A 56,042-nucleotide genomic window follows, 5' to 3' on the forward strand; every position below is an offset into this window, starting at 1 on the left:
TCCTATCAAGTCATGCAGGCCGGCCCGGCGCGATCATTCAGATGACGCCCGGCCGCAGCCGACACTTCGAAACCAAGACAGCCAGCGGCGTCAGATAGGCGCGTGAGTCAGACCGCGACCAGGCCCACCAAGCCAATCACTGATACGCCCTCGGCTAGCGCCTCGGGCTACTCAACCAACGAAGGGTTTCGATACGCCGCCTCGCCAGCGATCGGCGGCTAACCAACCAACGACGAGGCAGCTACTCAACCGGCGACATCAGGTCGCCGTACTCCTCGATCCGGTCGAGGACCTGGGCCGGCGAGAACTGCTCGAGTCCCAAGGCATCCGAGGCACCGGCGGAGACCTCGTCCCAGGTGACCGGCGTGGCGACCTGGGGGCGCGGGGTGGCGCGCAGGGAGTAGGGGCAGACGGTGGTCTTGGAGCCGGAGTTCTGCGACCAGTCCAGGAAGACCTTGCCCGTACGCCGGGCCTTGGTCATCGTCGAGGTCACCAGCGTGGGGTGCGAGCCCTCGAGCGTCTCGGCGACCGATCGGGCGATCTCGACGGCCTCGTCGGGAGCGATGGGTGCGGCCAGCGGGGCGTACAGGTGCAGGCCCTTGGAGCCACTGGTGACCGGGAGCAGCGACAGCCCGCGCTCATCGAGGGCGGAGCGCACGAGCAGCGCGACCTCGCAGCACTGCTGCAGGCCCGCGCCCTCGCCCGGGTCGAGGTCGATGACGATCCGATCGGCCCCCAGGGGCTCGCCCGCGGCAGACACCGTCCACTGATGGACGTGCAGCTCGAGCGCAGCCAGGTTCGCGGCCCACATCAGGGCCGGCAGCGTGGAGAGGATCGGGAACCGCAGGGTCCCGTCGCCGGTGCCCGACCGCGAACCGGTGGTCGGCACGTCGACGACGCGCACCCAGGACGGCGTACCGGCGGGGGCGTTCTTCTCGAAGAACGACTCCCGGCCCACGCCGTGCGGCCAGCGGATCCGCGTCACCGGCCGGTCGGCCAGCCGCGGCAGCAGCACCGACGACACCCGCGCGTAGTAGTCGAGCACCTCGCCCTTGGTGAAGCCGGTCGAGGGATAGAGCACCTTGGCCAGGTTGGTCAGCTTCAGCTGACGGCCCTCGACCTCCACCCAGGTCTCGGTCATGTCAGGTCCTCCACGCCCAGGTCGCTGCGCACACCCTTGTACGCCGGCTGACGGAGCCGGCCGTCCGCGGTGAACCCGAGCGACTCCACGTCGACGACGACACTCGGCGAGACCCAGGTCGTCCCGGCGACATCGAGCCGCGGCAACGGCTCGGTGAACGGGCTCTCCTCCGCGGTCAGCGGCGCCAGCAGGGCGGCGAGCCGCGCACCCGCCTTCCCGGCCAGCCCCGACCCGACCCGGCCGCGGAACACCAGGCCGGCCGGGGTCGGCGTACCGACCAGGATCGCGCCCAGCCTCGTGCCCGAGTGGGCCCGTTCGGCACGCCAGCCGCCGATCACCAGCGACACCCGGTCACGGTGCGGAAACTTCAGCCAGTCGCGCGAGCGCACGCCCGGACGATACGGCGAGGAGCGCAGCTTGGAGACGATCCCCTCGAGCCCCTGCTCCTTCGTGGCGCGCAGCAGCATGTCGCCGTCGTCGTACGTCGGAGGCACCAGCCAGTGGTCGTCCCCGAGGTGGAGCGACTCGAGCAGCTCCCGCCGCTCGCTCCACGGGCGGTCGGCCAGGGAGCGGCCGTCGAGCGCGAGCAGGTCGAAGACGAACAGCTGACCGCCCTCGCGCGCACGGCCGGGTCCGGGCGCCGCCAGGTGCACGAGCTCGGCGTCGAGCGTCATCGACCGCCCGAGACCGGCCAGGCCGGCCAGCTGCGGCACGGCTATCTCGTTGGCGTTGCGGGTCCACGCCTGGACCCCGTCGGGCGACACCGCGACGACCGCGCGGATGCCGTCCCACTTCACCTCGTGGACCCACTCCGCGCCGGCGGGAACCACGTCGCCGCGGGCGGCGAGCATCGGCGGAACGAAGGGCATGACGTCCATCCTCTCGGATACCGTGGTGACATGCGTGCGATCTGGAAGGGCGCGGTCTCGTTCGGGCTGGTCAGCGTGCCCGTGAAGCTCTACTCCGCGACCGAGAGCCACGACGTCTCCTTCCGCCAGGTGCACGCCAAGGACGGCGGCCGGATCCGCTACCAGCGCATCTGCTCGGTCGACGGCGAGGAGGTGCCCTACTCCGACATCGCCAAGGGGTACGAGACCGAGGACGGCGAGATGGTCATCCTCACCGACGAGGACATGCGCGACCTCCCCCTCGTCGCCTCCCGCGAGATCGCGGTGGAGAAGTTCGTGCCGGCCGAGCAGGTCGACCCGATGATGTTCGAGAAGGCCTACTTCCTCGAGCCCGAGGCGACCGGCGCCAAGCCGTACGCCCTGCTGCGCCAGGCGCTGATGGACGCCGGCCGGGTGGCCGTCGTGACCGTCGCGCTGCGCCAGCGCACCACCATCGCGCTGCTCCGCATCCACCAGGTCCCCGACGGTGAGCCGGTGATCGTCCTGCAGACCCTGCTCTGGCCCGACGAGATCCGCGTCCCCGACTTCAAGGTCGAGATCGAGGAGGCCAAGGACGCCGAGGTGAAGATGGCGAAGATGCTGGTAAAGACGCTGTCGGGAGACTTCGACCCGAACGAGTTCGAGGACCACTACGCCGAGGCGGTCCAGGCCGTGGTCAAGGCCAAGATCGAGGGTGGCGAGATCCAGCGGACGGCCACCTCCACCAAGACCGGCGGCGAGGTCGTCGACCTGCTGGCCGCGCTGCAGCGCTCCGTCGAGTCGGCCAAGGCCGCGCGGGGCGAGGCACCGGCCGAGGAGAAGCCGAAGAAGTCCGCGGCCAAGAAGACCGCGAAGAAGCCGGCCGCCAAGAAGGCCGCCGCCAAGAAGAGCGCGCCTAAGAAGAAGGCCGGCTGACCACGAGGTCGGCGCCACGCAGCTGGAACCGGGCGCCGTGGTCGAGCTTGACGATCTGGCCCGGCTGCAGCAGCAGGGCTCGCCCGTCGGCGTACGTCACCGGCCAGGAGTAGTCCGACCTGTTCACCAGGCCCCAGCGGTCCGGGAGCCGCGGGTGCGCGCGCACCTCGGCGAGCACGGTCGGGTCGTCGATGCCGGAGGTCAGGTGGTCGGCGCGGATCGTCGTACGAGGTCCGACCGCGACCGAGCGGCGGCCGATCTCCAAGAAGTACGACGGCGCGATGACGGCGCCGTCCTTCCAGCACCGCACCTGCGGGCCGGGCGTCCAGAAGTTGGTGGTGCCGCAGGTGAGGCAGGAGACCATGCCGTCGCGGAGCCGGTCGAAGGCCTTGATCCACTGGCCCTCGGTGATCCGCGCGCCCGGCGAGGCGACGCCGTCGGTGAAGGCGTGCACGAACAGGTCGCGGATGAACTGCGGGTAGATCCCCCAGTACTGCTGGACGATCTCGGGCGGGCGGTTGTCGTCGCGCGCGGGGTCCATGCAGAAGATCGGGTTGTCGCCGAAGTGCTCGGTCAGCCAGTCGGTGTCGCGCAGGCCCGACTCGGTCGCGGCGCCTTCGAGCGGGTGGCCGAGGAAGAGCGCGTAGAAGAGCAGGACCGCCAGCGAGTGCCGGTCGGTCTCGGTGTTGGGCAGCGTCTTGTAGGTCAGGTCGCGGACGACCTCGGGAGCCATGAAGTACGGCGTGCCGAGCACCCGGCTCTTGCCGTTGTCGACGCCCACGTTGTCGACGTCGCAGACCAGGACGTCGCCGTCCGTCGGCTCGAAGAAGACGTTGCCGAACGAGATGTCGCGGTAGCAGAGCCCGGCGGCGTGCAGCCGCAGGAAGCTGAAGCTGAGCTGGCGACAGATCTCGATGATCGCGCCGAACGAGACGTCCAGGGTGCGGCCCGCGCGATCGGTGTTGAGCAGGAGGTAGGACAGCTCGAGGAACTGCGAGCCGCGCAGCTCCATGACGTAGCCGAAGCCCTGCTCGCCATCGACGCGCGCGATCGCGAGCGGCCACAGGAACCGGGGGTGCGGCGACCCGAGCTCGACGAGCTGGCTCATCTCGTCGAGCTGCTGCGGCGTCGCGGACTCGGGGCGGTACCACTTCAGGGCGAGCGGGCCGGCGCCGTGGCGGTGCATCTCGTAGACGTAGCCCTGGCCGCCCTGCCCGATCAGCCCGGCGATCCAGGCCCGTCCGAGCGGTCCGAGGTCGACGGCGGTGCCCTGAGCGAGAACCATGCGTCGACCTTCCTCCCGAGACGTTTGACCGCGCCTGCCGGTGGACAGCGTATTCGGCATGACGGATCGGCTCGGCGGAGCGCTCGCACGCAAGCCCCTCCACTTCATCTTCGTCCTCGACGTCTCGGGCTCCATGGCCCGAGGCGGCCGCATCCAGGCGCTGAACAACGCGATGAGCGAGGTGCTCCCCCAGCTGCGTGACGAGGCGCGTGCCAACCCGCACGCCGAGCTGCTGGTGCGGGTCCTGGCCTTCGCCGACGAGCCGCGCTGGGTCGTCGAGAAGCCCACCCCCGTCGACGACATCACCTGGTCCCGCCTGGCGGCCGTGCCCAAGGGCTTCACCGAGCTCGGCAGCGCGTTGACCGCCCTGGCCGCCGCGCTCGACGACCTCGACGAGTCCGCGAGCGCGTTCCCGCCGGCGATCATCCTGGTCTCCGACGGTCGGCCCACGCAGAGCTCAGGTGTCACCTTCGCCGAGGGACTGGCGACGCTGCTGGCGAACAGGTGGGGCGCGAGCGCCGTACGGCTGGCCCTCGGGGTCGGCCGGGATGCCGACATGGATGCGTTGAAGCTGTTCATCGGCGACCCCGAGATCCCGCTCCTGCGCGCCGACAACCCCCAACAGCTCGTGGAGTACGTCGTCTGGGCGTCCAAGGCCGCGAGCAAGGTGGCCTCGCGGCCCGTCGTCGGGCCGGCGACCGGGATGACCAACGTGCCGCCGCACCCGATCGGCGACCCGATCTGGAGCACCCTCGGGTGACGGACGCGTCGACCTGGACGGCGCTGGCGGCCTCCGTGCTCGGCTCGGTGCACGTCCGCGACGACCTGCCGCTGCAGGACGCCCACGCGACCTGGGTCGAGGACGACCGGGCCGTGGTCGCGTTGGCCGACGGGCACGGTCACAGCGACCATCCGCGCAGCGACGTCGGCGCGACCCTCGCCGTCGAGGTCGCCGTCGGCGAGCTCCGGCGCGCGCTGCCGACGCTCGCGGCCGACCCCACCGAGGACGACGTACGCCGCCTCGCCGCCGGCGTGGTCGACGGTTGGCGAGAAGCGGTCGAGGCGCACCACGCGGCCGATCCGCTGTCCCGTTCCGAGCCGCCGTTCGTCGCCTACGGGACGACCGTCCTGGCCGCCGCCGTGTCGGGTCGGCGGCTGGTCGTCCTGCAGATCGGGGACGGCGACATCGTCGCCGTCCGCACCTCCGGAGCGGTACTGCTCCCCCTCGGCCCGCTGGCATCCGACGGCGTGCACACCGCCTCGCTGTGCCTGCCCGACCCGCTGGCCGAGCTGCGGGTCGCGGTGCTCGACGCCGACGACCTGGCCCTCGTCTACGCCTGCACCGACGGGTTCGGGACCGCTCGGGTCGAGGCCGACTGGCGCGACCAGACGGGCCGCCAGCTCCTCGAGCACGCGCGCCACCACGGCGCGTCGTGGATCGGCGAGCAGCTGCCCGGCTGGCTGGCCGAGCCGGCGTACGTCGGCGGCGACGACACCACCCTCGTCGTGCTGGTGAGGTCCTGAGCGGTCCTCAGTAGTCGCGGCGCTTGGAGGCCTTGCGCCACCACGCCTCGAGCTTGGCGAGCCCCTTGTCGTCGTCCCGGTAGGCCGCGAGCGCCAGGCAGTTGCAGCCGCGCTCGGACCAGTCCCAGTAGACGTAGGAGCGGCCGTGGCTGCGGTAGGCGTAGATCGCGCCCGGCTTGTAGAAGCTGCGCACGCCGCTGAACCGCCACCTGCCGCTGCGGCCCTTCTCCTCGGCGCTGTCGTGCTGGCGGGCGAAGACCTGGCGCTGGTCGAGCATCAGCGAGCGACGCGGGAAGCGCGTCGCGACGACACCGATCCCGCCGCCCTCGTGCTCGCAGCGGACCTCCTCGGTCGCGTCGTCGAAGTAGATCGCGTGCTGCTGGCATCCGGCCGGGTCGAGGAAGGAGTCGAGGAACCGGACCAGCATCGGGTTGACGGGGCCGGCGGGCAGGTCGGCCAGCGGACGGGTCGCCTTGAACGACGTGGTCAGCGTGTCGATCGGGACACCCGGTGTTCCGGTGAGGGTGGCGGACTGCAGCCCGGTCTCGTTGTCCCAGTAGACGACCGCGGCCTCGGCCTTGTGGTCGGCGGCCTCGGGGTCGAAGGAGTAGTACGCCGTCTGGCCGGCGTCGTGGCTGATCGAGCCGGCGACGCGGTCGAGCCGTTGGTGGCGCTGCGCCTTGAGCTCGTCGAGCGTCGCGTAGGTCCGCAGGGTGAGGGTGCCGCCGGTCGCGACGCAGCTGAGCACCTCGGTGGCGGTCTCGTCGTCGCTGCCCGTGGCGGCCTTGCAGTCCCGGGTCCCGGTCGTGATCGAGCCCGCGAGGTCGGAGTAGCGGGCGTTGATCGCGGCCGGCGTCAGCGGGTCGACCTTCGGCTTGTCGGTCTTCCGCGGCTCCTTGTGGTGCGTGAGGGCGATGCCACCGGCCACGCCGCCTCCGGCGAGCAGGACGAGGACCACGGCGCCGGCGACGAGCCGGCCGGTCCGCGACCTCCGGGCCGGCGGGCCCGGCGGCACGGGCGGGGCCGGCGGCACGGGCGGGGTCGGCGCGGGCGGGGCGGACGGCGGAGGAGAGGTCGGCGGGGCGAAGGCGCTGGGCGCAGGGCGAGAGCGGTACCGCAGGACGACCGCCTCGGGCACCAGGCCCCGGGCGTGGGCGAGGACGGCGGTCGCCCACGACGCGGACGCCACGTCGCCACCGCGGTCGCGGGCGAGCCGGGCGCCGCACTCGTCGACCGCGCGCGCCGGGTCCGCGCCGCCCTGGATCATCCGCGCGAGCGGCAAGGTGGCGCCGAAGCGCACCGCGTCGACGAGCAGGTTGATCTCCCCGGTCGTCGCAGCCCCTTCGTCGAGGACGTCGTCGAGGACCCCACGGAAGCCGGCGGCGTCGGCGAGGATGCCGTCGCCATGGGCCGAGACGAGGTCCCGGATCGTCTGATGGAGCGCCACGCAGGAGCCACTTCCCTCTCGGTGGCCTCGCGAAACGCTTGCGGACCGCTACGACAGCAGCGCCCGCACCGCCCGCAGCGCGACCGAGACCCGGGCGATGTCGGTGGCGTCGTCGGCACAGACCTCGGCGATCAGGTCGGCGGCCCGGCGTACGTCGTCGCTGGCGAGCGCCTCCTCGTCGGCGAGCGTCGCCTCGGTCAGCGAGGCGTGGACCGCGTGGAGGTCGTCGCGCAGCGCGGCGCGCGCCATGGTCTGCCACTGGTCGTCGCGCGGGAGCACGGCGATCCGGCGGTGCAGCAGCGGCAGCCCGAGCCGCTCACCGAGCTGGAAGTGCTGGCGCGCGACGTCGTCGACCTCGGCACCGAGCCGGCCGGCGATCTCCACGACGTGGAGCAGCGCGTAGCCGACCTCGAAGCTCGCGGCCCGTGCGGCCATCTCCTCGGGCACACCGGCCTCGACCCAGGCGGCCCGCCGCTCGGCGTACGCCTCCGCCTCCTCGCCGACCAGCAGGTCGGGCAGCCGCAGCAGCGCCTCCTGGACCGGTCCGGCGAACTCGTCGACGAGGTCCTGGCTCTCGTCGTTGCGCCGCTGGGTCAGCAACCACCGCGACGCCCGCTCGACGAGGGTGCGCATCTCGACCCGGAGCCGGGTCTGCACCCCGGCGTCCAGGACGTTGTCGTACGTCGCCACCTCGCGCCGCCACGGCAGCGAGCCGTAGATCTCGCGGGCGACGAAGTTGGCGCGGACCAGGCTGGGCAGCTCGGCACCGGTCTCGGCGGCGAGCCGCGGCCAGTACGTCGTGCCGGCACCGTTGACGAGGTCGCCGACGACCGCCGTCACGATGATCTCGCGGCGCAGCGGGTGGTCGGCGATCTGCTGCGGGTAGCCCGCGCGGATCGGCTCCGGGAAGTAGCCGAGCAGGTCCTGCTCGAGGTACGGGTCCTCGGGGAGGTCGGTCTCGAGCAGCCGATCGGCCATCACCAGCTTGGTGTAGCTCATCAGCACCGCGAGCTCGGGCTGGGTGAGCGCACCGCCGGCCTCGATCCGGCGCTTGACCTCCTCGCGCGACGGCAGCGCCTCGAGCTCGCGGTCGAGCAGGCCCTCGCCCTCGAGCCAGCGCATCCACTGCTCGTGGACGTGCAGCAGGCTCCGGCCGTTGCGCGCACCGTTGGCCAGTGCGAGGTTCTGTGCGTCGTTGTCGGCGAGCACCAGCGCGGCGACCTCGTCGGTCATCGAGGCGAGCAGCTCGTTGCGCTGCTTGGCGGTGAGGTCGCCGTCGGCCACCACGCGGTCGAGCAGGATCTTCAGGTTGACCTCGTGGTCGGAGGTGTCGACCCCCGCCGAGTTGTCGATGGCGTCGGTGTTGATCCGCCCGCCCGCCTCGGCGTACTCGATCCGGCCGCGCTGGGTCAGGCCCAGGTTGCCGCCCTCCCCGACCACCCGCACGCGCAGGTCGCAGCCGTCGGCGCGAATCGCGTCGTTGGCCTTGTCGCCGACGTCGGCGTGGGTCTCGAAGGAGGCCTTGACGTAGGTGCCGATGCCGCCGTTCCAGAGCAGGTCGACCGGAGCGAGCAAGATCGCGTGGATCAGCTCCGCGGGCGTCAGCTTGTCGACGTCGTCGGCGATGCCCAGCGCCTCACGTACCTGCGGCGTGAGCGCGATCGACTTCGCGGAGCGCGAGTGGACACCGCCACCCTCGGAGATGAGGTCCTTGCCGTAGTCCTGCCACGACGAGCGCGGCAGGTCGAACATCCGTCGGCGCTCGGCGTACGACGCCGCCGCGTCGGGGCTGGGGTCGAGGAAGATGTCGCGGTGGTCGAAGGCGGCCACCAGACGGATGTGCTCGGAGCAGAGCATGCCGTTGCCGAAGACGTCACCGGACATGTCGCCGACGCCGACCACCGTGATGTCCTCGCTCTGGCAGTCGATGCCGAGCTCACGGAAGTGGCGTTGGACCGAGACCCACGCGCCCTTGGCGGTGATGCCCATCGCCTTGTGGTCGTAACCGGCCGAGCCGCCGGAGGCGAACGCGTCGCCGAGCCAGAAGTCGTACTCGGCCGCCACCTCGTTGGCGATGTCGGAGAACGTCGCGGTGCCCTTGTCGGCCGCGACGACGAGGTAGGAGTCGTCGCCGTCGTGCCGCACCACCCGCTCCGGCGGGACGGTCTCGCCGCCGACCAGGTTGTCGGTCAGGTCGAGCAGGCCCCGGATGAACGTCTGGTAGCAGGCGATGCCCTCGGCCAGCCACGCCTCGCGGTCGCTGCTGTCGGGCAGCCGCTTGGCGTAGAAGCCGCCCTTGGCGCCGACCGGCACGATCACGGTGTTCTTGACCATCTGGGCCTTGACCAGGCCGAGCACCTCGGTGCGGAAGTCGTCGCGCCGGTCGCTCCACCGCAGGCCGCCGCGGGCGACCGCGCCGAAGCGCAGGTGCACGCCCTCGACCCGCGGGGAGTAGACGAAGATCTCGAACTTCGGCCGCGGCGCCGGCAGGTCGGGGATCTGGGACGGCTCCAGCTTGAGGGCGAGCGCCCCCTCGGTGGTCGAGCCTGTCGAGACCTTGAAGTGGTTGGTCCGCAGCGTCGCGCGGACGAGAGCCAGGTAGGACCGCACGATCCGGTCGTGGTCGAGGCTCACGACCTCGTCGAGCTCGCCCTCGATCCGCTCGACCAGCCGCTGCTCGCGCTCCTCGCGGTCGCCGTCCAGGTCCGGGTCGAAGCGGGTCTCGAAGAGCCGGACGAGCAGCCGGGTCAGGCTGACGTTCGTGCTGAGCGCGGCCTCGATCGAGTCGGTGGTGAAGGGGCTGCTGCCCTGGCGGAGGTACGCCGCGTAGGCCCGCAGCACGCTCGCCTCACGCCAGTCCAAGCCGGCCCGCAGGACCAGCCCGTTGAAACCGTCGACCTCGGCGCGGCCGTCCCACATGGCGCGCAGCGCGTCGGCGAACGCGGTCCGCTGGTCGTCGGGCAGCCCCCCGGGACAGGCCAGCCCGAAGTCGTAGACGAACGTACGCCGACCCAGCCCCTCGAGCTCGTGCGGGCGCTCGTCGAGCACCTCCACCCCGAGCGAGGACAGCATCGGCAGCACGGTCGACAGCGAGATCGGGCCACCGACGCGGTGGACCTTCAGCCGCACCTCGTCCTCGGAGTCGGCGAGCTGCGGGTCGGTGGAGAGGCTGAGCGCGATGTCGTCGTCGCCGAGCTCCTCGAGCCGGCCGATGTCGATCGCGGCGGTGCGCGGGTCGAAGTCCTCCTTGTAGGACTCGGGGAACGCGTCGGCGTAGCGACGGACGAGGGTGGCCGCGGCCTGCTCGCCGTACGTCGCCTCCACGGCGTCGGCGAAGCCGTCGCGCCACGAGCGGGAGGCCTCGACCAGGGCACGCTCGAGATCGGCGGTGTCGATGTCGTCGGGCAGCAGCTGTCCCTGCGCGAGGCGGACGGTGAAGCTGACCCGTGCGGTCGCGGACTCGCTGATCGAGACCTGGAAGTCGACCGACTCCGCGTCGAAGCGGTCGGTGAGGATGCGCTGGAACCGCTCGCGCACGCCGGTGTTGTAGCGGTCGCGCGGGAGGTAGGCCAGCACCGAGACGTAGCGGCCGTAGGTGTCGCGGCGGAGCAGCACGCGGACCGTACGCCGCTCGCGCGCCTTCATCGCGGCGTCCACCATCGGCGCGAGCTCGCCGGTCGCGGCGTGGAACAGCTCCTCGCGCGGGAAGGTGGTGATGGTGTCCAGCAGCGCGACGCCGTCGTGGCTCTTGGGGTCCAGCCCGCTGCGGCGTACGACCTCGGCGACGCGGGTGCGCACGACCGGCGTCGCCAGCACCGACTCGGTGAAGGCCGAGGTCGAGAACAGGCCGAGGATCCGGCGCTCGCCGATCACCCTCCCGTCGTCACCGAACAGCTTGACGCCGACGTAGTCGAGATGTCCCGCGCGGTGCACCGTGGACCGCGCGTTGGCCTTGGCCAGCACCAGCAGCGTCGGCTCGGTCGCCTTGGCGCGCACGGCGTCGGGCATCCGCACCGCCGGGGACGGACCACCGCCCTCGGGGTCGCGCAGGATCCCCAGGCCGCTGCCCTCGACGGGCTTCAGGCAGGTGTCGTCGTCGGTGAGGAGGTACTCCCGGTAGCCGAGGAAGGTGAAGTGGTCCTCGACCAGCCAGGCCAGCAGGTCGGACGCCTCGCGCTGCTCGTCCTCGGGGACCGGGGTGTCGCCCAGCGCGTCCGCGAGCTCGCGGACCGACGCCTGCATCGCCGGGCCGTCCTCGACGGTGGCACGTACGTCGGCCAGCACGCCGGTGAGTCCGCGGGTGATCTCCGCGGCGTCGGCCGCGTCGACGCGCGCGATCTCGACGTGCATCCACGACTCGGTGGTTGAGCCTGCCTCGGTGGTCGAGCCTGTCGAGACCGGGAACGTCGGGTGCAGCAGCAGCGGCAACGGATGGCGGTGCTCGGTGAGCCAGAGCGCGACCGAGTCGACGAGGTAGGGCATGTCGTCGACGACGATCTCCACGACGCTGTGGCCGGCGGCCGACCAGCCGTGCTCGGCGACCGTGGGCGTCAGGACGCGGATCTTGGCCGTTCCCGGCGTACGGCCCTGGGCCCAGTGCCAGTGCGACGCGAAGGCGTCGTACAGGTCGACCGGCTTGCGGGCCGCGAGCTCCTCGGTCGGCGCGTGGTGGAAGTACGCCGCCAGCAGCTCGACGAGTGCCTCGACGTCGGTCGGCGGCCCTCCCCTGCCCTCGTGCGGTCGGGCGGACTGGGCTGCAGCGGTCAGGACCCGTTCGCGCTCGTCCCGGATCGCGGGAGTCGCCGACAGGTCGTTTCGCGTCGTCGTTGACACGGCTCCGACACTAGCGCCGCGACCATGCGCGTCGCCCTCGCCGCGGGTTGCCATCCGATAACGACTGGGTGCTGGCGTCCGGACCCAGCTGGGACAACCAAATCGTCAGGAGTTCGCGCTGCAATGCCCGCGCGCTTCGACCAAGGTTCCTGACACGGCCCAAAGTACGTATCCCCGCGGCTCAACGGTGGTTACCGGCGCCGTCGCGCCGTGCCGACCGGCAGCAACCCGAGGAACGCTGCGATCACGGTGTTGAACTAACACGGTCAACCGCCCCGAGGCGCCCTTTCAGATCGGATCTTGGCGACGCTGGCGAGCCAGTCGTCCCATGCTGCGGGATCGGTCGGCCTCCGTCCGCCTCGATGCCCGTGTCGCCAATAAGCGTCATCAGGTCGTCTCCTGCGCGTTGGGCGAACTCCCAGATGAAGTCGGTCATCGCGAGGAACGCTTGACGGACAGTGAGCAGATCTTCGCCGGGCGTCGACCTATCGGGGGATCACATTCAAACCTCCGTTGGCAATTTCTCCTGTCCGGCCCCGAGGATCTGGTCCACCCGGTGTGAGAATTCCGGGCTCGGCATCCGGTCGAAACCGCTGACCTGACTGGTCCAGCGCAAGTGGTGGTAGTGACTCTCACGGGCAACCACCATCCACTTCCGGATCGACTGTGTCTGGGTACATCTTGGCGTACGCAGCTGGCGTCTTGCCGCCCAATCCTCGATGGGCTCGGCGGGTGTTGTACTTCTCGGTCCACTCGTTCACGACGTGCCGGACCTCGAGCACCGAGTGGTAGACCTCGTTACCGAACAACTCGCGTGCCATCGTGCCGTTGAAGCGTTCGATGTAGCCGTTCTGCTGAGGGCTTGCCTTCGCCACGAACACGGCCCGAACTCCTCGGTCGGTGAGCCATCCGCGCAGGGAGTCGGCCACGAACTCGCGGCCGTTGTCGGCCCGGATCAGCGACGGCTTCCCCCGGCCGGCACCCGAAGTGGGGCTACCGGATGATCCATGCGCTCCTGGTTGAGGAGGGCACAAGATTTCGACGAAACCCTGCCGCCTAAGTCGGCGACCTACAAGGTGTCTTCGGCCGCGCGGCGGATCCCGAGAGCGTCGCTGACGTGATCGTCCAACCAGCGATAACTGGACAGCGCGTATTGCCCTACTAGCCCTCGGCGTGCGACCGAAACTTCGCCATGCTCGTCCACGACTTGGCCGTTCCAGTCGCGAAATCGATGGTGCTGCAAGACATGACCGTCAAGCTCTCGGCGCGTTACATTTTCGAATAGTCCTTTCGTCCACGGAATTCTATTGATGAAGAGAGGCGCGACGAGCAGCCTTTCTGGCACCAATTTTCCGAGATCCGGCTCGGAAGAAGCCGACTTGTGATCGTAAACGTAGATTAGATACGTATTAGGCATCGGGCCATAGAAATCCGCGAGAACGACTTGTCCGAAAAGAAACAGATCTCGCGCTGGCTGCAGGGCGAAAATGTCACCCGGCTCCGGCTTCTTTCTTGACGCTTTGAGAACGCGGAGGTTTGTCTGCGGTTCACTCATTTCCATCCGTTCTCTTTCAGCCACGCCTCGCCCCATTGGACGGCGTCGCCGTAGTAGTCATGCTTGATGCTGATCTCGTGACGCAGGTTCGAGATGTCCAGCCCCGAGAAGTTGGTCCACATCAAGTGAGAGAACTCTGTGTTGACCTGCTCGCTGGACATGGTCGCGACTGGTCCACGTTCGGTGGTGGTAGCAACTCTCATCAGCCCCTCTCACAGGGTGCCGTCGATAGTGAGGGCTGGGTCGCAATGTACGCCGCGTACGCGACCGGGGTTCGCATCTCCAGACCCGAGTGCGGCCGCTCGGTGTTGTAGTGCTCGACCCAGTGCCCGATCAGCACGCGAGCCTCGGTCAGCGAGTGCAGGACCTCGCGGTTGAGCAGCTCATCGCGCATCGATCCGTTGAACCACTCGATGAAGCCGTTCTGCTGCGGGCTCGCCTTGGCGACCTGGACCGGCTCCACACCCTGGTCCTTGAGCCAGGCCAGCAGGCTGGCCGCGATGAACTCCCGGCCGTTGTCCGAACGGATCACCTGCGGCCGGCCATGGACCTCGAAGAGCCGCTCCAAGGTGCGCTGCACCTCCATCGCCCCGATCGTGTAGCCGACATGGAAGCCGACACAGATCCGAGTGAACTCATCGACCACGTTCAAGACCCGCAGCGCGGTCCCGCGGGAGGTCCGCAGGCTCATGAAGTCGCAGGACCACACATGGCCCTGGCTGGTCGAGGGCAGCATCCACAACGAATGGGCGTCAGTCCCACGTGCCTTCTGACCTGACGCCTTGGACCGTGGCGGCGGCACTCTGAGCCCTTCGCGGCGCCACAACCGTTCCACCCGCTTCACGTTGACGTCCCAACCGTCGGCCACGAGCAGGGCGTGGACCCGTCGATACCCGAACCGCGGATGGCGATCGGCGTGCTTCTTCATCGCCACGACCAGCTGCTGCTCGAAGTCGGTCGACACCGGCCGGTACCGGTTCGAGGAGCGGTTCTGGCCCACGACCTTGCAGGCACGGCGCTCGGAGACCTTGAACTTGCGAACCAGATGCGCCACTGCAGCCCGGCGGCGAGCCGGGCTCACCAATTTCCCTTCTGCAAGTCCTTCAACATCGAGATGTCGAGGGCCTGCTCGGCCACGATCCGCTTCAAACGGGCGTTCTCGGCCTCAAGCGCCTTGAGTCGTTGCGCCTCGTCTTCCTTCAACGCGCCGTACTTGATGCGCCACCGGTAGAACGTCTGCTCGCTGATCCCCAGCTTCTTACAGATCGCCGGAACCGTCGCTCCCTGGGCCTGGAGCTTCTCCGCCTCCCGCAACCTCGCCACGATCTGCTCGGTCGTGAACCTCTTAGCTGCCGCCATCACACACCTCCACAAGGACTCTCAAAGTAGCGAGCGCTCTCACGAGATATGGACCAAAAAAACGGGGGGCATGACAGGGCCAAAAAACGGGGGGCATGACACGGCGATCAATCTCGCCGCGGCCGGCAGTCGGCTAACCTTTGTCGGCCCCCTCAGCAACGATCGGTGAGCACACACCGGACAACCGGATCTCACCCTGCCGCACCTCGACTGCCGCGACAGTGTTCAGCGCAAAGGCTGCGGGCGGAGAGCCTTCGCCAGGTTCGACAGCGACAAGCGCTTCCAGCGCGAGAAGGAGATCGCGCTGATCGACGGGACGAGGGTCCGTCGTCTGTTCTAGGCGGTCCCACGGCCAACCCCGGACCTCACCAATGATGAGTTCGTACCAGTGACCGCCGGGGAACGGATCAGCTTGAAAGAGGCGGACCGTGTCGTGCACGGAGACTTCACGGCCGTCGATCGTGAGGCGCACGTTCGGCATTGCGATCACCCGAGCGGAACGAACGTAACGCCGGGTATGGACTTCTCGAACATGCCGATGTTGCCCGGCGCATGAATCGAGAGCGGGAAGCCAGCCTCGGCTTCGAAGTCGCCTGCGATGCTCTTGAGCGTCCGTTGGATCCAGGGGCCGCTGCGTCCGCCAAGGGCGGTCGGGTCGATCCGCACCAGCAGGTCCAGATCAGACCCAGCCGTGGGTCCACGACCACGGAAGGTGCTGCCCGCTCGAGACCCAAAGGCATCGACGCCCTGCACGATGCTCTTGTCGCCGAGCCGTAGACCCTGCAGGCGAGCCAAGGCGCGAGACATCGGGGCCTGGGGAACACCAATGAGCCCATCGGCCATCCGGGCACCAGCGTTTGCGGCCCTAGCGGCAGCAGCGCCACCGGCATCGCTGGGTTCAAGCAGCCTACTGAGGCCGGCGAATCCTCCCCCGACTGCTCCAGAAGCCACCCCCTCGGCTCCCGGGATGGACTCGAGCCCGGCTGCGACGCATCCCTCGGCCGCAACTGCACAGCCGACAGCCGCGAATGGCGCCGCGAAGGCGATCAGTTCGTATGTGAGCCATTCGGGGTGACTCGGCGGGGGCGGGCCATGCGGGCCCATGCCAGCGACGACCCCACAGACTCCGGCGCCGTCGCAAACGATCGGAGCCGGAGCAACTGCCTCGTTCGCTGCAGATTGGGCCTTTGAGTCGAGTCCCGCGGCATTGTCGACGGTGCCGTTACCTTGGAAAGCAGGGCTGCTTATGGGGCAGTAGCCGCCATCCATCCCCCCCTGAGCGTGGCACGCCAAGCCACTGGGGTCGGTGAAGCTGATGGGGTTGTTACGTGAATAGGCGTAGGGGTTCGCAGAGAGTGGGTCGCCGGGTTCAAAGATCGGGTCAGGTGTGGTGAGTTGGCTGAGGTTGGCGTTGTAGGCGCGGTGGTCGAGGCGGATGTCGCCGTTGGGGTCGAGTGGCTTGTCGAGGTAGCCGCGGGTGCTGGGGGTGGCGGGGTTGGCGACGGATTGGGCGTCGGAGGCGATGGTGGGGTCGCCGTAGGGGTAGTAGTTGTGCTGGGTCGTTGTTGCGTGGCCGTCGGAGGTCGTGATGGACGAGAGACGCAGGCTGTTTTGCAGGTCGGCGAACCGGACGGTCCACCGCGGGTCGGCGCCGGAGGAGGCATCGACGGTCGCGACGGGAGTTCCGGCGGGGGTGGCGTAGTCGCGGACGGTTTGGATGCCGGGGTGGTTGTTCTTGATCTCGGTGCCGTCGCCGAGGTGGAGGGTGGTCTGCTTGAGGACCTCGGCCAGGGACGTGGCTTGCATGATCAGCCGGGTGCCGTCGGACCGGTAGGAGTTGCGGATGGTGGTGGCCAGGGTCTGGCTGACGGCCGGGATCGAGTCCGGGGTGGTCTTGGCCAGGTTCCCCTGGTGGTCGTAAGTCGAGATGTATGCGTCGGTGAGGTTGAGCAGGTCGACGTTGCCGGAGTTCGTGGCGCCGGTGAGGTCGGGGGTCCACTTGGTGATGCGGCCTTGGCCGTCGTAGGTCAGGTTCGCGTTCGGGGGCAGCGACCGGGGCCAGTTGGCCGTTCCGAGGACGGAGAGGATCCCGCCTCCTGAGGCGGTGAGCTTGGTGGTCTGGTGCGGGCTCCCGCCAGCGGTCCCGGCGTCGCCGACGTGATAAGTGGTGGTAGCCGGGTTCGTCAGGGCCTGAGGGATGTTCTCGGTGACCGAGCTCAACCGGTCGCCGGTGTAGGTGTAGGCCAGGTCATAGTTCGGGTTCTCGTTCGCGTTGGGGAACGAGACGTCAGCAGCGCGAGGGTTCGCACAACCGGTGCCCGGGACGCCGGTCGCGGCCCGGGTGAGCCGTTGCGCGGGGTCGTAGTCGTAGCAGAACTCTTTCGAGCGGACTGCGCCTGTGGCGGTGGGCTGCTGGGTGTGGCTGATCCGGGTCGGGTTCCCGGCCAGGTCGTAGGTGTAGCCGAGCGCGAGGCCGGTGAAGGTGGCGGCGTTGGTGGACTTCACGTCCGCGGCCATCGACGCGGCGCGGCCGGTGGCGGCTTCGTAGGTGTAGTTGCGCTGCAACCCGTCGCTCTGGTTCGGGCGCCCGGTGGGGTCGCCGTTGAACCGGCCGGTGTCCAGGGCGGTGGTCTGGCCGATGTTGTTGTAGACCTCGTCAGCGAGGTGGATGTGCCCACCGGTGGTGGTGCCGTCGCTGGTGGTCATGGACGCGACCCGGCCGCCGGTCGTGTAGACGTAGTTCACGGTCTGCGCGGGAAGGCCGGGGACGGCGGGATAGGACTGGCTGACCAGTTCGCCGGCCTGGTTGAAGACGGTGTCCCACTGGTAGGTGGTGCTGTCGCCGGTGCCGGCGACGATCCAGGACGGCACCGTCTCGCTGGTGGAGGTGGGGTTACCGCGGTTGTCGAAGGCCAGGGTCTTCGCGACGTGCTCGCCGAGGTCGGTGCCGCCGTCAGGTTTGAGGACGTTCGCGATGGGCGTGGTCTCGGAGGTCTGGCGACCGAGGCTGTTCGACACGGCCGGGTCGTCGTAGCCCCAGGTCGCGAGCGTGATCGGGGTGTCGGAGCTGTCGGCGACGTCGGTGTAGTCCAGGCGCTTGGTGGGCCGCTCGGCGGGGTCGTACTTGGTGGTGATGATCGAGGCGGGGTGGTCGATGACCGGGGCGTAGGGGCTGGAGGTGTCGATCGCGCCCGTGAGGGGGCCGTTGTGGCCGGTGGTGACCGTGGCGGGATGGCCGCCCGCGGTGTAGGAGGTTGCGGTGGCTCCGGTGTCGGGGTCGTAGGACCAGATCCGGCGACCGGCCAGGTCGTAGCCGTAGGCCCAGGTGTGATCGACCGGGTTCCCCGAGTCGTCGTCGAGGGTCTTGGTGATCCCGGTGAGCTGGCCGACACCGTCGATGGCGTAGTCGGCCGCGTCCAGGACAGCGTCGGAGGCGTCGTCGATCGTGGTGGGATCGCTGGTCTTGTGGAGCTCGACGCGGGTGGTGTTCCCGCGCACGTCGATGATGGTCTTGGTGACTCCGCCGGTGGCGGGTTCACCGAGGGTGGCGTCACCCAGATAGGTCATCCCCGTTGTGGCGACGGTCGTGCCGAGGGTCTTGGTCGAGGTGCTCAGCGTGCGGCCGGCGGCATCGAAGGTGCTGGTGGCGTAACGAACCACATCGGACAGAGCGGGGTTGAGCAACCCGGATCCAGCTGCTGAGGGATTGGGGATGGCGGGTGCGGTCACGTAGGTCAGGCCCCGGGCGTCGTAGCCGGTCAGAGCCACGATCCGGCCGCCGTCACCGTCGGGCTGGTCGGTCTGGGTCTCCACGGTCCGGCCCCAGCCGTCGAGGTAGGTGTAGGCGTCGTCGTAGATGCTGCCGCCCGCGAGCGAGCGCAGCGTGGAGGTCTTGACGCGGCTCGGGACCGGCGGGGAGGCTCCTGGCGCGGCCTGGGTGTAGGTGTAGCTGATGTTCGCGGGGTCGGCATCGGCCTGGCCGGGTTCGCGGATCTGAAGCGGCTGACCGAGCGGGTTGTAGGTGATGGTCGTGACGCCGCCGTTGGGGTCGGTGACCTTCACCGGCAGCCCTCGCCCCGTGGAGAGGTCGGTGGTCGTGGTCAGGTCGAGCCCGGCACCTGTCCCGCTGCCGTCGATGTTCTTCTCGACGGTGGTGATCTTGGTGAGCGGCTTGCCAGCGATCCCGGGGTTGTAGGACGTCGTGGTCTTCACCCCGGCCCCGTCGTTGAGGTAGGCGGGCGCGGTCGATTCGGTGACGCGGCCGTACTGGTCGTAGCTGGTGGTGGTCCGGATCGGGTTCCCGGTTCCGACCCCGGAGACGGGATCGTTCACTGCCGTGTCGACCGCGGTCACCAGCCCCTGGGTCAGGGCGCCTGAGCCAGTTTCGAGGTGGTCGTAGTAGGTGCGCTGGTCGTTGAGGAGCTTGGAGTCCGCCGGGGAACCGGTGGCCGGGCAGGAGGCCTGGTAGGTGCGGGTTCGGTTGGTGCCGCGGATCCAGGCGTTCGAGGCGAACGCCCATGAGTACTGGGTGCAGGTGTCGTCATCGCTGCTGGCCTGGGCCCCGGTGTCCTCGACCTGCAGCAGCCGGCCCGTTCCCACGCTCGCGGAGCCGGGGGTGAGGTCGTAGAGATAGTTCACGACCCGGTTGCGGGTGCTGCGCACGCTGCCGTCGGGGTTGAAGAGGGTGGTGGCGGTCTTGGTGAATGCCGGGACCGGCATCCGCGCGTTGCCACCGGTCCCGGTGGTCGGGGTGCCGTTGTCGCCATTGTCGATCGTGGTGATCTCACTGGGCTGCCACTGGTTGTAGGTCCGGCTGATCACCTGACCGGACGGGGTCTGGGTCGCCTCCTCAGCGGTCTCGCCGTTGAGCCACTGATAGTCCAGAGGTTCGTTGGTGCCGTTGTTCTCGAGGGTGGAGATTCGGGCCGTGGGCCGCGGCAACGACGGGTCGGACGCTTGAGCCGTGTTCGCGGCCGTGTTGTTCAAACCCCGATACCGCGAGATCCGTTTCCTGGACAGAACGGTGCCGGAGGCGTCTTCCTCGCGGACGATGGTCACGCCGTAGCCGCGCCAGTCGGTCCATGAGGCCCAGGTGTCGGGCTGGTTGGGGGTGTCGTCGTAACGCCACGCCGGGTCATCGGCCACGCCCCGGTCGTCGGTGTAGTCGTAGGTGATCACTCGCAGCTTGCCCAGCGCTGACGTGCCGGGGGTGCCGGACTGGTAGCCGAGGATCTTGTCGCCCAGGGTGATCTTCTTGACCACGTACTTGTGGAACCAGGTCCACTTCTGGTCCTTGGTGTCCGCGTCGTTGAGCCACGCGGCCTGGAAGCACTCCCGCGTCGAGGCATACTTCGCCAACGACGCGACATAGGTGTCGTCGCAGGCGTGGCCGGCCTGATGGCCGTACTCGACCTGCACCAGCCCACCGGTCTCGTTGCGGACCTCTCCGATCCGGAACTTGTAGTACTTACGTTCGGCACCGGGGTTGACCCGGTTCCGCAACGAGACCCCGGCGAACGTGGTGTCAGCGGTGGACAGGGTGCCGCCGTCCTTGCCGGTGTGCGTGATCGCGTTGAGCCACAGGTCCTTGGTGTCCTTACCCGGCGACTGCGCGTCAGCGGTCGTGTCGGGGTCGGGGAATGTGTAGGCCAGGTCCCACTGGTCAACCGGCGTCGCCGTCGTCCCCGTGACGGAGTTCGTGACGACCTTGGTGACCATGTAGGTCGCGAAGAACGACGGCGCGACCGAGCACGCCAACTCCGTCGTCGAGGCGCACATAAGATCTGCAGGAACATCCGGGTACGAGCTCGCCGAGGACGCCAGGAACGGGTCCGGGCACGACGCGGACGGGTTCGCGACCACCTGGGTGCACCGCCGCGTCAACGTGAAGTTCACCGTCTCCCGGGCCACGCCCGTGTCGCGGTCGATGCCGTACTCGACCTTGGACAGCTCCGCTGCACGGTCGTAGTGGGTGTTCGTCGTGTCCCAGCGGTGGTAGTAGTTGCCTTCCTTGGCGTAGGTGTACTTCGTGACGTTCCCGACCGGATCCACCACCCGATCCAGCATGAAACGCCACCCCTGCTGACACCACCGATCCGGCGCCGCGACCGAGGAGTTGAAGCACGGCTCGCCGGAGTTGTTGCCATACACCGGCACCGTCAACACGCCATTGGAAGCATCCCGACCCCACCCGAACCAGTACTGCGTCCCATCGGTGGTGGTGACCCGGAAGCCCTCGTTGTCGTTGTCGTCGTTGTCCGGGGCCGTGCTAGCCGGCGACGTCGACTTGTAGCGGGTGATCCGCCACCCCGGGTCGTCTTTGAGCCGGAACGTGTTCTGCGCGTTCTCATCCCGAACCAGCCGCGACGTGTGCCCGTTCAGGTTCAACGTCAGCTCTTCGACCAATGTGCCGCCGCTGGTGGTCTTCCAACACAGGTCGTAGTTCGACGAACCACCATCAGTCGAGCAGGAGGCATACGAGCGGGTGATCGAACCGGGGTCCATCGACCAGCCCAGACCCATCGGACCGGCCTGGCCGTTGACCGCCGAAGTCATCCCGTCCACCGCACCCGACGAGTAGGCCAACGAGAGGTCCGGCGCGGTGCCCGCGAACGGGGCCGGCATCGAGAACGGGTAGGCATACGAGAACTCGCCCGACCCAGCCCCGACCTGCCACTTCCCAGCCGCGTTGACCGGCGTCGCGCCATACCCGCCGGCCCCCGTGCCGACGGCATAGATCGTCCCACCGCCGGGCGTCGGCGTGCCCGTCGCAGAGACACCTGCAGGTACCGAACGTCCCGGACCCGCCGAAAGATCAGGTGCCGTGGCGGTATCGCCGACTCCGGCAGCAGCGACTGCGTCATCGACCACCGAGGGGTCCAATGTCGTGAACCGGACCGATTCCCCAGCCCATTCGTGACGCAGCTCGACCGGCACACTCACCGAACACGCCGGCTCGTCCGGGGTCGTCAAGAAGCACGCCGGATGCGCCACGACCTGGAGCCGCTCGGCCCAACCCGCTCCATAAAGCTGGGAGAAGTCCGCATAGGAGAACCGGACCTCAACGCCGCCCACAGAAGCAGCATCCGACTTCGCCAGATCCGCCGGATCACCCGAGGCCACCGCAGCATCCGCATCTGCCGGATCAGCAACCTGCACCACACCGACCAACGCAGCTGCAGCATCAGCGACGTCACCAGCAGTGCCGACCACCACCGACGGAGCCTCGGACGGCGCAGTCGTCGACGGCGACTCAGACGGGGAAGCGGACGCGGAAGTAGACGGCGCGTCGGTCGGGGACGCCGACGCAGATGCGCTCACGGAGGAGGTAGCGGACGGGGTCTCGGCCGACGAGGACGACTCGGAGGCAGAAGCCGAAGGCACGTCCGTGGACGGCGTCGCCTCGGAGGGCGGAGCACTCAGGTCCGATGCCACAGCGTCGGGCACGCGAACCGCGAGCGGCTGGCCAGGTACCGAGACCCACGAACCATCAGCCGCCACCGGCTCCACACCATCACTCGGCAGATCCGCCGGATCGACCGCCGGCAACGGCGACGAACCATCCGCAGGATCACGAGTCGCCACCGCACCCACCACACCGCGAGCAGCCGCCGACACCACATCCGCCGACACAACGCCCGGAGCCGCCGGTGCAGGCGGCGGCGAGACCACCGACAAACCACTCAGCACGACCGCGACCGAAGTCAGACCAACGAACCGACGTCCCACCATGAACCCTCCCGAGACCCGAGCATCCTCCCGCCGCACCGTAGGCCCTCGCAGACCATAGCGTTGCGAAAGCGACAAAGTGGGCTACGCGCGACCGCGCAGCCTGGGCTGCCAGGCCCTCCCGTCTCTAGCGCGAGGCAAAGCCTTCGGCATGATGTGCACATGGCTAAGCGCATCGCTTTCGACATGGTCTACGAGGCTCCCCTGGCGACGGTGGCGGCGATGCTGTCCGACCCCGCGTTCCGCGAGGAGGTCTGCGACGAGCAGAAGGCGCTCTCCAAGACCGTCCGCATCGACGGCGGCGTGGACGCCAAGACGGTGCGCATCGAGATGGTCCAGCCGACCGAGGGCGTGCCCGGGTTCGCCAAGAAGGTCGTCGGCGACACCACGACCGTGATCCAGAGCGAGACCTGGACCAGCCCCGCCGACGCGACCGTCGACATCGAGATCCCCGGCAAGCCGGGTCAGATCAGCGGTTTCGTGAAGATCGTCGAGAAGGTCGGCGTCTGCACCGAGACCGTCACCCTCGACGCGACGGTCAAGATCCCGCTCATCGGCGGCAAGCTCGAGGACCTCGTCCTGTCCATGATCAGGAGCGCGCTCAAGCGCGAGCAGATCGTCGGGACGCGCTACCTCGCTCGCTGACGTGACCTGCCGTCATCCGAGGCCGAGCTCGGCCTTGACCTGATCCCAGCGGATAGCGGGTTCGCCGTCAGCCATCTCCGCGCGCGTCGGCGGCGGCACGAAGGTCCGCGAGGTCCTCTACTGCATCACTCAGGCCCTGTCCTGTCGTCCACTGTTCAAGGTGCTCGCAGCATCAGCGCTTGCCGAAACGCTGGTAGGCGTTCTGGCGGGTGGTGTCGAGGGCGGCGCCGATCACCGTCCACGAGTCGCCGGCCTCCCGAGCAGCGTCGACGGCGGCGCGCAGACCCTCCTCGGCCTCCTCGATCCGCTTCCGTGCCGCGATGATGTTCCGGAAGTGCGTTGCGTCGCGCGGCGGCACCGAAGACGGATCGAGCCGCTCGAGACCTGCCGACTCGGTGGAGTGCTTGGTTGCCATGAGATCACCCTCCTCAGCGGAGATAGTCGTAGAACTTCGGTCGGAGCCTGTCGGCATGGATGACGCGAGCCGGCCGGTCGACCGGCAACGCGACCAGCTCGAGCAGATTGCCTGCGTCGTCGGGCCCGATGACGAGCAGGCGGTCCTCACCGACGTACTCGAACTCGACGTAGCGCAGGGCGTTCTCCCACGCATGGAGGATCGAGGCATCCGCGATTCCGTGCCTGCGGGCGGACGGAACGATCTCCACCTATGTAAATCTACAGTTGACACGCACGTTGTCAACCTTGAGTTGACGCGATCAGTCGTCGGATGGGTCTCGTGACAGTCGCTGCGCGACCTCCTCGACCTCCGGGGACTCCCCCGAGGCTGCGGCGGCGCGGGCGTCCTGGCGCGCCCGGATCCAGATCGCCACGCCGAGGAGCAGGAACGGGCCGACCGCGAGGGTGATCACCAGGACCTGGCCCCACCAGGGCAGGTGGCCGAGGTGCAGCGCGATCACGAGTCGGCCCGGTCCCGCCCACGCGGAGCCTGGGAGCGGGTGGGCGAGGACATGTCGACCAGCTCGACCAGGGCCTCCTGGAGACAGGCACCGAGCAGGTCGGCGTCGGGCACCCAGTCGCGGTCGGCGGTGATGCCGTAGTAGACACCGCCGTCGTACGACGTCACCGAGATCGTCAGCGGATGGCCGGGCAGCAGGGGCGGGACCGGGTAGCTGGCGAGCATCCGGGCGCCGGCGGCGTACAACGGCGACTGCGGTCCGGGGACGTTGGTCACCGACATCTGGTAGCCGCGGCGCAGCTCGCGCGCGGCGACCCGCGAGCCGATCGCGTGGAACGTGGTCGGCGCGAAGCCGGCGACGCCGGCGAGCCGGTTGGCGGCGACCGAGCGGCCGGTCTCCTTGTGTGCCTGGAAGGAGTAGGAGACCTGGTGCAGGCGCACGACCGGGCTGGCCTCGCCGATCGGCAGGTCGACGAAGTGGGCGGCGATCTGGCTGCCGAGCGAGGTCGCCTCGAGCTCCTCGTCGATGACCGAGACCGGCACCAGCGCGCGCACCTGGCGCAGGCCGCCGAGCGACTCGGCGCGCGTCATCAGCCAGCCACGCAGGCCACCGGCGATGGCGGCGAGGATGACGTCGTTGACGGTGCCGCCGTACGCCGCCCGCACCGCGCGGTAGTCGGCGAGCCGGGTGTTCACGGTGACGATCCGGCGCTGCTGCGAGAGCCCGCCGTTGGTCGGCGTACCTCGTCCGGCCTTGCTGGCGACGTTGGTCAGGAACGAGCGGGTACGCCGGTCCCCCTGCTCCACGAAGCGACGGACCGCTCCTGCTCGGGTGCGCACGGTGTCCAGCAGGACCTCGGGCGAGAGCACGCTGGCCTCGACCGCGTGCGCGAGCAGCTGGGCAGGGGTCGGCGCGGAGCGCGGCTCCCAGTCGTCGGGCTCGAGGACCCGGGGGGTCGGCGAGGGGTCCAGCAGCAGCTGGCCGAGGTCGACGGTGTGCACGCCGTCGACGAGCGCCTGGTGGGTCTTGGACAGGACGGCGACGCGGCCGCCCTCGAGACCCTCGATGAAGTACATCTCCCAGAGCGGGCGGGTCCGGTCGAGCGGACGCGAGACGATGCGCGAGACCAGGTCGAGCAGCTGCTCGGTGCTGCCGGGGCGCGGCAGGGCGGAACGGCGTACGTGGAAGGTCAGGTCGAAGCCCTCGTCGTCCACCCACACCGGGTTGGCCAGGTGACCCGGGACGGTCATCAGCCGCTGGCGGTAGCGCGGCACGAACGCGAGCCGGTCGCCGATCAGGTCGAGCAGTCGGTGGTAGTCGAAGGCGCCCTCGCCCTCGCCCGGCTCGAAGATCTCGATCGTCGCGTTGTGCTGCGGCGTCTCGGGCGTCTCCTCGGTCAGGAACGCGAGATCACGGCGGTTGACCCGATCGACCACGGCGTCCCATCCTCCGACTGGTTGACTTCCTCAGGACCTGTTCAGTCCCGAGTGGGATTCTCGCAGACGCACCGCCACGAACTCCGAAAGGCTGGCTCTTGCCCTCCACGCACCGCACCGCGCTCCGCGCCGTGACCGTCACCGCCGCGCTCCTGCTCACCACGACCGCCTGCTCCGGCGGCGGCTCCGCCGGCAAGGGCGGCGCCGACGCGAGCAAGCCGCTGACCATCCCGATCACCATCCACGGCGACACCATCAGCCCCAACGGCACCCGGATCGACGCCGTCGTCGGCCAGAAGATCGTCCTCGACGTCACGACCGACGTCGCCCAGGAGATCCACGTGCACACCGGCGGCGACGGGCTCCCGATCGAGGCGGCGAAGGGCCACCACACCTACCACTTCTCGGTCGACCGCCCGGGTCAGATCGAGGTCGAGGTCGAGGACCTGCACAAGACGCTGTTCCAGCTCGAGGTCCAGCCGCAGTGATGATCGCCGCTCACGGGTTCGGCGGTCAGTCCGACCTCCCGATCCCGCTCGAGCTCGCGGTGTCCGGCGCCGTCGCGGCGCTGGTCCTGTCCTTCACCGTCCTGATCCTGGCCTGGCGCAAGCCGAGGTACGCCGTCGCGGGCGGGCGTCCGGCACCGGCGCTGCTCGACCGGGTCGCAAGGTCGGCGTACGGCCTGGGCGCGTTGCGCGTCGTCGGCCTGCTGGCGCTCGCGGTGGTGCTCGCGACGGCGATCTGGGGGCGGCCCGACCTGACCAACCCGTTCTTCGGGATCGTGTTCGTGTGGGTGTGGGTCGGCGTACCCGTCGCCTCGATCTTCGTCGGCCCCCTCTGGCGCGCGCTCAACCCGATGCGCACGATCTCCGCGGGGCTCACCCGGCTCTCCGGCGGCGACCCGCGCGAGGGGATGTTCGACTACCCCGAGTGGCTGGGCCACTGGCCGGCGGCGCTCGGCCTCTACGCGTTCGTGTGGCAGGAGCTGGTCTCGTCCAACTCGACCAGCCTCGCGGGCATGCGCCTGTGGCTGGCGCTCTACCTCAGCGCGATGCTCATCGGAGGGCTGGTGTTCGGCCAGCGCTGGTACGCCCGCGCCGACCCGTTCGAGGTCTACTCCACCTTGATGAGCCGAATGTCGATCTGGGCCAAGCAGGACGGCCGCCTGCTCCTCCGCAGCCCGCTGGCGAACCTGGCGACGGTGGTGCCGCGAGCGGGACTGGTCGCCGTGGTCGGTGTGCTGTTCGGCTCGACCGCGTTCGACTCGTTCAAGGACTCCAACCCCTGGATCCGCTTCATCCAGACCTCGTCGATCACCGGCTACACGATCAACAACCTCGGCCTGCTGGCGTTCGTCTGCGTCGCCGCGGGCGTCCTCGCGCTGGCCTGCATGCTGACCCCCGACGAGGGCGTGGCACGGGTCAGGATGCCGCGGCTGTTCGGGCACACGATCGTGCCGATCGTGGCGGGCTACATCGTGGCCCACTACCTGACGTTCCTGATCGACAAGGGCATCGAGACGCTGGCCCGGGTGAGCGACCCGTTCGGCCGGGGCTGGGACGTGCTCGGCACGGCCGGGTTCAGCTCGAACTTCTGGTTCTCCTACCACCCGACCCTGCTCGCCACGCTCAAGGTCGTCGCCGTCGTCATCGGCCACATCACCGCCGCCGTCTCCGCGCACGACCGGGCCATCACGGTCCTGCCGCCGCGCTGGCACGTGCTCGGTCAGCTGCCGATGCTGTTCGCGATGGTCGGCTTCACCGCCGGCGGTCTGTTCCTGCTGTTCAGCGGCTGACGCCCGCCATCGCGTCGAGCAGGGACGAGTGGGCTCGGGTGAGCGGCGACTCCCCCGACTCCACCAGGCTCCGGCCGGCGACCAGCGCCTTGTCGACCGCGGCCGGGTCGTCGGGCAGGAACCGCACGTCCTGCGCCCCGAAGCCGGCCAGCATCGAGGTCACGTCCGCCTCGCGCCAGCCGAGGGTGGGCCGCATCCGGTTGACCACCACCCGGACCCGCGGCCGGTCGGCGACGGCCTGGTCGAGGTGGTCGTCGAGGTCGCGCAGGGCACGCGCGAGCCGGGCCAGTCCGACCGGGTCGGCGCCGCCGACCACCACGACCTCGTCGGCGACTCTGAGGGCCTCGATGGTCAGGCCGTTGCGGGTCGCCCGGCTGCCGGGGTCGATGCTCGGGTCCTGCTCGAGGGAGAACCCGGTGTCCACCACCACCTGGGACGTACGTCGAGCGCACTCGACCAGCTGCCCCACCGTCCCGGGTCGCACCTCACGCCAGCGGTCGGGGCGCGGCAGCCCGGACACCAGGTGCAGCCGGTCGGAGAGCCGTCGCGGGACCTCGTGCCACCGCTCGACCAGCAGACCCGCAGCCACGTGCCGTGCCGCGGCCAGCAGGCCGGAGATCTCGTCGAGCACGCCGAGGTGCTGGCCGACGGAGGCGCCGTAGGGGTCCGCGTCGACGAGCACCGTGCTCAGCCCGCGGCGGGCCAGCTCGGAGGCCAGGCCGATCGCGGTCGTCGTACGTCCTGGGGCACCGGTCGGCCCCCACACCACGACCACGCGGCCCGCCGTGATGCCGGGAACGTCGCGGGTGTCGACGGGCTCGGACTCGCCCGGCAGCCGCTCGGCCGGGTGCGCGATCGAGGGGCGCCGGATCGCCTCGGCGAGCTCCTCGAGGTCGTCGGCGCCGACGATGCCGGCCAGGCCGATGCGGGTGGCACGGGCGCGGGTCCGCTCGAGGTCGCGTGCGACCGCGATGAGGCGTACGCCGTGCTCGGCGAGCTCGTCGACGACCTCGCGGTCCAGACCCGGCGTCTCGGCGCCGATCAGCGCCACCTCGGCCTGGCCGGTGCTCGCGGTGGCGAGCAGGTCGTCCACGTCGACGCAGCGCTTGAGCACGATCACGCCGGGGTCGGCGGCGAGGTGCGACAGCGCGGCCGCCTCCCAGCCGGCGCCGATGTCGACGACCACGACGACGATCGCGGCCATCAGTGCACCGCGAGATCCACGGTCGGCTGCTGCATCGCGGCGATCCGGCGCTCGTAGACCTCCACCATCGACGCGGGGACGGCGAGCACGATCTGACGGGTGCCGTCGACCGCGAACGAGTCGGCGTAGCCGGGAGCGGCCAGCACGGTGACGCCGCTCAGCGCCTTGCCGTCGAGGTCCTTGCCGCCGGTCGGCGCGGCCTGGTCGTCGAGGTAGACGTCGACCACCGATCCCGCGTGCACGCCGGGATCCACCCGGCCGGGATCGACCTGCACCGAGACGCGCACCAGGTCGGACGCGCCGGCCTCGGTGACCGCGGACCGTGCCAGCAGCTCACCGGCCCCGACGACACGGTCCAGGACCATCCCGGTCGGCGGGTCGTCGTCGGCCGAGAAGTAGAGCGCGAGGTCGCTGTCGTCGGCGAAGTGGACCCGGCGTACGACGACGTCGTCGGCACTCAGCGGCGCGCCCGGCCCCGTCTCGTGCGCCATCGCCCACACCCGCGCGGTGTCGTCGGCACCGCCGAGCAGCCGGGCTCCCGCGATCGCCGAGGCGACCACGAGCGCGACTCCGATCCACAACCTGGGGTCACGCCAACCGCTGCGGCCCACCCGTTGGGCGGACGGCGTCGTCGGCGTGCCCGGACTCCCGAGACTGGACACCCGCACATCATGCGTCGCGCGGCCCGATTCGTCACCCCGTTCTCCACAGGCCGTCGTGCCGGACGAGCGGCGAGGGGCCGGAGATGCCACGATGTGCCCATGGCAGCCAGCCCCCGATTCCTCACCCTGGCCGACGTGGCCGAGGTGCTGAACACCTCCAGCGCGCAGGTCTACGCGCTGGTACGCCGCGGCGACCTGCCGGCCATCAAGATCGGCGGCCGCGGTCAGTGGCGGGTCGAGGCCGACAAGCTCGAGGACTACATCGCGCGGATGTACGACCAGGCCCGCCAGTTCGTCGCCGAGCACCCCTTCGAGGACGCCGACGCCGAGGCCTGAGGGCAGGGCCTGTGGATTGCCGTTCTCATTGGTTTCAGATGGAACTGAAAGGGAATTCGGAGTCTTGCGGGTCGGTTTCGGCGCGCATCATCGTCCGGCGTACGCCGGACCGACGCAAGGACTCGGGACATGCCTGACACGGAGCCCCTCGGGGCACAGCCGCCACGCGCCAAGGCGAAGGGGATCGACGCGGTGAGCGACCTGTCCTCGGCCGTGGTCGCGATCTACGCGTGCGTCTACGGGTTCGCAATCCTGATGATCCGCGGCGAGCTCCACCGGGACGACGGCTGGCTGTTCACCCCACCGATCCTGCTGGGCGCGATGATCGCGATCGCCGAGTGGTGCGGGTGGCATCCCAGCCGGGCCGTCCGGGACCGCATCCGCTTCGGAACCGTCGCGCTCGCGATCCTCGGCATCGTCGCCAAGGTCGTCATCGACCGCTGACGGGCGTTCAGCCGACCTTGCCGGTGAGGGTGATCTCGGCGCTCGACGCCTTGCCGTCCCGCACGAACCCGATCTTCACCTTGTCGCCCGGCTGGTACTTCCGGACGGCCACGACCAGGCTGACGTTGTCGGTCACGGCCTCGCCGTCGACGCTGGTGATTCGGTCGCCGACCTCGATGCCCGCCCCGTCGGCGCCACTGCCGGCGGTGACCGCCTGCACGGTCGGGCCGTCGAAGTTCAAGCTCTTCTCCGCCTTGAGGGACACGCCCAGCAGCGGGTACTCCGCCTTCCCGCTGCGCAGGATCTGATCGGTTGTCACCCGGACCTGCTCGACCGGGATCGCGAAGCCGACGCCGATGTTGCCGGCGGTGCCGGAGGTGGAGCCGCCCCCGGAGGTGGCGATCGCGGAGTTCACGCCGATGACGTCGCCGTGCAGGTCGACCAGCGGACCGCCGGAGTTGCCGGGGTTGATCGCGGCGTCGGTCTGGATGGCGTCGATGAACGACTGGTCGTTCTGGGTCTCTCCGGTCGAGACCGGGCGGTCCATCGCGCTGACGATGCCGGAGGTGACGGTGGCGCTCAGGCCGAGCGGAGAGCCGACGGCCACGACCGGGTCGCCCACCCGCATCGCGCGGGACTGACCCAGGGAGGCGGGCTTCGCGTCGGGAGCGTTCTTCACGTAGAGGACGGCGAGGTCGTAGACCTGGCTGGTCCCGACGACCGTCGCCGAGTAGCGCTTGCCGCCCTGGTAGACGACCGTGATCGGACCCTTGTCCGCGACGGCCTCCTTGACGACGTGGTTGTTGGTGATGATGTGGCCCTGCTTGTCCAGGACGAACCCGGAGCCGGTCGCACCGTCGGCCTCGCCGCCGTACTCGGCGACGATCTGGACCGTGCTGGGCAGGACCGCCGCGGCGACCGCGGCCACCGAGCCGCCGTTCTTCAGCGGCGGCAGCGGCGCGAGGTCCACGCCGTTCAGGCCGTCGGCGGAGCCGCCGTTGCGGGTCGAGCTCTCGCGGTAGATTGCTGAGCCGGCGATGCCGCCGACCAGGCCGAGCACGAGGGAGAGCGCGGCGATCGCGGGCCACATCCAGCCGGGCGTACGTCGCTCCTGACGCGGGCCGCGCGCGGGCGGCGGGAAGGCCGCGGCGGCTGCCGGAAGACCGATCGTCGGCGGGGGCGGAGTCGTCGGGAGCACGGCGGTCGGCTCGGGAGCAGCGGGGACCGCGGCAGGCTCGGCCACCGGCGACGGCTCGACCACCGACGACTCGGCAGGCGGAGGCGCCTGACCCACGGGCGGCGCCCACGGGGACCCGTCGGACGCCGGAAGGATCGGCTGGGTCTCCTCGGACGGGTTCTGCTCGTCGCTCACGGGGCCATCATTGCCGATGGCTCAATGGAGCCGGCGGCTGACCGGGACCATCGGCGCCGGCGAGCTGGGGGCGACGTACCGGATCTGCGTGGCCGGCGGCTGCGGGTCGCTCAGACCGGTGCCCGGACCGACGACGAGCGCGACGATGCCGAGGACCGCGGCACCGACGGCGCCACCCCCGACGACCGCGACACCGAAGGCCGTACGCCGGTGTGCCGGCTGGTTCGGCGCGAGGTAGGACTCCCCCGGCGTCAGGTTCAGCAGCGAGCCCTTCAGGCTGTGCGAGGCGGGCAGCCCGCAGTCGACCGCCTGGAGGCCGGCGAGCCGGGACTTCACCCAGCCCTCACGCTCGACGAGGTCGCGGCAGGAGTGGCAGCCGTAGACGTGGCGCCAGGCATCCTCGGCCTCGGCGGGCGGCAGCTGCCCGTCGAGCAGCGCGCTGACGCGAGCACCGAGGTGGCCGATCACGCCCCGGCCCCCTGGACCAACGGGCCCGCGAACCGGGTGCGGCCCTCGCTCGGGGCGCGGTGGGCGAGCGCGGTGCGGAGCATGGTGCGGCCGCGGTGGATCCGCGAGCGGACCGTGCCGATCTTGGCGCCGAGGATCTCGGCGATCTCCTCGTAGCTCAGGCCCTCGATGTCGCAGAGCACCACCGCGGCGCGGAAGTCGGGCGGCAGCGCCGCGAGGGCGGCCTCGACGTCGTCGTCGAACGTGCCGTCGGCGTACGCCTTGTCGGGGTGGGTCGGGCTGGCGAGGCGTGCGGCGCGCTCGTCGGAGAGCGCGTCGAAGCGGATGCGCTGCTTGCGGCGCGCCTGGTCGAGGAACAGGTTCGTGGTGATGCGGTGCAGCCAGCCCTCGAAGGTGCCGGGCGTGTAGGTGTGCAGGCTGCGGAAGACGCGGACGAACACCTCCTGGGTGAGGTCCTCGGCGTCGTGGCGGTTGCCGGTCAGGCGCATCGCCAGGCGGAAGACCCGATCGGAGTGCTGCTCGACGATCTCGGCCCACGCCGCGGGGTCCGGCTCGACATGTGCGTCCACCGTCCCCTCCTTCCTCCGCATCCGTGCGACCAACCCGATCGCCCTCCTGACGTTAGAAGTTGTGCCTGAGACTTCCCTGTGAGCCTGCTGCGAACATCCCCAACAGGTCCGACACCGGTCCCAACGAACCGGGAGGGGGCGTTGTTCCCCTTAGGGTGGGCAGGTGGCCGTGAGCGCGATGAACCAGACCAGTTGGACGTACGCCGAGAACTACGTGGCCGAGGACGACGTCCTCGCCGCCGCGCGGGCGCGGGCCGACGAGGTGGGCGTCGCACCGATCGGCTCCGGCACCGGTGCCTCCCTGCGCTTCCTGGCCGCCGTCCTCGAGGCGCGTGCCGTCGTCGAGATCGGCACCGGCACCGGCGTCTCGGGCCTGTGGATGCTGCGCGGCATGCGTCCCGACGGCGTGCTGACCACCGTCGACGTCGAGGCCGAGCACCAGCGCCTCGCCCGTGAGACGTTCAAGGAGGACGGCGTACCCCCGCAGCGCGTGCGCACCATCGCCGGCTCGGCCCTCGACGTGCTCCCCCGCCTCACCGACGGTCACTACGACCTGGTCTTCGTCGACGGCGACAAGCGCGAGTACACCGCCTACCTCGCCGAGGCCATGCGCCTGCTGCGCCCCGGTGGCGTCGTCGCGTTCGACAACACCCTGTGGCACAACAAGGTCGCCGACCCGTCCCAGCGCGACGAGCAGACCGTCGCGATCCGCGACCTGGTCCAGGCGGTCGCCACCCACGACGACCTCATCCCCGCCCTGCTGCCCGTCGGTGACGGCCTGCTGGTCGCGAAGAAGGTCTGGTCGCCCGAGGCCTGATCCCTCAGGCCTGCTCGCCGCGGGCGGCCGTGGCGAACCCGGCCGCACCCTCGGCGATCGAGACGACCTCGCACGGCTCGATGGCGATCGGCGCGCTGCCGATCAGCTGAGAGCCGGGAGCCTCGGCGGCACCGGCCGTGAAGGTCGTCTGGAACGACGCACGGGCGGACTCGTCGGCGAAGACGTAGCAACCCTCGAACCACTGGCCCGGCACCATCCGCCAGGTCTTGTAGGCCAGGCCCTCCATGCCCTCGAAGCGCGCGTGCGAGGTGTCGGCGACGTAGTCGCGCAACGCCTGCTCGATGCCCTCGGGGGCGGCGGTCAGGGACCAGCGAACGGTGAGTCCACGCATGCCTCGGACTCTAGTGCGTCCGGTCGTGCGTCCGGTTCGAGGTGGTCCACCTGCAGCGTCGTGTGGCCGATGCCATGGGTGTCGTGCAGGAGCGTCTCGGCGCTTCGGCGTACGTCGTGGCAGTCGGCCGCGGCATCGACGTACACGTGCGCCGAGAGGGCGACCTGCACCGAGGAGATCTGCCAGATGTGGAGATCGCGCACGGCGACCACCCCGTCCAGCGCCAGCACCAGCTCGCGCACGACGATCGGGTCGGTGCCCACGGGAGCGGCCTCCATGAAGACGCGGACCGACGCCCGCACGAGACGTACGCCGGCCCGCACCATCAGTGCCACGACGACGAGCGTCGCGACGGCGTCGGCGCGCTTCCACCCGGTGGTCACCATGACGACACCTGCGATCACGGTGGCGAGGAACGCGAAGAGGTCGGTCAGGACGTGCTGGAAGGCGCCCTCGACGTTGAGCGAGCGGCGGTCGGCACGCGAGAGCGCCCACGTGGCGGCCAGGTTGACGGCGACTCCGACGAGCGCGGTCACCAGCACGGCCACCCCCGAGACCGAGGGCGGGTGAACCAGGCGTCGTACGGCCTCGACGAGCAGCCAGACCGAGAGCACCACCAGCGTCGTGCCGTTGGCCATCGCGGAGAGGATCTCGGCCCGCTTGAGGCCGTAGGTGTAGCTCCCCCGGGCCGGCCGCGCTGCCAGGTCCATCGCGAGCAGGGCCAACCCGATCGCGGCCGCGTCGGTCAGCATGTGGGCGGCGTCCGAGAGCAGCGCCAGCGAGCCCGACAGCAGGCCGACGACCACCTCGCCGCCCATCAGCGCCACGATCAGCGCCAGCGCGACCCACAGCCAGCGACGGTCGGAGTCGGCGGAGACGCCGTGGTCGTGGTCGTGTCCCATCAGGACCGGGTGGAGATCCCCGCGAGCGGCTCGGGCGTGCCGAGCCAGGACAGCAGCAGCCGCGGGCCGAAGCCGGACGGGCCGGGGGTCCACTCGTGCCAGTCGGCAGGTACGTCGCCGACCGAGGCGATGTCGAGGTGCGCCCACGGGACGTCGCCGACGAAGTGCCGGAGGAACAGCGCCGCCGTCAGCGCGCCCGGACCCGACGGGTCGTTGCGCGCATCGGCGATCTTGGAGGCGAGGTTCTCCTCGTAGCCGTCGTGGAGCGGGAGCCGCCAGACCGGCTCGCCCGCTCGCTCGCCGGCGCTGTCGAGCGCCTGGGCGAGCGCGTCGTCGGTGGCGAACAGGCCGCCGACCTGCTGGCCGAGCGCGACCTTGACCGCACCCGTCAGCGTCGCCACGTCGACGAGCACCGACGGGGACAGCTCGGAGACGGCGTACGCCAACGCGTCGGCGAGGACCAGCCGCCCCTCGGCGTCGGTGTTGCCGACCTCGGTGGTGCGACCGCCCCACTGGGTGATCACGTCGCCGGGACGCATCGCGTTGCCGGAGATGACGTTCTCGGCGGCGGCGACCAGGCCGACCACGCGCACCGGGCAGTCGACGTCGGCCAGGGCCGCCATCGTCGCCAGGACGACGGCGCCACCGGTCATGTCGCGCTTCATGGTGGCCATGGAGTCGCCCGGCTTGATGTTGAGGCCGCCGGTGTCGAAGGTGATGCCCTTGCCGACCAGCACGACGGTCGGCAGGTCCTTGCGGGCCTTGGCGGAGATGCCGCGGGGGACGTAGTCGAGCCGGATCAGGCGCGGCGGCGAGACCGAGGCACGACCGACGGCGGAGATGCCACCGAAGCCCTCCTCGAGCAGGGCCTGCTCGTCCCAGATGCGGACCTCGAGCCCGGACTCGGCGCCGATCAGCTCGGCCTGCTCGGCGAGCCAGCCGGGGTTCTTGAGGTTGGAGGGCACCGTGGCCAGCATCCGGCTGCGCCAGCCGGCGCCACCGAGCGCGACCGCGCGCTCGAGGTGGGCGCGGTCGCCGGGCACGCCGAGCGTGGCGATGACGGCCTGGGTGACCGGTCGGTGCTCGGGGCCGGTCGAGCGCCAGCTGAAGTCGAAGGAGCCGAGGGTCAGGCCGACGACGAACGCCTCGAGGGCGCGGTCGGCGTCGTCGTCCTCGGCCGCGACCGCGGCGAGCGAGGAGACCAGGCCGGCGCGGTCCTTGCAGACGCGGGCCAGGGCGGCCGCGGCACGGCGTACGTCGATCGGGCGGGCCGCGCCCACGCCGACGAGCACGACCAGCCGGAGGTCGGCGTACCCCTCGACCGGGGTGAGCACCGGGATGCTCGCCGTCTCGCCGACGGCACCGGTCAGGCGGTGCGCCTCGGCGGCGGCGAGCAGGTCGATGCCGAGGGCGTCGCCGAGATCGGCGGCACCCGGACCGAGCAGGACGTCTCCGTCGTCGCCCGGGAGGACGGGGACCGCGGCGACGTCGACGCCGCGGACACCCGCCAGCACGCCGAGAGGTTCAGCACTGAGTGCGAACTCCGGCGGTGAGACCTGTGCAGGGAGAGAGGCTGAAGTCACCCGACGACGTTCTTGAGCGCGTCGCCCAGGGCGCTCGCCTCATCGGCCTTGAGCTCGACGACCAGACGGCCACCGCCCTCGAGCGGCACGCGCATCACGATGCCACGGCCTTCCTTGGTGACCTCGAGCGGACCGTCACCGGTCCGAGGCTTCATCGCCGCCATGCGGCACCCCTTCTGTCGCTGCTGCTGAGACATCCGCGCCCGACTCCACGTCGGGCGCAGAACCATTATCTCCTATGCGTGTTCCAGCGCACATCTCGCCCTTCGTCTCGCCCGCAACCTGCTCCGGCGACGGGCGCGACATCTCGTCGGCCAGGCGCCTCAGGAGGGCGTCGACCTCGGACATCCGGTAGCCCCGGAGGGCCAGGCTGAAGCGCACCGTGCGCAGGTCGCCGGCGGCCAGCGGGCGATCGGCGGGGACCAGCGCATCAGGGCGGTCGTCGTACGCCGGACGCATCGGCTCGCCGTAGCCGGCGGCCAGCATGGCGATGACGCCCATGGCCAGCACGACGATGATCGCGAACACCCACATCATCGGATCGCTCACCCTCACTCCTTGCGGTCGCGAGCGGCGACCATGAGCGCGACGGCCTCGTCGACGTCGTCGGTGACGGTGAGCATGTCGAGGTCGGACTGCTTGATCCGTCCGTCGTGCAGCATCGAGCCCTTCATCCACTCGATCAGGCCGGTCCAGTACTCGCTGCCCATCAGCACGATCGGGAACTGGGTGATCTTGCCGGTCTGCGCGAGCGTGATCGCCTCGAAGAGCTCGTCGAGCGTGCCGACGCCTCCCGGCAGGACGACGTACCCCTGGGAGTACTTGACGAACATCGTCTTGCGGACGAAGAAGTAGCGGAAGTTCAGGCCGAAGCTGACGTACTCGTTGAGGCTGGTCTCGAAGGGCAGCTCGATGCCGAGCCCGACGCTCGGGCCACCGGCCTCGGACGCCCCCTTGTTGGCGGCCTCCATCGCGCCGGGGCCGCCACCGGTGATGACGGCGAAGCCCGCGTTGACCAGCGCCGCGCCGACCTTCTCGCCGAGCTGGTAGCCGGGGTGCTCGGGAGGGATCCGCGCCGAGCCGAACACCGAGATGGCGGGGCCGAGCTCGGCCAGGTCGTTGAAGCCCTCGACGAACTCGGCCTGGATCTTGAGCACCCGCCACGGGTCGGTGTGCACCCAGTTGCCGTCGCCGCGGGTGTCGAGCAGCCGCTGGTCGGTGGTCGAGCCGATCGGGCGACCCTTGCTCGGGCGCGGTCCGGGGCTGCTGCGGCGGGTCATCGGTGCTCCTCCTGGGTGGTGGCATTGCCGGTCGGGTCGCTCGTCAGCCAAGCACGCAGGGCTTCCTCGCACTGGTAGATGCGCGAGATGAGGACCTTCTCGTCCTTCTTGTGGGCGTACGCCGCGTCGCCGGGCCCGTAGTTGACGGCGGGGATGCCCAGGCCGCTGAAGCGGGCCACGTCGGTCCACCCGAACTTGGGGCTCACCGGCTGCCCGACCGCCTCCACGAACGCCTTGGCCGCCGGCAGCTCCAGGCCGGGCAGGGCGCCCGGGCTGGAGTCGGTCACGGTCACGTCGTAGCCCTCGAAGACCTCGCGCACGTGGGCGAGCGCCTGCTCCTCGCTGAGGTCCGGGGCGAAGCGGTAGTTGACGGTGACCACGCACTGGTCGGGAACGACGTTGCCCGCCACTCCCCCGGAGATGGCGACGGCGTTGAGCCCGTCGCGGTACTCCAGCCCGTCGATGACCGGGCGGCGCGGCTGGTAGTCGCCCAGGATCGCCAGGATCGGCGCCGCCGCGTGGATGGCGTTGCTGCCGGTCCAGGCGCGTGCCGTGTGGGCCCGCTCGCCCGTCGTACGGATCTCGACGCGCAGCGTGCCCTGGCAGCCGGCCTCGACCTCGGCCCGGGAGGACTCCATCAGGATCGCGAAGTCGGCCCGCAGGAGGTCGGGGTTGCTGGCGGCCAGCTTGCCGAGGCCGTTGTGGACCGCGGCGATCTCCTCGGCGTCGTACAGGACGTAGGTGAGGTCGCGGTTCGGGTTCGTCAGCTCGGCGGCGAGCTTGATGATGACCGCGTCGCCGCCCTTCATGTCGCTGGTGCCGAGGCCGTGCAGCCACTCGCCGTCGTTGCGGCTGGGCATGTTGTCGTTGACCGGCACGGTGTCGAGGTGGCCGGCGAGGATGACGCGCTCGGGGTGCCCGAGGTCGGTACGGGCCACGATGGTGTTGCCGAAGCGCTGCACCGTGAGGTGGTCCCGACCGGTGAGCGCGGCCTCGACGAGGTCGGCGATGCGCTGCTCGTCCAGGCTCACCGACTCGATGTCGACGAGCTGCTCGGTGAGGGAGACGACGTCGGTCAGGTCGAGCTGTTCGGACACACGTACAGTCAAGCAGGGCTGGTAAGTAGAACGTGTTCTAGTTAAGGTGCGGTCATGCGCACCGGCCTCGTCCTGTTCACCTCCGACCGCGGCATCGCGCCCGCCACGTTGGCCAAGGCCGCCGAGGAGCGCGGCTTCGACACGTTCTACGTGCCCGAGCACACCCACATCCCGGTACGCCGCGACGCGCTGCACCCCAGCGGCGGCAAGGACCTCCCCGACGACCGCTACCTGCGCACGCTCGACCCGTGGGTCTCGCTGGCCACCTGCGCCGCGGTGACGACGCGCATCGGGCTCGCCACCGCCGTCGCGCTGCCGGTCGAGTCCGACCCGATCACCCTCGCCAAGACCATCGCGACCCTGGACCACCTCTCGGGCGGGCGCGTCTCGATCGGCGCAGGCTTCGGCTGGAACACCGACGAGCTCGCCGACCACCACGTCCCGGCCGAGCGTCGACGCACGGTGCTCAAGGAGTACCTCGAGGCCATGCGGGCGCTCTGGACCGAGGAGGAGGCGGCGTACGACGGCGAGTTCGTGTCCTTCGGCCCCTCGTGGGCCTACCCGAAGCCGACCGGGCGCATCCCGATCGTGATCGGCGCCGACGCCGGCCCGAAGACCTTCGCCTGGATCGCCGCCCACGCCGACGGCTGGATGACCACGCCGCGCAGCGAGGGCATCTCCGCCAACGCCGCCCTGCTGCGCGAGGCGTGGACCGACGCGGGCCGCGAGGGCGACCCGGAGATCCGGATCCTCGTCGCCAAGCGGCCTACCCCCGAGGACCTCGAGGACTGGCTGGGCGCCCAGCCCGCCGAGATGATCTACGGCGTCCCGGACACCGACGAGTCCGGCGTGCTCACCTACCTCGACAAGCTCGCCGGACGCCTCGGCCTCAGCTGAGGCGCTCGACCTTGATGGTGGCGGCCTGACCGTCGCCGAGGTCGACGGTAGTGCCGTCGACGGTCGGGGAGACGGCGTACGACGTCGCAAGGGTCTCGGTCGCGATCAGGGTCTGGTGCGTCGTGGCCGCAGCGGCCACGGCCTCCGAGCCCGCGATCGTGAGCGAGATGCGGTCGGTGACCTCGAGACCGGTGTCCTTGCGCTCCTGCTGGATCGCACGGACCAGGTCGCGCGCGAGGCCCTCCTCGGCAAGCTCGGGCGTGACGACGGTGTCGAGCACGACGAACCCGCCGGCGGGCAGCATGGCGGTCGCCGCGCCCTCGGCGGCGGCCCCGACGACCGTCTCGAGGGTGTACTCCCCCTCGATCAGCGCCAGACCACCGGCGACCACCTCACCCGAGGCGGCGACGGACCAGTCACCGGACTTGGAGCCCTTGATCGCGAGCTGGACGTCCTTGCCCAGGCGCGGGCCCGCGGCACGGGCGTTGACCGAGAGCTTCTGCTCGACGCCGTAGCCGGCGGCCTCGTCGGAGTCGGCGGCCACCAGGCGCACCGACTTCACGTTGATCTCGTCGGCGATGATCTCGACGAAGCCCGAGAGCGCCGCCGGGTCGTCGACGACGACGGTCAGGCCGGCCAGCGGCAGGCGGTTGCGCAGGCGCGCGGCCTTGCGCAGCGCGGAGGTCGAGGAGCAGACCTCACGGACCTTGTCCATCGCCGCGACGAGCGCGTCGTCGGCAGGCAGGTTCTCGACCGACGGCCAGTCGGCGAGGTGCACCGAGCGCCCGCCGGTCAGCCCACGCCAGATCTCCTCCGAGACCAGCGGCAGCAGCGGCGCGACGGTGCGGCACACGACGTCGAGGACGGCGGCCAGCGTCTCGAACGCCTCGGCCTTGCCCTCCCAGAACCGCTCGCGGGAGCGACGTACGAACCAGTTGGTGAGGACGTCGATGAACGACCGCGTCGTCTCGCACGCGTCGGCGACGGCGTACTCGTCGAGCTCGGCGGTGAGCTTCTCGACGTACTGCCGGGTCTTGGCGAGCAGGTAGCGGTCGAGCGGGTCCTGGCTGTCCGTGCGCCCGGTGGCCTCGTAGCCCTCGGCGTTGGCGTAGAGCGCGAAGAAGTACCAGGTGTTCCAGAGCGGGATCATCACCTGGCGCACGGCGTCCCGGATGCCCTGCTCGGTGACGACCAGGTTGCCGCCGCGCAGGATCGGCGAGGCCATCAGGAACCAGCGCATCGCGTCGGCGCCGTCGCGGTCGAAGACCTCCGAGACGTCGGGGTAGTTGCGCAGCGACTTGGACATCTTGTTGCCGTCGGAGCCGAGCACGATGCCGTGGCTGATGCACGACTCGAACGCCGGCTTGTCGAACAGCGCGGTGGCCAGGATGTGCAGCGTGTAGAACCAACCGCGGGTCTGGCCGATGTACTCGACGATGAAGTCGGCCGGGAAGTGGTGCTGGAACCACTCCTCGTTCTCGAACGGCACATGGTTCTGCGCAAACGACATGGAGCCCGAGTCGAACCACACGTCGAGCACGTCGGTGACGCGACGCATCGTGGAGCGACCGGTCGGGTCGTCGGGGTTGGGTCGGGTCAGCTCGTCGACCCACGGGCGGTGCAGGTCGCGCTCGCCCTCGGCGTTGAGCGGCAGCCGGCCGAAGTCGCGCTCGATCTCCTCGAAGGAGCCGTACACGTCGATGCGGGGGTACGCCGGGTCGTCGGACTTCCACACGGGGACGGGACTGCCCCAGAAGCGGTTGCGGGTGATCGACCAGTCGCGGGCGTTCTCGACCCACTTGCCGAACTGACCGTCCTTGATGTGCTCGGGCACCCAGCGGATCTGCTGGTTGAGCTCACCCATCCGCGCCTTGATCTTGGTGACCTCGACGAACCACGACGAGACGCCCTTGTAGATCAGCGGCTGCCGGCACCGCCAGCAGTGCGGGTAGGAGTGGTCGTAGGTCTCGCGACGCACCAGCACGGTCCCGGGCGTGACGGCGCCGGCGACGGTCTTGAGGTGGTCGATGATGGGCAGGTTCGCGTCGAAGACCTGCATGCCGGCGTACTCGGTGACGGGCGCGGTGAAGCGACCGTCCTTGCCGACGGGCATCACCGGCGCGATGCCCTCGCGGTCGGTGACCTCCTTGTCGACCTCACCGAACGCACCGGCGGAGTGGACCAGGCCGGTACCGGAGTCGGTCGTCACGGCGTCGTCGGCCGCGACCACGCGGAAGGCGTTCTCGTGGCCGCGGTAGTAGCTGAACGGCGGGTCGTAGACCAGGCCGAGCAGGTCGGCGCCGGTGCCGCGCCACACGACGGTGGGCTCCTCGGCGTCGGCGTACAGCTCCTTCTTGTACGCCGGCACGCGGCCCTCGGCGAGCACCAGGACGCCACGCGCCGACTCGACGGCGACATACGCGATGTCGGTGCCGACCATGACCGCGAGGTTGCTGGGCAGGGTCCACGGGGTGGTGGTCCAGATGGCCAGCTTGGCGCCCTTGAGCGGGCCCTCGGACGTGATGTCGAAGCCGACGGTGACGGCCGGGTCCTGGCGGATCTTGTAGACGTCGTCGTCCATGCGCAGCTCGTGGTTGGAGAGCGGCGTCTCGTCCTGCCAGCAGTAGGGCAGGACCCGGAAGCCCTCGTAGACCAGGCCCTTGTCGTGCAGGCCCTTGAACGCCCACATGACCGACTCCATGAAGTCGGGGTTCATCGTCTTGTAGTCGTTGTCGAAGTCGACCCAGCGCGCCTGGCGGGTGACGTAGTCGCGCCACACGTCGGCGTACTTCAGGACCGAGGCGCGGCAGGCGTCGTTGAAGACCTCGATGCCCATCTCGGCGATCTCGTCGGTGGTCTTGATGCCGAGCTGGCGCATCGCCTCGAGCTCGGCGGGCAGGCCGTGGGTGTCCCAGCCGAAGCGGCGCTCGACGCGCTTGCCGCGCATCGTCTGGTAGCGCGGGACGATGTCCTTGACGTAGCCCGTCAGCAGGTGGCCGTAGTGCGGCAGGCCGTTGGCGAAGGGCGGGCCGTCGTAGAAGACGAACTCGTTCTCGCCGTTCTCCCCCGCGTCGCGCTGCTCGACCGAGGCCCGGAACGTGTCGTCCTCGGCCCAGTAGGCCAGCACCCGCTCCTCGATGGCGGGGAACTTCGGGCTGCTCGGGACGCTGGTCGTCGAGTCGGTGCTGACCTTCGGGTAGGTCATCGGGGGCTCCTGCGGTCGGTCTCATCGGGCCGCCGGGGAGACTCTCGCCTCGGTACCACCCGGCTTGCCGCCAACCTGAGGAACTCAGTCGTCGACCACTCATTCACGGCTGTGACGGGCCTACCCGCCGGGTTCTACTGGGGCTTCGGTGGTGGAGCTTGTCGAAACCTGTTCTTCCCGGAGCTCGCCGCTGATGACGGCTCGAACGCTGTGGCACCAGCCTACGGCGTCCGCCGACCCACGTGCCAACCGGTAACTGTGCGTGAACGACCTGTCTGCCCCGGTCACTGCGTCGTTTGCGCACAGTCAGCAGAACCTCGACGCGGCGAGCAGCCGTTTCCAGGTCTCGAGGGCACGGAAGTCGGGCTCACGACCGAGCGCCCGGCAGGCGGTGACGTAGATCCGCCAACCGTCGTGGACGACCTCGCGCGCGACCCAACCGTGGCGGACGAAGCCGTTCGCCATCAGGTCGCTGTCCCGGCGCCGATCGCGCGCATAGGTCCTCGCATCCCGGTGGTGCGCTCCGTCGTACTCCTCGAGCGTCCGCGTCCCCGCCACGAGCAGGTCGGCCCGGGCGACGAACCGCCCGTCACGATCGCGAGCCTCGGCCTGCGGCACCACCGGAATGTCGCAGCTGCGCAGCAGGACGCGCAGCAACGTCTCCCAAGGCGACTCCGACCGCCGGTCGCACCACCTCAGCGCCTCGCGGAGCCGGGGCGCTCCTCGCCGACGGCAGCGCGCGATCCCTTCGAGATCGGCGAGCGAGCAACGACCGAGGTGCAGGGCACTGTCCACGAGCACCACCAGGTCCAGGAGCGAGACCTCCCGAGCGCACGCGAGGAGAGTCTCCGGGACCGTTGCGACGCGGAGGCCGCGCCGTACCTCGCTCGGGATCATCGGCGTGTGCCGGCAGACGACGAGCGAGCCGGACCGTCGGGTCTGTCGATCAGCCGGCATCGCGATGAAGGACGGCATCGACGCAGGCAACGGGGGCAGCCACAGCCGGTACAGGCGAGCCGCGGTCAGCCCGGTGAAGCAGCACGACGCCGGCAACGTCTCCGCCCAGGCCTTGAGCTCGGCCAGAAACCGCTGCTCGCCCTCGAGACCGGCCCGGATCGCAACCCCGTGCCCGATGACCTCCCAGCACGCGCCCCGAGTCCTCATGCGGCCAGCCTCCGGCCGACGACCGATCCGCGCGAGCTGCGCCACGCTCCGCTGTGGAGAACCACGGGCCGCCAGGCGTCTGTGGACGGAACCTGGACTCCTGCGGGACGGAAGTGTGCGCAAGTGACGCCTAGCCGTCCGGACAGAGCCCCGTCCGGAGCCACGCCGTTCGCGAACACTTTCTCCCTTGCCCTACCCACCGGTCGGGGGTAGGCCTGGGGACATGCCTGACATGTGGACCGACCAGGAGAGCGACCCGCGCACCGAGGGCGAGGCGGAGGGCGAGCTGGCGACGTACCGCGAGTACCTGTCCAACTACCGGCTGACGCTGGCGATGAAGGGCGACCGGCTCAGCCCCGAGCAGCTGGCCACCCGCAGCGTCCCGCCGAGCACGATGAGCCTGCTCGGCCTGATCCGGCACATGGCGTACGTCGAGCATGCGTGGTTCCAGCGCGCGCTCCAGGCCAACCTGGACGAGGCGCGCCCGTTCACCGACCCCGCCAACCGCGACGCCGACTTCGACGGCGCGGTGGGGACCAAGGAGTGCGTCGAGGAGGCGATCGAGGCCTGGGAGCACGAGATCGCCCGCGCCGAGGCCTATCTCGACACCCTCGGCGACGACGACCTCGGCACCGCCCACCCGATCAACCGCGACGGCGCGACCGCCACCGTCCGCGACGTCCTGGTGCACATGATCGAGGAGTACGCCCGGCACTGCGGTCACGCCGACCTCCTGCGTGAGTGCATCGACGGGCGCACGGGACAATGACGGGGTGACCTTCCTCCTCGACAGCGCCGTCGCGGCCGAGCCCCTCGGCGAGGGCCGCTACGCCCTCGCGCTCACCACCGACTGGAACACCGCCAACCAGACGCCCAACGGCGGCTACATCCTGGCCCTGCCGCAGCACGGCGTGATGCTCGAGTCGGCCCACCCGGACCCGCTGACCATCTCGGTGACCTACTTCCGCCCGGCCACCGCCGGCGCCGCGGAGCTGCGCGTCCACCAGGTGCGCAAGGGTCGCCGGGTCTCGACGTACGACGCCCTGCTGACCCAGGACGGCAAGGAGATCGCGCACGCCGTGGTCAGCACCCACGACTGGGACGCCGCGGGCAGCGTCGAGCACGTCCCGAACAAGGCGCCGGAGATGCCGCCGCCGGCCGCGTGCGCGAGCCTGTCCAGCCTCATCCCCGTGGGCGCCGTGCCGATCCTGGACCGCTACGACTACCGCGCGGCCGCGATCCCCGGCTGGATGGAAGGTACGCCGAGCGGGGTGACCGAGTCGCTGTGCTGGATCAAGAGCTCCGACGACCGACCGATCGACAGCCTCGCGGCCGGCGCGATGTGCGATGCGTTCCCGCCCGTCACCGCCGAGATCGGGCACCTGGCCTCAGCGACGATCGAGCTCACGGTGCACTACCGCCGACGGCCCTCCACGACGTGGGCGCTGGGCCACGTGATCACCCGGCACGTCATCGCGGGCTACCACGACGAGCACTGCGAGCTGTGGAGCGAGGACGGCGAGCTGATCGCGCAGAGCCTGCAGCTGGCGATCATCAGCGAGTGACCCGACCGGCTGATCCTGGGCGACCGACCGACCGCACCGGCCCGTAGACTCCGCTCACGTGACCCGCGCAGCCTGGGCCTTCGGCCTCACCACGTACGACGCCAACGGAACCGTCCTCGACACCTGGTTCCCCTCCCCCGCGCTCGGCGAGAAGCCCGCCGACGCGACCGCGCCGGCCGAGCTCACCGCGCTCGAGGGCGCCGACGAGGCCCGCGGCGTCACGCGCAAGGTCAACCTCGTCGAGATCGCCGACCTCGACCTCGCGCCGGCCACCACCCAGGACGTCTGGCTGCGCCTCCACCTGCTCTCGACGCGCCTGGTGCAGCCGCACGGCCTGAACCTCGACGGCCAGTTCGGCCTGCTCGCCAACGTCGTGTGGACCTCCGCCGGCCCGTGCGCGGTCGACGGCTTCGAGCTCACCCGGGCCCGCCTCCAGGCGGCCGGCCAGAACGTCACGGTCTACGGCGTGGACAAGTTCCCGCGGATGGTCGACTACGTCCTGCCGACCGGCGTGCGCATCGCCGACGCCGGCCGGGTCCGCCTCGGCGCCCACCTCGCCGAGGGCACCACCGTCATGCACGAGGGCTTCTGCAACTTCAACGCCGGCACGCTCGGCGCCTCCATGGTCGAGGGCCGCATCTCGGCCGGCGTGGTCGTGGGCGACGGCTCGGACGTCGGTGGCGGTGCCTCGATCATGGGCACCCTGTCCGGCGGCGGCAAGCAGGTCATCTCGGTCGGCCAGCGCTGCCTGCTCGGCGCCAACTCCGGCCTGGGCATCTCGCTCGGCGACGACTGCGTCGTCGAGGCGGGCCTCTACGTCACCGCCGGCACGAAGGTGACGGTGCTCGACAAGGACGGCGCGGACGGCCCCGTCACGATCAAGGCCGGCGAGCTCTCGGGCGCCTCCAACGTCCTCTTCCGCCGCAACTCGGTCTCGGGTGCGGTCGAGGCCGTGGCGTGGAAGGGCGAGGGCATCACCCTCAACGCCGCGCTGCACGCCAACTGACCTCACCCCCGACCCGCCACACTGGACCCGTGTCCACCCGCCTCTTCTCCGGCCTGCTCGGCCTCGCCGTGCTCGCCGTCGTGGTCGGGGTGGGCGTCGGCGTGATGAGGGCGACCGACAACTTCGGGTTCGGCCCGAGCGGGGACTGCACCGCGACGGTGGACGGTCACAGCGTCGAGATCTCCGACGACCAGGCGGAGAACGCGACGCTGATCGCCGCCATCGCGCAGAAGCGCGGTCTGCCCGCACGGGCCACCTCGATCGCGCTGGCGACCGCGTTCCAGGAGTCGAAGCTGACCAACCTCAGCGGCGGTGACCGCGACTCGATCGGCATCTTCCAGCAGCGTCCCTCCCAGGGCTGGGGCACGCCGGCACAGCTCGCCGACCCGGTCTACGCCACCAACGCGTTCTTCGACGCGCTGGTCAAGGTCGACGGCTACGAGTCGATGGAGATCACCGACGCCGCCCAGGCGGTCCAGCGATCGGCCTTTCCCCGCGCCTACGCCGGCCACGAGCAGGACGCCCGCGCCATCGCCTCCGCCCTGACCGGCTACTCCCCCGCCGCGTTCACCTGCGACCTGAGCGGCGGTGCGCCGAACGCCGACTCCTCGATCGGTCCGAACGGCTACACGGGTCGGGCGTCCGGCGTACGCACCGATCTGCTCACGCGCTTCTCCGGGCTCGCGCTCAGCAGGGCCAAGGGCTCGCACGGCACCGCGATCCTCATCGACACCGCCCACCACGGCGACCCGTCGGTCTTCGGCTGGTCGATCGCGCAGTACCTCGTCGGCAACGCCGGCCGCCTCCAGATCCGCACGGTCGCCTTCGACCACCGGGTCTGGCAGGCCGGCCAGGACGGCTGGAGCACCGATCGACAGGTCCCCGCCGGCAAGGTCCGGGTCGAGGTCTTCGGCTGAGATTTTGCCTTCGCGGCATGGCTCTCGCAGGTCTCGCGGGAGGACTCTGGAGGGTGGCCCGACCGCTCGGCCGGACCGTCCCGAGGAGGAGAACACGATGCCGAAGTTCGTGATCGAGCGCACCGTCCCCGGTGCCGGCTCCCTCAGCGACGAGCAGATCCAGGGCATGTCCGGCCACTCCAACGACGTGCTGGCCGGCATGAGCGGCCGCGCGCAGTGGCAGCACAGCTACGTCACCGACGACAAGATCTACTGCGTCTACATCGCCGACGACGAGGCCGCGGTCCGCGAGCACGCGGAGAAGGGTGGCTTCCCGGCCGACTCGGTGTCCGCCGTACGCCGGATCATCGACCCGACCAGCGCCGGCTGAGCTCAGCCGGCGAGGCGGGCGATCGCGGCGTCGATGCGCTCGTCGGTCGCGGTGATCGCGATCCGCACGTGCTGGCGTCCGGCGGCTCCGTAGAACGCGCCGGGCGCGACCAGGATGCCGCGGGCCGCGAGGTCCGCGACGGTCTTCCAGCAGTCCTCGCCACGGGTGGACCAGAGGTACAGCGCGGCCTCGGAGTGGTCGACGGTGAAGCCCGCGCCCTCGAGCGCTGCCTTGAGGCGGGTACGCCGGGCCGCGTAGCGCGCGTGCTGCTCGGCGGCATGGGCGTCGTCGGCGTACACCGCCGTCATGACCTCCTGCACCGGGCCGGGGACGATCAGACCGAGGTTCTTCCGGACCGCGAGCAGCTCCTTGATCACGGCCGTGTCGCCGGCGACGAAGCCGGCGCGGTAGCCCGCGAGGTTGGAGCGCTTGGAGAGCGAGTGGACGACGAGGATGCCATCGGAGGAGCCGCCCGAGATCGACGGGTGGAGGACCGAGACGGCCTCGCCCTCCCAGACGCAGTCGAGGTAGCACTCGTCGGAGACGAGCAGCACCCCGCGCTCGCGGCACCAGTCGACGACCTTCTTCAGGTGCGCCGGCGGGAGGATCCGGCCGGTCGGGTTCGACGGGCTGTTGAGCCAGAGGATCTTCGGCGTCTGCGGTCCGAACGCGGTCAGCGAGTCGGCCGCCATCGGGGTCGCACCCGCGAGGGCGGCACCCACCTCGTACGTCGGGTACGCCGCCTCGGGGAAGCCCACGACGTCGCCCGGGCCGACGCCCAGGTGCAGCGCGAGCTGCGCGATCAGCTCCTTGGTGCCGACGACCGGCAGCACCTGGTCGAGGCCGAGCCCGGTCACGCCGTGGACGCGCGCGAACCAGTCGATGATCGCCTGCCGCGTGGCGGGCAGGCCGATGGTCGTCGGGTAGCCGGGCCAGTTGGCCGCTGCCACCAGCGCGTCGATCGCGACCTGCGGGGTCGGGTCGACGGGCGTGCCGATGGAGAGGTCGACGATGCCGTCAGCGTGGGCGCGCGCCTGGTCGGCGTACGGCACGAGCTGGTCCCACGGGAAGTCGGGCAACCGACCCGAGACCATGGTCTCGAGACGGCGCTGGCGCGCCTCCTCGACCATCGACGAGCTCAGTGGTCCTGGTTCTGCGGCTCGAGAGCGGCCACGAACGCGGCGTCCTTGTCGATCTCGCCCATCTTCGCGGCGCCACCGGGCGAGCCGAGGTCGTCGAAGAACTTGACGTTGGCGTCGTAGTAGTCCTTCCACTCCTCCGGGACGTCGTCCTCGTAGAAGATCGCCTCGACCGGGCAGACCGGCTCGCAGGCACCGCAGTCGACGCACTCGTCGGGGTGGATGTAGAGCATCCGCTTGCCCTCGTAGATGCAGTCGACGGGGCACTCGTCGACACAGGCGCGGTCCTTGACGTCCACACAGGGCTGAGAGATGACGTAGGTCATGGAGCGAATCGTAGTATCCGCGGAGTGAACTCGGCTGCCGACCCACGGGATACGGGACGACACGGTCTGGGCCCGCACGTCGTGGGCCGCCGGATCGTCATCCGCCACCTGCTCGACGACGGCCGCGCGACCGACGTCCTGGGGGTCTGCACGGCCTGGGGCGAGCGCTCCTGCACGGTCGACTCCGACCGCGGTGTGGTCGAGGTCGCGCTGGACCGGATCGTGTCCGGCAAGCCGGTCCCACCGCGCCCGTCGGTCCTCGGACGCGTATCGCCGGACGAGGCCGCGCGGCGTGCGGCGGCCCTCGCGCTCTCGGGTGACGGCGAGATACGGCTCGCGTCCCTGGCTCGCATGCGGCGCACGATCGGCCGGGGGTCGCACACGGTCGAGCTCAGCGTCGGCGACAACCGGGCCACCGCCAGCATCGGCACCGGTTGCGACCCGGTAGCCGAGGCGTCGGCGCGGATCGACGGCGACTGGATCGGCATCTCCGGCCTGCTCGTCGAGCCTGCCCGCCGACGTCAGGGTCTCGCGACCGCCTTGGTGGCCGAGCTCCTCGACTGGGGTGCCGAGCAGGGAGCACTCACGGTCTGCGTGCGTCTGCCTCCGGGCGAGCCGGCGCCCAGGGCCCTCTGCGAACGACTCGGGCTCACGGTCTCCCCGGATGCCCCGCGCACGGACGGACCCATCGATTCCTCGAGGCCGCAGTAGCGCCACATGAGTCACTCCGGCCACATCAGACACCGATCGGTCCGTCGTTGTGCGGCCCTGTCGCTCCCGCCTCCCCCGCCGTAGTCTCGGCAGCATGACGGCTCCCCGTGATCTCCGAGTGCGCCGGATCCGGTTCAGCTACCCGACCGGCTCGCTGCACAAGCACTACGTCGGCGGCGACCTGGTGATGAGCCACGTCGTGGCCGTCCTGTCCGCGACCTTCCCGCCGGGCGAGGACTTCTTCATCCGGTCCGTGCGTCACTACGCCGACCGCATCGACGACCCCGTCCTGTCCGAGCAGGTCCGCGGTTTCATCGGTCAGGAGGTCACCCACGGGCGTGAGCACCGCGAGCTGAACCGGCAGCTCGGCGAGATGGGCTACCCGACGCACGGCGTGGCCCGGTTCGTGAAGTGGTCGCTGGCCGATGCGACGAAGCGTGCGCCCGCGATCCTGTGCCTGTCCTACACGGCGGCACTCGAGCACTACACCGCGACGATCGCGTCGGCGCTGCTGACCAAGCCCGAGGCGCAGGCGCTGCTCGGCGACACCGAGGTCCGCAACATCCTGCTCTGGCACGCGTTCGAGGAGACCGAGCACAAGGCCGTCGCGTTCGACGTCTTCCGTGCGGTCGGTGGGTCCGAGCGCGTACGCCGCCTCGGGTTCGTCATCCAGACCGCCGGCCTGCTGGGCCTGATGGTGGTGGCGACGGCCATCTCGCTCGCACGGGACCGCGCGGCGTACCACCCCGTCCGGCTGGTCCGCAGCCTGCTCGCGCTGCGCCACTCGCCGTTCCTGCAACGCGACGTCATCGCGCGGCTGCGCGACTACACCCGCACGGGCTTCCACCCCGACGACCACGACGACACGGCCGTCCTGGCCGAGTGGAGCGAGCGGCTCTTCGGCGAGCAGGGCTCGCTCGCAGGCCACTTGCACTGAGGTTGTGAAGTGGAGCGAGGCCCAGGGACCTCGCTCCACTTCACAGCTGTCGACCGAGCTCGGTCAGGGCCTCGCCCGCCAGGCGGTAGACCGTCCACTCGTCCTGCGGACGCGCGCCGAGCGCCTCGTAGAAGTCGATCGACGGCTGGTTCCAGTTCAGCACCGACCACTCCACGCGGCTGTAGCCGCGCTCGACCGCGATCCGGGCCAGCTCCACGAGCAGCGCCTTGCCGAGCCCGCTGCCGCGGTGATCGGGGTCGACGTAGAGGTCCTCGAGGTAGACGCCGGGCTGCCCGGTCCAGGTCGAGTAGTTGCGGAACCACAGCGCCATCCCGACGGCCTTCGCGGTCCCGGAGCCGGTCGAGGGCGACTCCGCGATCAGCGCCGAGGCGACGGCGTCGTCGCCGAACAGCCAGCGGTCGAGGTCGGCCTCGGTCGAGACGACGGCCTCCGGCTCCTTCTCGTACGCCGCCAGCTCGTGGATCAGCCGCATGATCTCCGGCACGTCCGCGCGCGTGGCCTCACGGATCATCGGGTCAGCCCCGCGCCACGAAGGCGAGCAGGTCCTGCCGGGTGAGCACGCCGATCGGCTTGCCGTCCTCGTGGACCAGCAAGGCGTCGTCGTGCTCGAGCAGCGCCACGGCATCGGTCGCGGCCTCCGTCGACCCGACGGTCGGCAGGGGCCCGGACATGTGCTGCTCGACAGAGTCGGCGAGGCGGGCCTTGCCGGCGTACAGCGCGTCGAGCAGGTCGCGCTCGGAGACCGACCCGGCGACCTCGGCCGCGACGATCGGGGGCTCGGCGCGGACGACCGGCATCTGCGAGACGCCGTACTCCTGCAGGATCGAGATGGCCTCGGCGATGGTCTCGGTGGGGTGGGTGTGCACCAGGGCGGGCAGGCCCTTGGACTTGGTGCGCAGCACCTCGCCGACGGTCCGGGTGGTGCGCTCACCACCGGTGGCGAAGCCGTACTGCGCGAGCCAGTCGTCGTTGAAGACCTTGGAGAGGTAGCCGCGGCCGCTGTCGGGCAGCAGCACCACGATCACCGCGTCGTTGCGGCCGGCCTCGGCGAGCTCGGCGGCGAGCTGCTTGGCCGCGTACGCCGCCATGCCGCTGGATCCGCCGACCAGCAGCGCCTCCTCGCGGGCCAGCCTCCGGGTGAAGGCGAACGAGTCGGCGTCGGAGACCTCGATGACGCGGTCGGCGACGGAGCGGTCGTAGGTCTCGGGCCAGAAGTCCTCACCGACGCCCTCGACGAGGTAGGGACGACCGGTGCCGCCGGAGTAGACCGAACCGGCCGGGTCGGCGCCGATCACCTGGATCTCGGGGTTCTGCTCCTTGAGGTAGCGCCCGATGCCGCTGATCGTGCCGCCAGTGCCCATGCCGGTCACGAAGTGGGTGATCCTGCCCTCGGTCTGGCGCCAGATCTCCGGGCCGGTCTCCTCGTAGTGCGAGCGCGGGTTGTTCGGGTTGGAGTACTGGTCCGGCTTCCACGCCCCCGGCTGGGAGGCCAGCCGGTCCGAGACGTTGTAGTAGCTGTCCGGGTGCTCCGGCGCGACGGCCGTCGGGCAGACGACCACCTCGGCGCCGTACGCCTTGAGCACGTTGCGCTTGTCCTCGCTGACCTTGTCGGGGCACACGAAGATGCACTGGTAGCCGCGCGACTGCGCGACCATCGCCAGACCCACGCCGGTGTTGCCCGACGTCGGCTCGACGATCGTGCCGCCCGGCTGCAGCTCGCCGCTCGCCTCCGCGGCGTCGATCATCCGGGTCGCGATCCGGTCCTTCACCGAGCCGCCCGGGTTGAGGTACTCCACCTTGGCCAGCACCAGCGGCCCGTCCTCGACGTCGAGGCTGCGGTGGAGCCGCACCAGCGGGGTGTTGCCGATCAGGTCAAGGAGCGACTCGACGTAGTCCATGAACCGAATCTAGTGGGCATCCGTAAGGTGTGGGGCGTGAGCAAGGCAGGGGCGGCGAAGAAGCTGGCATCCGCCGCCCTGTACGGCGGTGGCGGCCTGTCCGTGGTCGGTGCCGGGCTGTACGGCGTGCTGGCCGGCGAGGCGAAGCTCGCCCGGCGCGTCATCGGGCCGGTCCGCGAGGACCCGCCGCCGGACTCGACCGGTTGGTACGGCCGCGGCCGTCCCGGCCCGGCGATCCGCGTCGCCCTGCTCGGCGACTCGATCGCCTGTGGGTACGGCGTCGAGCGGGTCGAGGAGACCACCGGCGCGCTGATCGCGAGCGCCGTGGCCGAGCACGCCGACCGGCGCGTGTACCTGCGCGAGTTCTGCGTGGTCGGCGCCCGTTCGGCCGACCTGTCCAAGCAGGTCGACCGCGCGCTCCCCATCGAGCCCGACATCGCGATGATCATCATCGGCGGCAACGACGTCACCCACAGCGTCTCGCCGGCCCAGTCGGTGCGCCACCTCTCCGAGGCCGTACGCCGCTTCCGCGACGCCGGTGCGCAGGTCGTGGTCGCCACCTGCCCGGACCTCGGCACGGTGCAGCCCATCGCTCCCCCGCTCCGGCAGATCGCGCGCTCGTGGTCGCGCCGCCTGGCCGCGGCGCAGACCATCGCCGTGGTCGAGGGCGGGGGCCGCACGGTGTCGATCGGCTCGATCCTCGGCCCGGAGTTCGCGGCCGCGCCGGCCCTGATGTTCGGGCCCGATCACTTCCACCCGTCCGCCGAGGGCTACCGCGCGCTCGCCCACGTCGTGATCCCCTCGATCCTGGCCTCGCTCGGCGAGCAGCCCGAGGCCGAGACCGTGCTCGCCGCCTACCGCGGTGAGGGCGTCCTGCCCATCACCCGCGCGGCCGTCCAGGCCGTGCGCAAGCCCGGTACCGAGATCGACGGCACCGAGGTCGGTGGCCGGCGTGCCGGCGTACGCGGCCTGTGGGTGGAGATGCGACACCGCCAGCGCCGCGCCCAGGTCCAGGGCGAGGCGCCGGCGGCGCAGGAGAACTAGCTGTGCGGTTGTCCGGTCAGTCGCGCTGCAGGATGGCCAGCAGGCGCAGCAGGTTGGTGTAGATCCACACCAGGCTGACCAGCAGGCCGAACGACGCGCGCCACGACTCGCTGCGCGGCAGGCCGTTGCGGATGCCCTGCTCGATGTAGTCGAAGTCCATCACCAGCATGAACACGCCGAGCACCAGGCCGATGCCGGCGGTGATCATGCCGATGCCGGTGAGCCCGAAGGCGCCGGTGCCGTGGCCGGCCAGGCTCAGGACGAGCTCGAGCAGGCTGAGGCCGACCATGCCGAACATCGCAGCGGTGACCATGGTGCGGAACTTCTGGCCGACCTGGATGTTGAGGAACTTGTACGCCGCGAGCGTGCCCGCGAACGCCGCGAACGTGCCGACGACGGCCTGCAGCACGATGTGGGTGTACGCGCCGTCGACCTGGTCGAAGGTGTCGTACATCTTGCTGAGCGCGCCGAGCGCGGCACCCTCGCAGGCCGCGAACAGCATGACCAGCGCGGGGCTGACCTTGCGCTTGAACGAGTTGACCAGCGACAGGATGAACGCGCCACCGCCCGCGACGGCCAGGATCAGGCCGATGCGCTGCATCGTCTGGGTGTCACCGTTGGTCGGCGTCATCACCCAGGTGATGCCGGCAGCGATCACGGTGATCAGGAAGGTGATCGCGGTGCTCTGGACGACCGAGTCGATGGTCATCCGGTCGGTGGAGCCGGGGGCCTCGGGCGCCTGGCCGTAGGGGGCCTGCTCCGTCGGGGCGCCGTACTGCGAGTAGCCGGGCGTCGCCTGGCCGGGCTGCGGTGCGCCGAACCCCTGGTAGGCCGCGCCGTTCCCGGCGTACGTCGGGTTGCCGTAGGCGTTGCCGGCCTGGAACTCCTTCGAGTTCCGGAAAACCGGGTTGTTGGACTGCATGTCTCCTCCAGGGGTCCCCGTTGATGCGATGGCGGACAGACTATGCCCGCACTTCGACAACGTACGCCCGGTCCCCGGCGTTCCCGCGGCGCCGATTCAGTGGCGCCGCAGCCGCACCACCGTGTCGCGGACCTCGACCGGTCCGTCGGGCCCTTCCTGCACCCGGGTCGGGGTGTCGGCCACCTCGACCTCCCACTCCCCCGTCGGGACCAGCAGGTCCAGCACGCGCGAAGGCTCGAAGAGCAGGCCGTCGCCGTGCGGTCGACGTACGCCGGAGGCGACGTCGTGCGGGTGGTGGGCGGTCACCAGCAGCCGGCCGCCCGGCGCGACGGCGGCCGCGATCCGCCCGTAGACGGGGCCGAAGTCGGGCTCGGGCACGTGCAGGAAGCTCACCGTCACCAGGTCGTACGTCGCCTCGCCGGGCGGCTGGTCGCCCAGCGCGTCCCAGACCGCCGTGACCACCTCGACGCCGGCGTCGGCAGCGTGCTCACGGACCTTGGCCAGCCCCACCGGTGAGATGTCGACGGCCGTGACCTCCCAGCCCTGACCGGCGAGCCAGATCGCGTCCCCACCCTCGCCGCAGGCCACGTCGAGCGCCCGGCCGGGCACGAGACCGGCCGCCTGCTCGACCAGCCGCTGGTTGGGACGGCCCGACCAGACGCGGCCGCTGCCGGCGTACCTCTCGTCCCAGACCCGCGCCGTGAGGTTCTCGCGCATCTCCTCGAGCGTGCTCGGGTGGGCGCCGTCGTGATGGTGCGTGTGCGGATCAGCCATGTGCCCCCGGTGGGGTTCGAACCCACACTGAGGCCTTTTTAAGAGGCCTTCCTCTACCAGTTGGGATACAGGGGCTCGCGGTGCGAACCGATCATAAGTAGGTCTGGCGCGGATAGATCGCGTGCGCACCGGCGACGCGGTCCAGAAACAGCAGCCCGTCGGTGTGGTCGATCTCGTGCTGGAGGGCGCGGGCCTCGAACGCGTCGGTCGCGACCTCGATCCACTCCCCCGTCCCGGGCAGCTGGCCGCGGACGGTCACGCGCGAGCCGCGCTTCACGTCGCCGGTGAGGTCGGGGACGCTCATGCAGCCCTCGCGGGCCTTCTCGTTGCGCGAGGCCGCGACGACCTCGGCGTTGCAGAGGACGAACATGCCGTGGTGGGTGCGGGCCTTGGGGTGCTCGGAGACGTCGACGCTGAACACGCGGACCCCGACACCCACCTGGTTGGCGGCCAGGCCGACGCAGCCCGGGCTGACGCGCTGGGTGGCGACGAGGTCGGCCGCCAGCTGGACGATGTCGGCCGCGGTCGGGTCGACGTCGGCGCCGCGCTCGGCGAGCACGGCGGCAGGAGCGCGGACGACGTCCAGCACCCGC

At 70.4% G+C, this 56,042-nt stretch carries 55 protein-coding genes and 1 tRNA gene (1 of these 56 running past the window's edge); 18 read left to right on the forward strand and 38 right to left on the reverse strand.

All coding sequences use genetic code 11. The features are described from left to right. Positions 1–241: 241 nt before the first annotated feature. Positions 242–1,141, reverse strand: coding sequence for a non-homologous end-joining DNA ligase (ligD, locus tag ACYVJ3_RS12755; RefSeq protein WP_460853394.1), 900 nt, complete (start codon positions 1,139–1,141; stop codon positions 242–244). Then, entirely contained in the window at positions 1,138–2,010 is an 873-nt protein-coding gene (locus tag ACYVJ3_RS12760; RefSeq protein ID WP_460853395.1) for an ATP-dependent DNA ligase, read from the reverse strand. The genes ligD and ACYVJ3_RS12760 overlap by 4 nt, the downstream gene beginning before the upstream one ends. 30 nt (positions 2,011–2,040) lie before the next feature. Between ACYVJ3_RS12760 and ku the strand changes: the two genes are divergently transcribed. Further along, a complete protein-coding gene (gene ku / locus ACYVJ3_RS12765) occupies positions 2,041–2,943 on the forward strand; it encodes a non-homologous end joining protein Ku (RefSeq protein ID WP_460853396.1) in 903 nt (300 codons plus the stop codon). Here ku and ACYVJ3_RS12770 read toward each other — a convergent pair. Next, positions 2,924–4,228 (reverse strand): protein kinase domain-containing protein, encoded by a 1,305-nt coding sequence (locus ACYVJ3_RS12770; RefSeq protein WP_460853397.1) that lies wholly within the window; start codon positions 4,226–4,228, stop codon positions 2,924–2,926. The genes ku and ACYVJ3_RS12770 overlap by 20 nt on opposite strands. A gap of 58 nt (positions 4,229–4,286) precedes the next feature. Here ACYVJ3_RS12770 and ACYVJ3_RS12775 point away from each other — a divergent pair, with 58 nt between their 5' ends. Both ACYVJ3_RS12775 and ACYVJ3_RS12780 read left to right on the forward strand, forming a co-directional pair. Beyond that, positions 4,287–4,988, forward strand: a complete 702-nt coding sequence (locus ACYVJ3_RS12775; RefSeq protein ID WP_460853398.1) for a vWA domain-containing protein — start codon at positions 4,287–4,289, stop codon at positions 4,986–4,988. After that, the gene (locus tag ACYVJ3_RS12780; RefSeq protein ID WP_460853400.1) at positions 4,985–5,752 is read left to right on the forward strand and encodes a PP2C family serine/threonine-protein phosphatase; all 768 of its coding nucleotides are present in this window, start codon (positions 4,985–4,987) and stop codon (positions 5,750–5,752) included. The genes ACYVJ3_RS12775 and ACYVJ3_RS12780 overlap by 4 nt, the downstream gene beginning before the upstream one ends. A gap of 7 nt (positions 5,753–5,759) precedes the next feature. On the opposite strand, the gene ACYVJ3_RS12785 is transcribed toward ACYVJ3_RS12780, so the two are convergent. The 9 genes from ACYVJ3_RS12785 to ACYVJ3_RS12825 form a co-directional block, all read right to left on the reverse strand. Then, positions 5,760–7,199 (reverse strand): hypothetical protein, encoded by a 1,440-nt coding sequence (locus ACYVJ3_RS12785; RefSeq protein WP_460853401.1) that lies wholly within the window; start codon positions 7,197–7,199, stop codon positions 5,760–5,762. A 48-nt stretch (positions 7,200–7,247) separates the two neighbouring features. Next, positions 7,248–12,032, reverse strand: coding sequence for an NAD-glutamate dehydrogenase (locus ACYVJ3_RS12790; protein ID WP_460853402.1), 4,785 nt, complete (start codon positions 12,030–12,032; stop codon positions 7,248–7,250). A 632-nt stretch (positions 12,033–12,664) separates the two neighbouring features. Next, on the reverse strand, positions 12,665–12,913 hold the full coding sequence (locus tag ACYVJ3_RS12795) for an integrase core domain-containing protein (protein WP_460853403.1): 249 nt from the start codon (positions 12,911–12,913) through the stop codon (positions 12,665–12,667). A 188-nt stretch (positions 12,914–13,101) separates the two neighbouring features. Further along, positions 13,102–13,587 carry an Imm26 family immunity protein gene (locus tag ACYVJ3_RS12800; RefSeq protein ID WP_460853404.1) on the reverse strand — a complete coding sequence of 162 codons (486 nt, stop codon included), beginning with the start codon at positions 13,585–13,587 and terminating at the stop codon, positions 13,102–13,104. Next, a complete protein-coding gene (locus tag ACYVJ3_RS12805; RefSeq protein WP_460853406.1) occupies positions 13,584–13,748 on the reverse strand; it encodes a hypothetical protein in 165 nt (54 codons plus the stop codon). The genes ACYVJ3_RS12800 and ACYVJ3_RS12805 overlap by 4 nt, the downstream gene beginning before the upstream one ends. Positions 13,749–13,789: 41 nt before the next feature. After that, positions 13,790–14,641, reverse strand: coding sequence for an IS3 family transposase (locus ACYVJ3_RS12810; protein ID WP_460853407.1), 852 nt, complete (start codon positions 14,639–14,641; stop codon positions 13,790–13,792). 23 nt (positions 14,642–14,664) lie between these two features. Beyond that, a complete protein-coding gene (locus ACYVJ3_RS12815; RefSeq protein WP_460853408.1) occupies positions 14,665–14,946 on the reverse strand; it encodes a transposase in 282 nt (93 codons plus the stop codon). A gap of 133 nt (positions 14,947–15,079) precedes the next feature. Then, positions 15,080–15,427 carry a hypothetical protein gene (locus tag ACYVJ3_RS12820; protein WP_460853409.1) on the reverse strand — a complete coding sequence of 116 codons (348 nt, stop codon included), beginning with the start codon at positions 15,425–15,427 and terminating at the stop codon, positions 15,080–15,082. Between the two features lie 5 nt (positions 15,428–15,432). Further along, positions 15,433–22,713, reverse strand: a complete 7,281-nt coding sequence (locus tag ACYVJ3_RS12825; RefSeq protein WP_460853410.1) for an RHS repeat-associated core domain-containing protein — start codon at positions 22,711–22,713, stop codon at positions 15,433–15,435. Positions 22,714–22,836: 123 nt separating this feature from the next. Here ACYVJ3_RS12825 and ACYVJ3_RS12830 point away from each other — a divergent pair, with 123 nt between their 5' ends. Beyond that, positions 22,837–23,319 (forward strand): DUF2505 domain-containing protein, encoded by a 483-nt coding sequence (locus ACYVJ3_RS12830; RefSeq protein ID WP_460853411.1) that lies wholly within the window; start codon positions 22,837–22,839, stop codon positions 23,317–23,319. 172 nt (positions 23,320–23,491) lie between these two features. Here the strand turns inward: ACYVJ3_RS12830 and ACYVJ3_RS12835 are convergent, their stop codons facing one another. The 4 genes from ACYVJ3_RS12835 to ACYVJ3_RS12850 are packed head-to-tail and all read right to left on the reverse strand — an operon-like array spanning position 23,492 to position 25,672. After that, the gene (locus ACYVJ3_RS12835; RefSeq protein WP_460853412.1) at positions 23,492–23,734 is read right to left on the reverse strand and encodes a hypothetical protein; all 243 of its coding nucleotides are present in this window, start codon (positions 23,732–23,734) and stop codon (positions 23,492–23,494) included. A 13-nt stretch (positions 23,735–23,747) separates the two neighbouring features. After that, a complete protein-coding gene (locus ACYVJ3_RS12840; protein WP_460853413.1) occupies positions 23,748–23,984 on the reverse strand; it encodes a hypothetical protein in 237 nt (78 codons plus the stop codon). Positions 23,985–24,035: 51 nt separating this feature from the next. Continuing rightward, the gene (locus tag ACYVJ3_RS12845) at positions 24,036–24,236 is read right to left on the reverse strand and encodes a hypothetical protein (protein ID WP_460853414.1); all 201 of its coding nucleotides are present in this window, start codon (positions 24,234–24,236) and stop codon (positions 24,036–24,038) included. Next, positions 24,233–25,672, reverse strand: a complete 1,440-nt coding sequence (locus ACYVJ3_RS12850; protein ID WP_460853415.1) for a WS/DGAT/MGAT family O-acyltransferase — start codon at positions 25,670–25,672, stop codon at positions 24,233–24,235. The genes ACYVJ3_RS12845 and ACYVJ3_RS12850 overlap by 4 nt, the downstream gene beginning before the upstream one ends. 98 nt (positions 25,673–25,770) lie before the next feature. Here ACYVJ3_RS12850 and ACYVJ3_RS12855 point away from each other — a divergent pair, with 98 nt between their 5' ends. Together ACYVJ3_RS12855 and ACYVJ3_RS12860 are read left to right on the forward strand one after the other, a co-directional pair. After that, the gene (locus ACYVJ3_RS12855) at positions 25,771–26,160 is read left to right on the forward strand and encodes a hypothetical protein (RefSeq protein WP_460853416.1); all 390 of its coding nucleotides are present in this window, start codon (positions 25,771–25,773) and stop codon (positions 26,158–26,160) included. Continuing rightward, positions 26,160–27,467 (forward strand): hypothetical protein, encoded by a 1,308-nt coding sequence (locus ACYVJ3_RS12860; protein ID WP_460853417.1) that lies wholly within the window; start codon positions 26,160–26,162, stop codon positions 27,465–27,467. Before ACYVJ3_RS12855 ends, ACYVJ3_RS12860 begins: the two co-directional genes overlap by 1 nt. Here ACYVJ3_RS12860 and ACYVJ3_RS12865 read toward each other — a convergent pair. Both ACYVJ3_RS12865 and ACYVJ3_RS12870 read right to left on the reverse strand, forming a co-directional pair. Further along, positions 27,457–28,671, reverse strand: coding sequence for an AAA family ATPase (locus tag ACYVJ3_RS12865; protein WP_460853418.1), 1,215 nt, complete (start codon positions 28,669–28,671; stop codon positions 27,457–27,459). The genes ACYVJ3_RS12860 and ACYVJ3_RS12865 overlap by 11 nt on opposite strands. Beyond that, complete coding sequence (locus ACYVJ3_RS12870) at positions 28,671–29,333, reverse strand: hypothetical protein (protein WP_460853419.1); 663 nt, start codon at positions 29,331–29,333, stop codon at positions 28,671–28,673. Before ACYVJ3_RS12870 ends, ACYVJ3_RS12865 begins: the two co-directional genes overlap by 1 nt. A gap of 99 nt (positions 29,334–29,432) precedes the next feature. Here ACYVJ3_RS12870 and ACYVJ3_RS12875 point away from each other — a divergent pair, with 99 nt between their 5' ends. Next, positions 29,433–29,669 (forward strand): helix-turn-helix domain-containing protein, encoded by a 237-nt coding sequence (locus ACYVJ3_RS12875; protein WP_460853420.1) that lies wholly within the window; start codon positions 29,433–29,435, stop codon positions 29,667–29,669. A gap of 129 nt (positions 29,670–29,798) precedes the next feature. Continuing rightward, positions 29,799–30,113: a hypothetical protein gene (locus ACYVJ3_RS12880; protein ID WP_460853421.1), complete on the forward strand. Its 315-nt coding sequence runs from the start codon at positions 29,799–29,801 to the stop codon at positions 30,111–30,113. A gap of 7 nt (positions 30,114–30,120) precedes the next feature. Here ACYVJ3_RS12880 and ACYVJ3_RS12885 read toward each other — a convergent pair whose 3' ends face one another. The 3 genes from ACYVJ3_RS12885 to sigE are packed head-to-tail and all read right to left on the reverse strand — an operon-like array spanning position 30,121 to position 32,522. Continuing rightward, on the reverse strand, positions 30,121–31,485 hold the full coding sequence (locus ACYVJ3_RS12885; RefSeq protein WP_460853422.1) for a S1C family serine protease: 1,365 nt from the start codon (positions 31,483–31,485) through the stop codon (positions 30,121–30,123). A gap of 21 nt (positions 31,486–31,506) precedes the next feature. Continuing rightward, positions 31,507–31,953 carry a hypothetical protein gene (locus tag ACYVJ3_RS12890; RefSeq protein WP_460853423.1) on the reverse strand — a complete coding sequence of 149 codons (447 nt, stop codon included), beginning with the start codon at positions 31,951–31,953 and terminating at the stop codon, positions 31,507–31,509. Then, on the reverse strand, positions 31,950–32,522 hold the full coding sequence (sigE, locus tag ACYVJ3_RS12895) for an RNA polymerase sigma factor SigE (protein ID WP_460853424.1): 573 nt from the start codon (positions 32,520–32,522) through the stop codon (positions 31,950–31,952). The genes ACYVJ3_RS12890 and sigE overlap by 4 nt, the downstream gene beginning before the upstream one ends. A gap of 178 nt (positions 32,523–32,700) precedes the next feature. Here sigE and ACYVJ3_RS12900 point away from each other — a divergent pair, with 178 nt between their 5' ends. Further along, positions 32,701–33,339, forward strand: coding sequence for an O-methyltransferase (locus ACYVJ3_RS12900; protein WP_460853518.1), 639 nt, complete (start codon positions 32,701–32,703; stop codon positions 33,337–33,339). Between the two features lie 4 nt (positions 33,340–33,343). On the opposite strand, the gene ACYVJ3_RS12905 is transcribed toward ACYVJ3_RS12900, so the two are convergent. The 7 genes from ACYVJ3_RS12905 to dapE form a co-directional block, all read right to left on the reverse strand. Further along, positions 33,344–33,691 (reverse strand): hypothetical protein, encoded by a 348-nt coding sequence (locus ACYVJ3_RS12905; protein ID WP_460853425.1) that lies wholly within the window; start codon positions 33,689–33,691, stop codon positions 33,344–33,346. Beyond that, positions 33,661–34,593, reverse strand: coding sequence for a cation diffusion facilitator family transporter (locus ACYVJ3_RS12910; RefSeq protein WP_460853426.1), 933 nt, complete (start codon positions 34,591–34,593; stop codon positions 33,661–33,663). The genes ACYVJ3_RS12905 and ACYVJ3_RS12910 overlap by 31 nt, the downstream gene beginning before the upstream one ends. After that, on the reverse strand, positions 34,593–36,107 hold the full coding sequence (locus tag ACYVJ3_RS12915; RefSeq protein ID WP_460853427.1) for a leucyl aminopeptidase family protein: 1,515 nt from the start codon (positions 36,105–36,107) through the stop codon (positions 34,593–34,595). The genes ACYVJ3_RS12910 and ACYVJ3_RS12915 overlap by 1 nt, the downstream gene beginning before the upstream one ends. Positions 36,108–36,172: 65 nt before the next feature. After that, entirely contained in the window at positions 36,173–36,340 is a 168-nt protein-coding gene (locus ACYVJ3_RS12920) for a DUF3117 domain-containing protein (RefSeq protein WP_460853428.1), read from the reverse strand. Next, complete coding sequence (locus ACYVJ3_RS12925) at positions 36,312–36,725, reverse strand: DivIVA domain-containing protein (RefSeq protein WP_460853429.1); 414 nt, start codon at positions 36,723–36,725, stop codon at positions 36,312–36,314. The genes ACYVJ3_RS12920 and ACYVJ3_RS12925 overlap by 29 nt, the downstream gene beginning before the upstream one ends. Before the next feature lie 2 nt (positions 36,726–36,727). Continuing rightward, entirely contained in the window at positions 36,728–37,456 is a 729-nt protein-coding gene (locus ACYVJ3_RS12930; protein ID WP_460853430.1) for an LOG family protein, read from the reverse strand. Next, on the reverse strand, positions 37,453–38,553 hold the full coding sequence (gene dapE / locus ACYVJ3_RS12935; RefSeq protein WP_460853431.1) for a succinyl-diaminopimelate desuccinylase: 1,101 nt from the start codon (positions 38,551–38,553) through the stop codon (positions 37,453–37,455). The genes ACYVJ3_RS12930 and dapE overlap by 4 nt, the downstream gene beginning before the upstream one ends. A gap of 54 nt (positions 38,554–38,607) precedes the next feature. On the opposite strand from dapE, the gene ACYVJ3_RS12940 reads away from it, so the two are divergent. Continuing rightward, positions 38,608–39,450, forward strand: a complete 843-nt coding sequence (locus tag ACYVJ3_RS12940; RefSeq protein ID WP_460853432.1) for an LLM class F420-dependent oxidoreductase — start codon at positions 38,608–38,610, stop codon at positions 39,448–39,450. On the opposite strand, the gene ileS is transcribed toward ACYVJ3_RS12940, so the two are convergent. Both ileS and ACYVJ3_RS12950 read right to left on the reverse strand, forming a co-directional pair. Beyond that, positions 39,443–42,655 (reverse strand): isoleucine--tRNA ligase, encoded by a 3,213-nt coding sequence (gene ileS, locus ACYVJ3_RS12945; protein ID WP_460853433.1) that lies wholly within the window; start codon positions 42,653–42,655, stop codon positions 39,443–39,445. The two genes, ACYVJ3_RS12940 and ileS, sit on opposite strands and share 8 nt — an antisense overlap. 306 nt (positions 42,656–42,961) lie before the next feature. Then, a complete protein-coding gene (locus ACYVJ3_RS12950) occupies positions 42,962–43,819 on the reverse strand; it encodes a hypothetical protein (RefSeq protein WP_460853434.1) in 858 nt (285 codons plus the stop codon). Positions 43,820–44,042: 223 nt separating this feature from the next. Here ACYVJ3_RS12950 and ACYVJ3_RS12955 point away from each other — a divergent pair, with 223 nt between their 5' ends. The 5 genes from ACYVJ3_RS12955 to ACYVJ3_RS12975 all read left to right on the forward strand — a co-directional run bounded on the left by ACYVJ3_RS12955 (position 44,043) and on the right by ACYVJ3_RS12975 (position 47,677). Further along, complete coding sequence (locus ACYVJ3_RS12955; protein ID WP_460853435.1) at positions 44,043–44,588, forward strand: DinB family protein; 546 nt, start codon at positions 44,043–44,045, stop codon at positions 44,586–44,588. A gap of 4 nt (positions 44,589–44,592) precedes the next feature. Further along, positions 44,593–45,384 (forward strand): acyl-CoA thioesterase, encoded by a 792-nt coding sequence (locus ACYVJ3_RS12960; protein ID WP_460853436.1) that lies wholly within the window; start codon positions 44,593–44,595, stop codon positions 45,382–45,384. A 58-nt stretch (positions 45,385–45,442) separates the two neighbouring features. Then, on the forward strand, positions 45,443–46,390 hold the full coding sequence (gene dapD, locus ACYVJ3_RS12965; RefSeq protein WP_460853437.1) for a 2,3,4,5-tetrahydropyridine-2,6-dicarboxylate N-succinyltransferase: 948 nt from the start codon (positions 45,443–45,445) through the stop codon (positions 46,388–46,390). Between the two features lie 29 nt (positions 46,391–46,419). Beyond that, a complete protein-coding gene (locus ACYVJ3_RS12970; RefSeq protein WP_460853438.1) occupies positions 46,420–47,307 on the forward strand; it encodes a hypothetical protein in 888 nt (295 codons plus the stop codon). Positions 47,308–47,404: 97 nt separating this feature from the next. Next, the gene (locus ACYVJ3_RS12975; RefSeq protein ID WP_460853439.1) at positions 47,405–47,677 is read left to right on the forward strand and encodes a DUF4242 domain-containing protein; all 273 of its coding nucleotides are present in this window, start codon (positions 47,405–47,407) and stop codon (positions 47,675–47,677) included. A gap of 2 nt (positions 47,678–47,679) precedes the next feature. Here ACYVJ3_RS12975 and dapC read toward each other — a convergent pair whose 3' ends face one another. Together dapC and fdxA are read right to left on the reverse strand one after the other, a co-directional pair. Further along, the gene (dapC, locus tag ACYVJ3_RS12980; RefSeq protein WP_460853440.1) at positions 47,680–48,807 is read right to left on the reverse strand and encodes a succinyldiaminopimelate transaminase; all 1,128 of its coding nucleotides are present in this window, start codon (positions 48,805–48,807) and stop codon (positions 47,680–47,682) included. Between the two features lie 8 nt (positions 48,808–48,815). Continuing rightward, positions 48,816–49,142, reverse strand: coding sequence for a ferredoxin (gene fdxA / locus ACYVJ3_RS12985; RefSeq protein ID WP_179726966.1), 327 nt, complete (start codon positions 49,140–49,142; stop codon positions 48,816–48,818). Positions 49,143–49,166: 24 nt separating this feature from the next. Here fdxA and ACYVJ3_RS12990 point away from each other — a divergent pair, with 24 nt between their 5' ends. Next, positions 49,167–49,853: a GNAT family N-acetyltransferase gene (locus tag ACYVJ3_RS12990; RefSeq protein ID WP_460853441.1), complete on the forward strand. Its 687-nt coding sequence runs from the start codon at positions 49,167–49,169 to the stop codon at positions 49,851–49,853. Between the two features lie 94 nt (positions 49,854–49,947). Then, a complete protein-coding gene (locus ACYVJ3_RS12995; protein ID WP_460853442.1) occupies positions 49,948–50,790 on the forward strand; it encodes a metal-dependent hydrolase in 843 nt (280 codons plus the stop codon). A 40-nt stretch (positions 50,791–50,830) separates the two neighbouring features. On the opposite strand, the gene ACYVJ3_RS13000 is transcribed toward ACYVJ3_RS12995, so the two are convergent. After that, positions 50,831–51,322, reverse strand: a complete 492-nt coding sequence (locus tag ACYVJ3_RS13000; RefSeq protein WP_460853443.1) for a GNAT family N-acetyltransferase — start codon at positions 51,320–51,322, stop codon at positions 50,831–50,833. A 4-nt stretch (positions 51,323–51,326) separates the two neighbouring features. After that, positions 51,327–52,709: a cystathionine beta-synthase gene (locus ACYVJ3_RS13005; RefSeq protein ID WP_460853444.1), complete on the reverse strand. Its 1,383-nt coding sequence runs from the start codon at positions 52,707–52,709 to the stop codon at positions 51,327–51,329. A gap of 36 nt (positions 52,710–52,745) precedes the next feature. Here ACYVJ3_RS13005 and ACYVJ3_RS13010 point away from each other — a divergent pair, with 36 nt between their 5' ends. Further along, on the forward strand, positions 52,746–53,753 hold the full coding sequence (locus ACYVJ3_RS13010) for an SGNH/GDSL hydrolase family protein (RefSeq protein WP_460853446.1): 1,008 nt from the start codon (positions 52,746–52,748) through the stop codon (positions 53,751–53,753). Positions 53,754–53,769: 16 nt separating this feature from the next. Here ACYVJ3_RS13010 and ACYVJ3_RS13015 read toward each other — a convergent pair whose 3' ends face one another. From ACYVJ3_RS13015 to ACYVJ3_RS13030, 4 genes are all read right to left on the reverse strand, one after another. Further along, positions 53,770–54,675 carry a Bax inhibitor-1/YccA family protein gene (locus tag ACYVJ3_RS13015; RefSeq protein ID WP_460853447.1) on the reverse strand — a complete coding sequence of 302 codons (906 nt, stop codon included), beginning with the start codon at positions 54,673–54,675 and terminating at the stop codon, positions 53,770–53,772. Between the two features lie 96 nt (positions 54,676–54,771). Continuing rightward, the gene (locus tag ACYVJ3_RS13020) at positions 54,772–55,449 is read right to left on the reverse strand and encodes a class I SAM-dependent methyltransferase (protein ID WP_460853448.1); all 678 of its coding nucleotides are present in this window, start codon (positions 55,447–55,449) and stop codon (positions 54,772–54,774) included. 1 nt (position 55,450) lies between these two features. After that, positions 55,451–55,524 (reverse strand) — tRNA-Leu (locus ACYVJ3_RS13025). 16 nt (positions 55,525–55,540) lie between these two features. Further along, positions 55,541–56,042, reverse strand: the 3' portion of a protein-coding gene (locus ACYVJ3_RS13030) for a peptide deformylase (protein ID WP_460853449.1). Its footprint extends 71 nt past the window's final position; the window shows 502 of its 573 coding nt (coding positions 72–573); its start codon lies beyond the right edge, outside the window; it ends in the stop codon at positions 55,541–55,543.

The organism is Nocardioides montaniterrae, from assembly GCF_054782655.1.

Bases quoted from the DNA above. Each gene is read 5' to 3' on its own strand.
- ligD (WP_460853394.1), bottom strand. From the start codon at position 1,141: ATGACCGAGACCTGGGTGGAGGTCGAGGGCCGTCAGCTGAAGCTGACC.
- ACYVJ3_RS12760 (WP_460853395.1), bottom strand. From the start codon at position 2,010: ATGCCCTTCGTTCCGCCGATGCTCGCCGCCCGCGGCGACGTGGTTCCC.
- ku (WP_460853396.1), top strand. From the start codon at position 2,041: ATGCGTGCGATCTGGAAGGGCGCGGTCTCGTTCGGGCTGGTCAGCGTG.
- ACYVJ3_RS12770 (WP_460853397.1), bottom strand. From the start codon at position 4,228: ATGGTTCTCGCTCAGGGCACCGCCGTCGACCTCGGACCGCTCGGACGG.
- ACYVJ3_RS12775 (WP_460853398.1), top strand. From the start codon at position 4,287: ATGACGGATCGGCTCGGCGGAGCGCTCGCACGCAAGCCCCTCCACTTC.
- ACYVJ3_RS12800 (WP_460853404.1), bottom strand. From the start codon at position 13,587: ATGAGTGAACCGCAGACAAACCTCCGCGTTCTCAAAGCGTCAAGAAAG.
- ACYVJ3_RS12805 (WP_460853406.1), bottom strand. From the start codon at position 13,748: ATGTCCAGCGAGCAGGTCAACACAGAGTTCTCTCACTTGATGTGGACC.
- ACYVJ3_RS12815 (WP_460853408.1), bottom strand. From the start codon at position 14,946: ATGGCGGCAGCTAAGAGGTTCACGACCGAGCAGATCGTGGCGAGGTTG.
- ACYVJ3_RS12820 (WP_460853409.1), bottom strand. From the start codon at position 15,427: ATGCCGAACGTGCGCCTCACGATCGACGGCCGTGAAGTCTCCGTGCAC.
- ACYVJ3_RS12830 (WP_460853411.1), top strand. From the start codon at position 22,837: ATGGCTAAGCGCATCGCTTTCGACATGGTCTACGAGGCTCCCCTGGCG.
- ACYVJ3_RS12835 (WP_460853412.1), bottom strand. From the start codon at position 23,734: ATGGCAACCAAGCACTCCACCGAGTCGGCAGGTCTCGAGCGGCTCGAT.
- ACYVJ3_RS12860 (WP_460853417.1), top strand. From the start codon at position 26,160: ATGATCGCCGCTCACGGGTTCGGCGGTCAGTCCGACCTCCCGATCCCG.
- ACYVJ3_RS12865 (WP_460853418.1), bottom strand. From the start codon at position 28,671: ATGGCCGCGATCGTCGTCGTGGTCGTCGACATCGGCGCCGGCTGGGAG.
- ACYVJ3_RS12875 (WP_460853420.1), top strand. From the start codon at position 29,433: ATGGCAGCCAGCCCCCGATTCCTCACCCTGGCCGACGTGGCCGAGGTG.
- ACYVJ3_RS12880 (WP_460853421.1), top strand. From the start codon at position 29,799: ATGCCTGACACGGAGCCCCTCGGGGCACAGCCGCCACGCGCCAAGGCG.
- ACYVJ3_RS12900 (WP_460853518.1), top strand. From the start codon at position 32,701: ATGAACCAGACCAGTTGGACGTACGCCGAGAACTACGTGGCCGAGGAC.
- ACYVJ3_RS12905 (WP_460853425.1), bottom strand. From the start codon at position 33,691: ATGCGTGGACTCACCGTTCGCTGGTCCCTGACCGCCGCCCCCGAGGGC.
- ACYVJ3_RS12910 (WP_460853426.1), bottom strand. From the start codon at position 34,593: ATGGGACACGACCACGACCACGGCGTCTCCGCCGACTCCGACCGTCGC.
- ACYVJ3_RS12920 (WP_460853428.1), bottom strand. From the start codon at position 36,340: ATGGCGGCGATGAAGCCTCGGACCGGTGACGGTCCGCTCGAGGTCACC.
- ACYVJ3_RS12930 (WP_460853430.1), bottom strand. From the start codon at position 37,456: ATGACCCGCCGCAGCAGCCCCGGACCGCGCCCGAGCAAGGGTCGCCCG.
- ACYVJ3_RS12940 (WP_460853432.1), top strand. From the start codon at position 38,608: ATGCGCACCGGCCTCGTCCTGTTCACCTCCGACCGCGGCATCGCGCCC.
- ileS (WP_460853433.1), bottom strand. From the start codon at position 42,655: ATGACCTACCCGAAGGTCAGCACCGACTCGACGACCAGCGTCCCGAGC.
- ACYVJ3_RS12950 (WP_460853434.1), bottom strand. From the start codon at position 43,819: ATGAGGACTCGGGGCGCGTGCTGGGAGGTCATCGGGCACGGGGTTGCG.
- ACYVJ3_RS12955 (WP_460853435.1), top strand. From the start codon at position 44,043: ATGCCTGACATGTGGACCGACCAGGAGAGCGACCCGCGCACCGAGGGC.
- ACYVJ3_RS12975 (WP_460853439.1), top strand. From the start codon at position 47,405: ATGCCGAAGTTCGTGATCGAGCGCACCGTCCCCGGTGCCGGCTCCCTC.
- dapC (WP_460853440.1), bottom strand. From the start codon at position 48,807: ATGGTCGAGGAGGCGCGCCAGCGCCGTCTCGAGACCATGGTCTCGGGT.
- fdxA (WP_179726966.1), bottom strand. From the start codon at position 49,142: ATGACCTACGTCATCTCTCAGCCCTGTGTGGACGTCAAGGACCGCGCC.
- ACYVJ3_RS12995 (WP_460853442.1), top strand. From the start codon at position 49,948: ATGACGGCTCCCCGTGATCTCCGAGTGCGCCGGATCCGGTTCAGCTAC.
- ACYVJ3_RS13000 (WP_460853443.1), bottom strand. From the start codon at position 51,322: ATGATCCGTGAGGCCACGCGCGCGGACGTGCCGGAGATCATGCGGCTG.
- ACYVJ3_RS13005 (WP_460853444.1), bottom strand. From the start codon at position 52,709: ATGGACTACGTCGAGTCGCTCCTTGACCTGATCGGCAACACCCCGCTG.
- ACYVJ3_RS13015 (WP_460853447.1), bottom strand. From the start codon at position 54,675: ATGCAGTCCAACAACCCGGTTTTCCGGAACTCGAAGGAGTTCCAGGCC.
- ACYVJ3_RS13020 (WP_460853448.1), bottom strand. From the start codon at position 55,449: ATGGCTGATCCGCACACGCACCATCACGACGGCGCCCACCCGAGCACG.